At 66.3% G+C, this 55,885-nt stretch carries 55 protein-coding genes, 1 other RNA gene and 1 pseudogene (2 of these 57 running past the window's edge); 30 read left to right on the top strand and 27 right to left on the bottom strand.

Annotation, left to right across the window (positions count from 1 at the left end; genetic code table 11):
- Positions 1–182 carry the 3' portion of an ABC transporter permease gene (locus QX132_RS13500; protein WP_315736806.1) on the top strand. Its footprint begins 844 nt before the window's first position, so only the last 182 of its 1,026 coding nucleotides appear in the window; its start codon lies off the left edge, out of view; its stop codon occupies positions 180–182.
- Positions 183–235: 53 nt separating this feature from the next.
- Here the strand turns inward: QX132_RS13500 and QX132_RS13495 are convergent, their stop codons facing one another.
- The gene (locus QX132_RS13495; protein ID WP_315736807.1) at positions 236–1,021 is read right to left on the bottom strand and encodes a L,D-transpeptidase; all 786 of its coding nucleotides are present in this window, start codon (positions 1,019–1,021) and stop codon (positions 236–238) included.
- A 319-nt stretch (positions 1,022–1,340) separates the two neighbouring features.
- On the opposite strand from QX132_RS13495, the gene QX132_RS13490 reads away from it, so the two are divergent.
- Positions 1,341–1,691 (top strand): hypothetical protein, encoded by a 351-nt coding sequence (locus QX132_RS13490; protein ID WP_315755101.1) that lies wholly within the window; start codon positions 1,341–1,343, stop codon positions 1,689–1,691.
- Between the two features lie 32 nt (positions 1,692–1,723).
- Here the strand turns inward: QX132_RS13490 and QX132_RS13485 are convergent, their stop codons facing one another.
- Positions 1,724–2,485, bottom strand: a complete 762-nt coding sequence (locus QX132_RS13485; RefSeq protein ID WP_316161478.1) for an ABC transporter permease — start codon at positions 2,483–2,485, stop codon at positions 1,724–1,726.
- The gene (locus QX132_RS13480; protein ID WP_315736812.1) at positions 2,482–3,402 is read right to left on the bottom strand and encodes an ABC transporter ATP-binding protein; all 921 of its coding nucleotides are present in this window, start codon (positions 3,400–3,402) and stop codon (positions 2,482–2,484) included. The genes QX132_RS13485 and QX132_RS13480 overlap by 4 nt, the downstream gene beginning before the upstream one ends.
- Positions 3,403–3,692: 290 nt before the next feature.
- Here QX132_RS13480 and QX132_RS13475 point away from each other — a divergent pair, with 290 nt between their 5' ends.
- Positions 3,693–4,427 carry a hypothetical protein gene (locus tag QX132_RS13475; RefSeq protein ID WP_316161476.1) on the top strand — a complete coding sequence of 245 codons (735 nt, stop codon included), beginning with the start codon at positions 3,693–3,695 and terminating at the stop codon, positions 4,425–4,427.
- A 121-nt stretch (positions 4,428–4,548) separates the two neighbouring features.
- Positions 4,549–5,595: an alpha/beta fold hydrolase gene (locus tag QX132_RS13470; RefSeq protein ID WP_316161474.1), complete on the top strand. Its 1,047-nt coding sequence runs from the start codon at positions 4,549–4,551 to the stop codon at positions 5,593–5,595.
- Positions 5,596–5,600: 5 nt separating this feature from the next.
- Here the strand turns inward: QX132_RS13470 and QX132_RS13465 are convergent, their stop codons facing one another.
- The 6 genes from QX132_RS13465 to QX132_RS13440 all read right to left on the bottom strand — a co-directional run bounded on the left by QX132_RS13465 (position 5,601) and on the right by QX132_RS13440 (position 11,872).
- Positions 5,601–6,224 carry an isoprenylcysteine carboxylmethyltransferase family protein gene (locus QX132_RS13465; protein ID WP_315736816.1) on the bottom strand — a complete coding sequence of 208 codons (624 nt, stop codon included), beginning with the start codon at positions 6,222–6,224 and terminating at the stop codon, positions 5,601–5,603.
- A 41-nt stretch (positions 6,225–6,265) separates the two neighbouring features.
- Positions 6,266–7,291, bottom strand: a complete 1,026-nt coding sequence (locus QX132_RS13460) for an NAD-dependent epimerase/dehydratase family protein (protein ID WP_316161472.1) — start codon at positions 7,289–7,291, stop codon at positions 6,266–6,268.
- Entirely contained in the window at positions 7,292–7,843 is a 552-nt protein-coding gene (locus QX132_RS13455; protein ID WP_316161651.1) for an Mpo1-like protein, read from the bottom strand.
- A gap of 244 nt (positions 7,844–8,087) precedes the next feature.
- Positions 8,088–8,759, bottom strand: a complete 672-nt coding sequence (locus QX132_RS13450) for an OmpA family protein (RefSeq protein WP_316161471.1) — start codon at positions 8,757–8,759, stop codon at positions 8,088–8,090.
- Positions 8,759–9,175: a hypothetical protein gene (locus QX132_RS13445; protein WP_315736821.1), complete on the bottom strand. Its 417-nt coding sequence runs from the start codon at positions 9,173–9,175 to the stop codon at positions 8,759–8,761. Before QX132_RS13445 ends, QX132_RS13450 begins: the two co-directional genes overlap by 1 nt.
- Before the next feature lie 114 nt (positions 9,176–9,289).
- Positions 9,290–11,872, bottom strand: coding sequence for an ATP-dependent helicase (locus tag QX132_RS13440; protein WP_316161470.1), 2,583 nt, complete (start codon positions 11,870–11,872; stop codon positions 9,290–9,292).
- 292 nt (positions 11,873–12,164) lie between these two features.
- Here QX132_RS13440 and QX132_RS13435 point away from each other — a divergent pair, with 292 nt between their 5' ends.
- Positions 12,165–12,338, top strand: coding sequence for a DUF1328 domain-containing protein (locus QX132_RS13435; protein WP_006614063.1), 174 nt, complete (start codon positions 12,165–12,167; stop codon positions 12,336–12,338).
- An 83-nt stretch (positions 12,339–12,421) separates the two neighbouring features.
- Here QX132_RS13435 and QX132_RS13430 read toward each other — a convergent pair whose 3' ends face one another.
- Genes QX132_RS13430 through QX132_RS13415 form a run of 4 tightly spaced genes read right to left on the bottom strand, consistent with a single transcriptional unit; the run spans position 12,422 to position 15,487 of the window.
- Positions 12,422–13,066, bottom strand: a complete 645-nt coding sequence (locus QX132_RS13430; RefSeq protein ID WP_315811287.1) for a hypothetical protein — start codon at positions 13,064–13,066, stop codon at positions 12,422–12,424.
- Complete coding sequence (locus tag QX132_RS13425; protein WP_316161469.1) at positions 13,063–13,824, bottom strand: OmpA family protein; 762 nt, start codon at positions 13,822–13,824, stop codon at positions 13,063–13,065. The genes QX132_RS13430 and QX132_RS13425 overlap by 4 nt, the downstream gene beginning before the upstream one ends.
- A 1-nt stretch (position 13,825) precedes the next feature.
- A complete protein-coding gene (locus tag QX132_RS13420) occupies positions 13,826–14,587 on the bottom strand; it encodes an MBL fold metallo-hydrolase (RefSeq protein ID WP_315736828.1) in 762 nt (253 codons plus the stop codon).
- 60 nt (positions 14,588–14,647) lie between these two features.
- On the bottom strand, positions 14,648–15,487 hold the full coding sequence (locus tag QX132_RS13415) for a roadblock/LC7 domain-containing protein (RefSeq protein WP_316161467.1): 840 nt from the start codon (positions 15,485–15,487) through the stop codon (positions 14,648–14,650).
- 262 nt (positions 15,488–15,749) lie between these two features.
- Here QX132_RS13415 and QX132_RS13410 point away from each other — a divergent pair, with 262 nt between their 5' ends.
- Entirely contained in the window at positions 15,750–17,249 is a 1,500-nt protein-coding gene (locus tag QX132_RS13410) for an amidase (protein WP_316161466.1), read from the top strand.
- A gap of 5 nt (positions 17,250–17,254) precedes the next feature.
- Here QX132_RS13410 and QX132_RS13405 read toward each other — a convergent pair whose 3' ends face one another.
- A complete protein-coding gene (locus tag QX132_RS13405) occupies positions 17,255–18,094 on the bottom strand; it encodes a class I SAM-dependent methyltransferase (protein ID WP_316161465.1) in 840 nt (279 codons plus the stop codon).
- A 159-nt stretch (positions 18,095–18,253) separates the two neighbouring features.
- Between QX132_RS13405 and QX132_RS13400 the strand changes: the two genes are divergently transcribed.
- Positions 18,254–19,792 carry a helix-turn-helix domain-containing protein gene (locus QX132_RS13400; protein WP_316161464.1) on the top strand — a complete coding sequence of 513 codons (1,539 nt, stop codon included), beginning with the start codon at positions 18,254–18,256 and terminating at the stop codon, positions 19,790–19,792.
- Positions 19,793–19,808: 16 nt separating this feature from the next.
- On the opposite strand, the gene QX132_RS13395 is transcribed toward QX132_RS13400, so the two are convergent.
- Positions 19,809–20,315 (bottom strand): thioesterase family protein, encoded by a 507-nt coding sequence (locus QX132_RS13395; protein ID WP_315736836.1) that lies wholly within the window; start codon positions 20,313–20,315, stop codon positions 19,809–19,811.
- 72 nt (positions 20,316–20,387) lie between these two features.
- Here QX132_RS13395 and QX132_RS13390 point away from each other — a divergent pair, with 72 nt between their 5' ends.
- Positions 20,388–21,809: an FAD-binding oxidoreductase gene (locus QX132_RS13390; protein ID WP_315736837.1), complete on the top strand. Its 1,422-nt coding sequence runs from the start codon at positions 20,388–20,390 to the stop codon at positions 21,807–21,809.
- A gap of 160 nt (positions 21,810–21,969) precedes the next feature.
- Here the strand turns inward: QX132_RS13390 and QX132_RS13385 are convergent, their stop codons facing one another.
- The 4 genes from QX132_RS13385 to QX132_RS13370 all read right to left on the bottom strand — a co-directional run bounded on the left by QX132_RS13385 (position 21,970) and on the right by QX132_RS13370 (position 25,593).
- Entirely contained in the window at positions 21,970–22,242 is a 273-nt protein-coding gene (locus QX132_RS13385) for a GCG_CRPN prefix-to-repeats domain-containing protein (RefSeq protein WP_315736838.1), read from the bottom strand.
- Positions 22,243–22,509: 267 nt separating this feature from the next.
- Positions 22,510–22,740, bottom strand: a complete 231-nt coding sequence (locus tag QX132_RS13380; RefSeq protein ID WP_315736839.1) for a hypothetical protein — start codon at positions 22,738–22,740, stop codon at positions 22,510–22,512.
- 198 nt (positions 22,741–22,938) lie between these two features.
- Positions 22,939–24,633: a SulP family inorganic anion transporter gene (locus QX132_RS13375; RefSeq protein ID WP_316161462.1), complete on the bottom strand. Its 1,695-nt coding sequence runs from the start codon at positions 24,631–24,633 to the stop codon at positions 22,939–22,941.
- Positions 24,634–24,675: 42 nt separating this feature from the next.
- A complete protein-coding gene (locus QX132_RS13370; RefSeq protein WP_316161461.1) occupies positions 24,676–25,593 on the bottom strand; it encodes a LysR family transcriptional regulator in 918 nt (305 codons plus the stop codon).
- A gap of 354 nt (positions 25,594–25,947) precedes the next feature.
- Here QX132_RS13370 and QX132_RS13365 point away from each other — a divergent pair, with 354 nt between their 5' ends.
- The 15 genes from QX132_RS13365 to QX132_RS13295 all read left to right on the top strand — a co-directional run bounded on the left by QX132_RS13365 (position 25,948) and on the right by QX132_RS13295 (position 44,285).
- Positions 25,948–26,646, top strand: coding sequence for an outer membrane protein (locus QX132_RS13365; RefSeq protein ID WP_316161459.1), 699 nt, complete (start codon positions 25,948–25,950; stop codon positions 26,644–26,646).
- 232 nt (positions 26,647–26,878) lie between these two features.
- A complete protein-coding gene (locus QX132_RS13360) occupies positions 26,879–27,313 on the top strand; it encodes a DoxX family protein (protein WP_315736844.1) in 435 nt (144 codons plus the stop codon).
- A 239-nt stretch (positions 27,314–27,552) separates the two neighbouring features.
- The gene (locus QX132_RS13355; protein ID WP_315736845.1) at positions 27,553–28,365 is read left to right on the top strand and encodes a class III extradiol ring-cleavage dioxygenase; all 813 of its coding nucleotides are present in this window, start codon (positions 27,553–27,555) and stop codon (positions 28,363–28,365) included.
- A gap of 228 nt (positions 28,366–28,593) precedes the next feature.
- Positions 28,594–28,746: a hypothetical protein gene (locus QX132_RS13350; protein WP_315771425.1), complete on the top strand. Its 153-nt coding sequence runs from the start codon at positions 28,594–28,596 to the stop codon at positions 28,744–28,746.
- Positions 28,747–29,249: 503 nt separating this feature from the next.
- Entirely contained in the window at positions 29,250–30,551 is a 1,302-nt protein-coding gene (locus tag QX132_RS13345; RefSeq protein WP_315778736.1) for an MFS transporter, read from the top strand.
- A 70-nt stretch (positions 30,552–30,621) separates the two neighbouring features.
- Positions 30,622–31,854, top strand: coding sequence for a cytochrome P450 (locus QX132_RS13340; protein WP_315796327.1), 1,233 nt, complete (start codon positions 30,622–30,624; stop codon positions 31,852–31,854).
- A 169-nt stretch (positions 31,855–32,023) separates the two neighbouring features.
- Positions 32,024–35,791: an AsmA-like C-terminal region-containing protein gene (locus tag QX132_RS13335; RefSeq protein ID WP_316161455.1), complete on the top strand. Its 3,768-nt coding sequence runs from the start codon at positions 32,024–32,026 to the stop codon at positions 35,789–35,791.
- 31 nt (positions 35,792–35,822) lie between these two features.
- The gene (locus tag QX132_RS13330; protein ID WP_315778728.1) at positions 35,823–36,764 is read left to right on the top strand and encodes a LysR family transcriptional regulator; all 942 of its coding nucleotides are present in this window, start codon (positions 35,823–35,825) and stop codon (positions 36,762–36,764) included.
- Between the two features lie 121 nt (positions 36,765–36,885).
- The gene (locus QX132_RS13325) at positions 36,886–37,767 is read left to right on the top strand and encodes a shikimate dehydrogenase (RefSeq protein WP_315778727.1); all 882 of its coding nucleotides are present in this window, start codon (positions 36,886–36,888) and stop codon (positions 37,765–37,767) included.
- Between the two features lie 79 nt (positions 37,768–37,846).
- Positions 37,847–38,986, top strand: coding sequence for an ABC transporter substrate-binding protein (locus tag QX132_RS13320; protein WP_316161453.1), 1,140 nt, complete (start codon positions 37,847–37,849; stop codon positions 38,984–38,986).
- 71 nt (positions 38,987–39,057) lie between these two features.
- Complete coding sequence (locus tag QX132_RS13315; RefSeq protein ID WP_315755128.1) at positions 39,058–39,933, top strand: branched-chain amino acid ABC transporter permease; 876 nt, start codon at positions 39,058–39,060, stop codon at positions 39,931–39,933.
- Positions 39,930–40,928, top strand: coding sequence for a branched-chain amino acid ABC transporter permease (locus QX132_RS13310; RefSeq protein WP_315811301.1), 999 nt, complete (start codon positions 39,930–39,932; stop codon positions 40,926–40,928). Before QX132_RS13315 ends, QX132_RS13310 begins: the two co-directional genes overlap by 4 nt.
- Entirely contained in the window at positions 40,925–41,668 is a 744-nt protein-coding gene (locus QX132_RS13305; RefSeq protein WP_231320008.1) for an ABC transporter ATP-binding protein, read from the top strand. Before QX132_RS13310 ends, QX132_RS13305 begins: the two co-directional genes overlap by 4 nt.
- An 11-nt stretch (positions 41,669–41,679) precedes the next feature.
- Positions 41,680–42,417, top strand: a complete 738-nt coding sequence (locus QX132_RS13300) for an ABC transporter ATP-binding protein (protein ID WP_315778722.1) — start codon at positions 41,680–41,682, stop codon at positions 42,415–42,417.
- On the top strand, positions 42,414–44,285 hold the full coding sequence (locus QX132_RS13295) for a bifunctional sugar phosphate isomerase/epimerase/4-hydroxyphenylpyruvate dioxygenase family protein (RefSeq protein WP_315778720.1): 1,872 nt from the start codon (positions 42,414–42,416) through the stop codon (positions 44,283–44,285). The genes QX132_RS13300 and QX132_RS13295 overlap by 4 nt, the downstream gene beginning before the upstream one ends.
- Position 44,286: 1 nt before the next feature.
- Here QX132_RS13295 and QX132_RS13290 read toward each other — a convergent pair whose 3' ends face one another.
- Positions 44,287–45,210, bottom strand: coding sequence for a LysR family transcriptional regulator (locus tag QX132_RS13290; RefSeq protein ID WP_316161447.1), 924 nt, complete (start codon positions 45,208–45,210; stop codon positions 44,287–44,289).
- A gap of 89 nt (positions 45,211–45,299) precedes the next feature.
- Between QX132_RS13290 and QX132_RS13285 the strand changes: the two genes are divergently transcribed.
- Complete coding sequence (locus tag QX132_RS13285; protein WP_316161445.1) at positions 45,300–46,088, top strand: NAD(P)H-dependent oxidoreductase; 789 nt, start codon at positions 45,300–45,302, stop codon at positions 46,086–46,088.
- Between the two features lie 16 nt (positions 46,089–46,104).
- On the opposite strand, the gene feoB is transcribed toward QX132_RS13285, so the two are convergent.
- The 7 genes from feoB to ssrA all read right to left on the bottom strand — a co-directional run bounded on the left by feoB (position 46,105) and on the right by ssrA (position 51,782).
- The gene (gene feoB / locus QX132_RS13280) at positions 46,105–47,982 is read right to left on the bottom strand and encodes a ferrous iron transport protein B (protein ID WP_315736861.1); all 1,878 of its coding nucleotides are present in this window, start codon (positions 47,980–47,982) and stop codon (positions 46,105–46,107) included.
- Between the two features lie 20 nt (positions 47,983–48,002).
- Positions 48,003–48,278, bottom strand: a complete 276-nt coding sequence (locus QX132_RS13275; protein ID WP_315713372.1) for a ferrous iron transport protein A — start codon at positions 48,276–48,278, stop codon at positions 48,003–48,005.
- 107 nt (positions 48,279–48,385) lie between these two features.
- Complete coding sequence (locus QX132_RS13270) at positions 48,386–48,673, bottom strand: ribbon-helix-helix domain-containing protein (protein ID WP_315736862.1); 288 nt, start codon at positions 48,671–48,673, stop codon at positions 48,386–48,388.
- Complete coding sequence (locus tag QX132_RS13265; RefSeq protein ID WP_315736863.1) at positions 48,673–48,858, bottom strand: DUF4169 family protein; 186 nt, start codon at positions 48,856–48,858, stop codon at positions 48,673–48,675. The genes QX132_RS13270 and QX132_RS13265 overlap by 1 nt, the downstream gene beginning before the upstream one ends.
- A 238-nt stretch (positions 48,859–49,096) precedes the next feature.
- Positions 49,097–50,521, bottom strand: a complete 1,425-nt coding sequence (fumC, locus tag QX132_RS13260; RefSeq protein ID WP_315778716.1) for a class II fumarate hydratase — start codon at positions 50,519–50,521, stop codon at positions 49,097–49,099.
- A gap of 96 nt (positions 50,522–50,617) precedes the next feature.
- On the bottom strand, positions 50,618–51,148 hold the full coding sequence (locus QX132_RS13255; RefSeq protein WP_315778714.1) for an SspB family protein: 531 nt from the start codon (positions 51,146–51,148) through the stop codon (positions 50,618–50,620).
- Between the two features lie 279 nt (positions 51,149–51,427).
- Positions 51,428–51,782, bottom strand: a transfer-messenger RNA (tmRNA) gene (ssrA, locus tag QX132_RS13250).
- A 95-nt stretch (positions 51,783–51,877) separates the two neighbouring features.
- Between ssrA and QX132_RS13245 the strand changes: the two genes are divergently transcribed.
- From QX132_RS13245 to QX132_RS13220, 6 genes and pseudogenes are all read left to right on the top strand, one after another.
- Positions 51,878–52,474 carry a chromate transporter gene (locus tag QX132_RS13245; RefSeq protein ID WP_316161442.1) on the top strand — a complete coding sequence of 199 codons (597 nt, stop codon included), beginning with the start codon at positions 51,878–51,880 and terminating at the stop codon, positions 52,472–52,474.
- Positions 52,471–53,004 (top strand): chromate transporter, encoded by a 534-nt coding sequence (locus QX132_RS13240; RefSeq protein ID WP_315778710.1) that lies wholly within the window; start codon positions 52,471–52,473, stop codon positions 53,002–53,004. The genes QX132_RS13245 and QX132_RS13240 overlap by 4 nt, the downstream gene beginning before the upstream one ends.
- Before the next feature lie 97 nt (positions 53,005–53,101).
- A complete protein-coding gene (locus tag QX132_RS13235; RefSeq protein ID WP_315778709.1) occupies positions 53,102–53,881 on the top strand; it encodes a tripartite tricarboxylate transporter TctB family protein in 780 nt (259 codons plus the stop codon).
- 7 nt (positions 53,882–53,888) lie between these two features.
- Positions 53,889–55,403, top strand: coding sequence for a tripartite tricarboxylate transporter permease (locus QX132_RS13230; protein WP_315755143.1), 1,515 nt, complete (start codon positions 53,889–53,891; stop codon positions 55,401–55,403).
- A gap of 1 nt (position 55,404) precedes the next feature.
- Positions 55,405–55,583: pseudogene (locus tag QX132_RS13225) on the top strand (tripartite tricarboxylate transporter substrate binding protein BugD); the annotation flags it as partial.
- Between the two features lie 189 nt (positions 55,584–55,772).
- A protein-coding gene (locus QX132_RS13220) for a thymidylate synthase (RefSeq protein ID WP_316161439.1) crosses the window boundary here: on the top strand, positions 55,773–55,885 show its start. Its footprint extends 682 nt past the window's final position; the window shows 113 of its 795 coding nt (coding positions 1–113); it begins with the start codon at positions 55,773–55,775; its stop codon lies beyond the right edge, outside the window.

Below are 55,885 nucleotides of genomic sequence, written 5' to 3'. Positions count from 1 at the left end.
ACCTGGTCAATCTGCTGGGCATCCCGAGCTCGCTCAATTTCGCCGTGATGGGCACGGTGATCCTGATCGGCGTGCTGGCCGATCAGTATTTCGTGCAGCGGCGCACGCGCATGCCGACGGCCCGCGGGCAGGCCAGCGCCGATCGCGCGTCCGCCTCGCTCGGGCGGGTCAACGCCGAGTGAGGAGGCGCCGATGCGCTGCGTAACAGCGCCCGGCCGCGAGGATCAATGCGCGATCAGTCCTGATAGGTGTAGTAGCCGCGCGGCTGATAATAAGAGCGCGGCTGGTAATAGCGCGGCTGCGCGTAGCTCGGATTGCCGTTTTGGTAATCGTACTGCTGCTGCGGATAGGCCTGCGCGTCGTAGACGCGCCGGGCCGTGCCGCGCGGCGCCGGATAGCGCACGCCGTTGTCGCTGCCGTCGGCGGGATAGATGTAGCCGTCATCGGGCCGCTGCTGCGGAACGACCTGGCGTCCCGGCAGCATCTGTGGCTGCGGCGTCAGCACGACCGGCTCGCCACTGTCGTCATACTGCTGCGGCACGTCGCGGCGGGCAACAGCGGTGCCGCGGCGTGGATTGCGCGCCAGCGCCACCTCGGCCGAGCCGGTCAGGGTCACCGTGGTGTTGAGCACGCCGTCCTTTTGCACCAGGTCGTAGAGCGTCGTGGCATTCGCCTTCGACAGCCGGACGCAGCCGTGAGACGCGGGGGTGCCGAGCCGGCCCTCCGAATCGGTGCCGTGAATGGCGTGGCCGACCTTGGTGAAGAAGATCGAGTGCGGCATCGGCGCGTCGTCGAACTCCTTGGAAAAATGATCAGCTTCCATGCGGAAGGCGCGGAACGAGCCATTGGGCGTTTCGCGCGAGGGAATGCCGGTCGAGACCGGCCACCGGTAGCGCTCGACGCCATCGACGGCGACCGTCATGATCTGGTTGTTCTTGTCGACGGTGATGTCGATCTTGGCCAGAGCTGGCGTGGCCGACAGAAAGGCGAAGCCGGCAACTGCAAAAAGGATGGTACGCATCTAACCTCTGGCCTCCAGGGCCCTCGACTGTGGAGAGACCTCAAACGGGACTTCGACAACGCCCAGGTCATCGCCTCGGTCTGCACTATGTCGGAATTGCGGGCTTTGTTCCAGCCGAGGGCACCCTCAACCTTAATGGCGGGCAGGGACCGGACAAAGGCTCCCCGCGTTCATCGGCGCTGACATTTTCGCGACCCGCGGATGGCCTTTCATTCCGGCGCTTAGGACCTCTCTAATCGGTCCAATTCGTCACGACCGCGCAACTTTTTGGCCGCATCCGCGTTTCAAGGATTCCTCCATGCGGTTTCCAGGATTCAAAATGCTGACGATGAAGGCCAAGACGGCGGTGCTCGACGATCGCGCGCCGCAGAAGCTGACATATCTGCTCGCCGCGCTCGCGCTGGTCATCCTGGCGCTGGCCTGGCTGGCGCTGCCGCAATTCGCCCATGCCCAGGGCATCATCCGTGGCGCCCATGAAGGGGCCCACGAAGGCAACCGCATCGGCGGCCCGGTCGGCGGCGTCGTCGGAGGCGCGGTCGGTGCGGGTGTCGGCGGAGCCGTGGGCGCCGTCGAGGGCGTGCTCGGCATTCCACACCGCTCCTATTACCACCGGCACTATCACTGCCGGGGATACCGCGATGGCTACGGCCGCTTCCACTGCTACCGCTGAGCTGTAACTGTAACGCCGCCCCCGATGCCGGCTCAATGCTTGAGCCGGTATCCGGTCTTGAAGATCCACCAGATGATCGCCATGCAGATCGCCAGGAACAGCAGCGTCACGCCGACGCTGATTTCCACCCTGACGTCGGCGATCTCGTAAAAGCTCCAGCGAAAGCCGGAGATCAGGTAGACCACCGGGTTGAGCAGCGCGATCGAATGCCATGTCGGCGGCAGCATGTTCACCGAGTAGAAGCTGCCGCCGAGGAAGGTCAGCGGCGTCACCACCAGCATCGGGACCATCTGCAGCTTCTCGAAGCCGTCGGCCCAGATGCCGATGATGAACCCGAACAGGCTGAAGGTCACGGCCGTCAGCACCAGGAACGCCAGCATCCACACCGGGTGCTGGATGTGCAGCGGTACGAACAGGCCGGCGGTGGCGAGGATGATCAGCCCGAGAATGATGGATTTCGTCGCGGCCGCGCCGACATAGCCGAGCACGATCTCGAAATGCGAGATCGGCGCCGAGAGGATCTCGTAGATCGTGCCGATGAATTTCGGGAAGTAGATTCCGAACGAGGCGTTGGAGATGCTCTGGGTCAGCACCGACAGCATCACGAGGCCGGGCACGATGAAGGTGCCGTAGCTGACGCCCTCGACATGGCTGATGCGCGAGCCGATCGCGGCGCCGAACACGACGAAGTAGAGCGAGGTCGACACGACGGGCGACACGATGCTCTGCAGCAGCGTGCGCCAGGTGCGTGCCATTTCGAACTTGTAGATTGCGGCGACCGCGCGAAAATTCATTGCCGCACCAGGCTCACGAAGATGTCTTCCAGGGATGATTGCTTGGTCTCGAGATCGACGAAGCGGATGCCGGCGGTCCTGAGATCGCCGAGCAGGCTGGTGATGCCGGTGCGCTCGCCCTTGGTATCGTAGTCATAGGCGAGCCGCCAGCCGTCGTCCGACAGCGCGAGATGATAGGGCGCGAGCGCCTCGGGGACGGCTTCGATCCGATGCTGCAGATGCAGGCTCAGCCGCTTCCGGCCGAGCTTTGCCATCAGCTTGGCCTTGTCCTCGACCAGGACGATCTCGCCCTTGTTGATGACGCCGACGCGATCGGCCATTTCCTCGGCTTCCTCGATGTAGTGCGTGGTGAGAATGATGGTGACGCCGGCGGCCTTGAGCTCGCGCACGACGTCCCACATGCCCTTGCGCAGCTCGACATCGACGCCGGCGGTCGGCTCGTCCAGGAACAGCACCTGCGGCTCATGCGACAGCGCTTTCGCAATCATCACGCGGCGCTTCATGCCGCCGGACAGCGTGATGATCTTGGCGTCCTTCTTGTCCCAGAGCGAGAGGTCCTTGAGGATCTTCTCGATCAGGGCGGGGTTGTTGGGCTTGCCGAACAGTCCCCGGCTGAAGCTGACCGTGGCCCATACGGTCTCGAACGAATCGGTGTGCAGCTCCTGCGGCACCAGCCCGATCAGCGCCCGCGCGGCGCGATAGTCGCGGTTGATATCGTGGCCGCCGACCGCGACCTTGCCCGTAGACGCATTGACGATGCCGCAGATGATGCTGATCAGCGTCGTCTTGCCGGCGCCGTTGGGCCCGAGCAGCGCGAAGATCTCGCCCCGCTCGATCGCGAGATCGACATTGTTGAGTGAGGTGAAGCCCGAGGAATAGGTCTTCGACAGGCCGGTAACGGAAATGACGGGAGGCATCACGAGGGAATTCGATCCGAGGGATTCGAAAAGGGCAGGGAGCTGCGCGAAGGAGGGGGCGCAGGCGCGGGCGAAGCGCTCAGATAGGAACGGCGGTGCGCTACCGCAATCGCGCGCGCCGCTCTCGATCGTGTCGCTTGTTGGGCTTTTCCGTGGCCGACGCCGGTGAGTGTTGCTGCGCAGCCACGTCCGGGGGAGGAACGCGCCTCGCAATGTCCGACGATGTTGCGTCCGCGAGCATCTTGGGTACGGTCGCGCCGTCTCGACATTTCCGCCGCGGAGAAGGACCGATGACGCCACGCGCCAGCACCGTTCGACCCACCTGCAAGCGCAGCCTCTCGGCGCGCTGCTTTGGCATGGTGGCGCTGGCCGTTGCGCTGGCTCTGCCGCTCGGTACCGGATCGGTGCGGGCGGCGCCGAGCCCGGCGGCCGCGAGTGCCGCCAGCAGCACGCATGTCTATCTGCTGCGCGGCGTGCTCAACATCTTCTCGCTCGGGCTCGACGACATCGCCGCCAAACTGGATTCGCAGGGCATTCCGAACACGGTCGCCAATTTCGTGTCGTGGTCGTCGCTCGCCGACGAGGCGGCGGCCGCCTATCGCGCCGGCCGGATCAAGACCATCATCCTGGTGGGCCATTCCTCGGGCGCGACGGCGCTGCCGGACATGATCAACAAGCTCGGCCAGCTCGGCGTGCCCGTGAAGCTCGCGATCGGGCTCGACTCGGTGTTCAAGACCAAGCTCGTCGGCGGCAACGCTGAGCGCTACATCAATTTCTACATCGCCAGCGGCGCCGGTGAGCCGGTCCGCCGCGACGACGGCTTCCGCGGCAAGCTCGAGAATGTCGACGTTCAGTCGGTTCCCGGTGTCGGCCACGTCACGATCGAAAAGAACCAGATCATGCAGCAGAAGGTGATCGGTGCCATCGACGGCGTGGTGTTCGGCGGTCGGGGCCGCCCGGCGGCGGCGCCGCCGACCCGCATGGCCGCCCCGCAGCGGGCTGCCAACGTCACCGGTTACCGGTAATAGGCGGCCGCGCCACCGGGCGCGCGCCCCAAAATGCTCCCATTCGGCGGCGACAAGCGGTATGGCAGGGGGGGAGATGACCCTGCTTGATCTGAGCTTGAGAGCTTTCCCGGGAGCGCGAATGACCAGCGTGGCGCGAATCGCGAGGCGGTGGCTCGGCCCAGCCAAGGCGGCTGCCGGCAGGAGATTGCTCGCGATTCTCGTCACCACACCTCTCCTCGCCGGACTTGCCGCCCCGAGCATCTCGCAGGCCGCCCAGCCCGGCGCTGCTTCCGCCCCCGCGCCGACCAGATCTGCCAAGGCATCCCCGGCAGCAACCCCCGCGGCGATCCGCGCCGCACCCCCCGCGCCGCCCGAGATCAGCCAGCCGCTGCCGCCGCCGCGGGTGTACCTGTTCCGCGGCGCGCTCGGGCCGCTGTTCTCGACCGGGATGGACCGTCTGGCCGAAAAGATCGAGCAGGCCGGCTACCGGGCCAGTGTCTATGAATTCACGCTGTGCGACCTGATCGCGCTCCAGGTGGCCAAGAACTACCGCCAGGAGCCGGGCCCGATCGTGCTGATCGGCCATTCGATGGGCGGGCTGTGCAGCGTCCGCATCGCGATCACGCTGCAGGAGCAGAACATCCCGGTTGCCCTCGTCGTCACCGTCGATCCGGCGCATGCGACCAAGAGCGTGCCGCCCAACGTGCAGCGCTTCATCAACCTGTTCCTGTCCGACAACATTCTCGGCGGCGGCGACGTCAAGCCCGAGCCCGGTTTTCGCGGTCATTATGCGAGCTTCGACATGAAGGATCATGACGAGGTCACGCACATCAACATCGACAAGATGGAGGATGTGCACGCCCAATTGGTCACCATGATCAGCCAATTGTCGCAGACCTCGGCCACTGCCGAGGCCGACCCGGTGCCGCTGCGCTACTTGGTGCCGCCGAGAGCCTCCGTGGAGTTGTGGGACAGCGGCACTGCACTGGCGGTGCGGCCGGGCGAGACCCTGGACCAGATCGCCACCAATTATCGCGTTCCGCTCTGGGCTCTGCAGCAGTCCAATCGCGGCCTCGCCGCCCAGCCGCTGGTCCCCGGCCAGCGCATCATCCTGCCGCGCCATCTGCTGCCGCAGGTGGCAAGCCAGCCGCCGCAGCTGCCGTCGGAAGCCCAGGTCAGGCGCTGAGCGCTTCAGCCCGGCGGCAGGAACGGAATGATCATCGGCACGCGCTGCCGGTAGGTGACGTAATCCGGCCCGAGCTCCTGAGCGAGGAAGACCTCTTCCATCTTCGCCTTCCAGGCCATCCCGAGCGAGATCAGGACGGCGCCGAGCACGGCGGTCACCGTGCCCACCGCGATGCCGGTGGCGATCATGCCGAGGATCAGCCCGGTATAGATGGGGTGACGGACCATGCCGTAGGGGCCGGTATCGATCACCTTGTGGCCTTCCTTGTGGGTGATCGCGTTGGACCAGAAGCGGCCGAGATGGATGCGCGCCCACCAGGTGAAGGCGATGCCGGCCAGGGTCACGATGGTCAGCAGGTAGACGCCGGTCTCGCCGGGATTCCAGAACGGCTTCTCGCCGAGCAGGCGCGAGGTCCACGGCGTGAACAGGATGCCGCCGAGCACGATCAGCGCGTGATAGCGGCTGGTCTTGATCACCGTCACATGCTTGCGGGTCTGCCCCGACCAGAACGAGGCGCCGACCCAGCTCGCGAGCCAGATCAGCCAGATGATGGCGAGCAGCGAGGTGGGCCAAGTGGTGGTCCATCCGCTGAACGCAAACGACGAGATGGGGCTGGCATCGCCGGACATGTCTTGGAACCGTTGTGAGACCTGGGACCGGCTGCTCTTAGCTATTCGGCCGCGGTGCGAAAAGGGTGTTGTTTGTCGTCGAGCCGCCTTCGCGGCTCGGAATCGAGCAGAAAGGCGATCGTCTCGCGCAAGCTCGGCTCGATCGGGCGCGGGGCGTAGCCGAGCTCGCGCTTGGCCCTGTCGATCGACAGATCCGAGGCCGCGCGGGCGATCCGCACCCCCTCGGCGGTGCCGGACGGGCAGCGCTTGGTGAGGTGATCGGAAACGAACTCGAGCATGCCCGCCGACAACTCGGCCAGCCGGCCGGGCACGGCGACCGCGACATGCTTGCGGCCGCTGATTGTCGCCATCAGATCGAGGATGCGGCTGAGGCGCAGGCTCTCGCCGCCGAACACGTAGCGGCCGCCGACCCTGCCGCGCTCCATCGCCAGGATCAGGCCCGCCGCGACGTCGCGGACGTCGACCAGGTTGACGATGAAGTCGAGGTAGAGCTGGAGCCGGCTGTCCAGGAAGAGGCGCAGCATCTGCGACGGTGGTGTCAGGTTGCTGTCATGCGGGCCGATCGGCATCGTCGGCGTGCCCACGACGACGGGGAAGCCGTCCGCGGCGGCTGCCATGGCGCGAGCCTCGGCGAGCGCCTTCGAGCGCGTATAGGCGCCCGGCATCGCGTCGGCCGGAGGTGCGGTCGGCGCCGAGGCGGCGCCGGTCGAGCCCGGATAGTCGAACAGGATCGATTCCGTCGAGCAGTGCAGGAACCGGCGCACCCGGCCGGCACGCGCCGCCGCCAGCACGGTCTCGGTGCCGACGCAGTTGACGCGAAAGAAGTCCTCGCGGTCCGGCATCCACATGCCGGGCAGTCCGGCCAGATGATAGACCTGATCCGCGCCGGCGACCGCCTGCTTCACCAGGCCCGCATCGAGCACCGAGCCTTCGATGTACTCGACGTCAGCGATCATGTGGCTGGGGCAGCGAATGTCGAGCACACGCACCTCGGCGCCCCGCGTCGTCAGCGCAGAGACGAGGTGATGGCCGATGAAACCGCTGCCGCCGGTGACGAGGACTTTCATTTAGGGACGCGAGTGCTGATCGCCTTGAAGCCGGTCCGATGCGAGCCGATCCGGCGACCAGTTCGGCGCGACGAGGTCGGCCACCGAAGGCCGCAGACCCAACGCCATGTACAATTTCGCCATCACGAACATCGGACCGAGAAAGAGATGCGCCGGATGATCCAGCAGAGATGGATTGTTGCGCTCGAACACCTTGTGGCCCACGGCCTGCGAGACGAAACCGAAGATGATGAGCGCGGCAAACAGCGCCCAGAAGGCGACACCATGGACGTGATCGGCGATCATCATGGCCGCAGCAAGGAACAGCACGGCGAAGGCGAGGATGCCGGCCCCGAGTGCGGCATCGAGCAGCAGCCAGTAGAGCAGGACGGGCAGCGCCAGCACGGCGCCGAGGCCGATCCGGATACCGAGCGCGTCGAAATGCCACAAGCTCAGGGGCAGCACGGCGCCCAGGAACAACAGGATGATCCCGAACACATGCATTAGGCCGTTGCGCGGATCGCGATGATATTCGACGTAGTCGACCATCTGGCGTCGGAACATGGCGTTCATGGCTGGCTCGCTCGTCAATGAGATCGACCGCCGCTCAATCGACGGCCGCAAAGAGGGGGCTATACCATCAAGCGGCTGCATCGACAAACCCGGCAATCGCGGCCCGGCCGCATCGCCGGGCAGAGCGCCGACTTGAAAACGGGTTCCATTCGCGCCGGCCGGAGAGCGCACCGGCAACCTGCTGAAATAACAGTCGCACCGGCAGCGCTCCGGGTTCATGGCCTCCGCGCAGGGCCCAATTGCATCAATTGCGATGCTTGCGGGGGCCCTGCCTGCTGGGCGTCGCCGGAGCAGGGGGCGGAGGTGGCGCTGCGGCCTCTTCGACGGTTTTTGCGATCGGAATGATCTGGATCTGCTGATTGACGGCGGCGGTCGGCTTGGACGGGTCAAGCAACTGCTCCTCGCCAAGTCCGATCGATTGCAGCCGCTTGACCGAGATCTTGAAGGTGTTCGCCAGGATGTCGCGGATCGCGTCGGCGCGGCGCTGGCTCAGGATGACATTCGACTCACGCTTGCCGTTGGCTTCGACATGGCCGACGATCAGGAACGTGTAGGGCAGGAGGTCGGAATACACCATCGCATCGGCGATCCGCCCGACGGCTTGGTATGATTCCGGACGCACGATCGGCGTGTCCACGTCGAATTGGATGTCGACGTTCAAGGCCGGCAGATTCATCAGCTCCGGCGCGATCGGCGGACGCTTCTGCGGCGGTGGCTCGTTGCGCCCGCGCATCCTGGAGCGCTCCTGGGTCTGCTGCTTCAGCGCCGGCAGATCCAGCGCGGGCGCGGTTTCGAAGCGGCCGAGCTGGCGCACGATGTCCTCGCGACTCACCTCCTGCGACCATACGGGCGCGCTCGCGGCCGCCAGCGAAGCCGCGATCAGCCCTGACAGCAGTGATCTCGCTGCCCGCCGCATCAGCGATACCCCGCTTCGCCCATCGCCTGCTGACACCGCGCGCTCACACCGTTGGTCGTCATCAGGCACGGGATCGATTTGCTGGTCTCCTTCGTGGAGCCGCCGCACAGCTTGACGATCTCGCGCTGGCAGGCATTGGCGACCGTGACCCGCGCGGCGATGCGCTTCTGGATCGCCTCGAACGCCTTGAAATAGGTTGCCTTGCACTGCGCGGAGACCACGTCCTGGTTGCGCGAGAGGCATTCCTTGAGGCGGTTGGAGTCGAGGTTGACGCCGCGGCAATTGGCGGTGATGTCAGCGCCGCAACTGGACGCGATCAGCCCCGCGGAGTCGCCAAAGCTCATCGTCTGCGCCGCCGCCAGCGAGGGCACACACAGCGCGACCGCAACACTCAACAGAATGTATCCTCGGACCATGATTGCATCTCATACGATGCACGCTGCCATGGTCAAGGCCAAACAACGGCGAAGTGTGAAGCTCGATTGCGACGCGCGGCAACGGCCGCCCGGCGGCGCGGCCGTCGCGCCAGATCACGCCCGCTGGACGAAGCTGTCGACGACGTGCTTCTCGCCGGCCTTGTCGAAGGCGATGGTCAGCTTGTTGCCGTCGATCTTGACGACGCGGCCATAGCCGAACTTCTGATGGAAGACGCGGTCGTCGAGCGTGAATTCCGACGTCGTGCCGGTGGATTTCGCCACCAGCTCGCCCTCGATGGTCATCGGTCCGCGCTTGCCGCGGCCGAAATGACCGCCGAAGCCGCTGCCGAACGGATCACGGCCTGAGAACGGCGACGGCTCTTCCTTGAAGCCGCCCTCCGACGAACCGCGTGCCGCGCCCGGCCGACGTGCCTGCGCGCGCTGCCAGCCCGGCGTGGAATAGCTCGATCCGAACGATTCCACGTTGTCGAAGCGCGACGGGCCGTAGCCGCCCGCACCGCCCCAGCCCGAGCCCCCCTTCGATTCGGTGATCTCGACGCTCGCCGCGGGCAGCTCGTCGAGAAAGCGCGACGGGATCGTGGTGGTCCAGGTGCCGTGGATGCGGCGATTGGTGGCGAAATAGATTTTTGCCCGACGCCGCGCGCGGGTCAGGCCGACATGGGCGAGGCGGCGCTCCTCTTCCAGCCCGGCGCGGCCCTGCTCGTCGAGCGTACGCTGGCTCGGGAACAGCCCTTCCTCCCAGCCCGGCAGGAACACGTTGTCGAACTCCAGCCCCTTGGCCGAGTGCAAGGTCATCAGCGACACCGCTTCCTCGTCGGCGGCGCCCTCGCGGTCCATCACCAGCGAGATGTGCTCGAGGAAGCCGTGCAGGTTCTCGAACTCCTCCATCGAGCGGACGAGCTCCTTGAGGTTGTCCAGTCGCCCGGCCGCATCGGCCGAGCGGTCCTTCTGCCACATCTCGGTGTAGCCGCTCTCGTCGAGCACGATCTCGGCGAGCTCGGTATGCGACGTGACCTCGCGCTGGGCGCGCCAGCGCTCGAACTGCAGGATCAGCCCGCGCAGCGAGCCGCGCGCCTTCGGCTTCAGCTCGTCGGTCTCGACCACCGCGCGCGCCGCCTCGAACAGCGGGATGCGGCGCTTGCGCGCGTGGTCGTGCAGCATCTGCACGGTGGCGTCGCCGAGCCCGCGCTTGGGCACGTTGACGATGCGCTCGAAGGCGAGATCGTCGGCCGGCGAGTTGATGACGCGCAAGTAAGCCAGCGCATCGCGGATCTCGGCGCGCTCGTAGAAGCGCGGGCCGCCGATGACGCGATAGGGCAGGCCGAGCGTGACGAAGCGGTCCTCGAACTCGCGCATCTGGTAGGAGGCGCGCACCAGGATCGCGATGTCGTTGAGATGCTCGCCCTGGCGCTGCAGCTCCTCGATCTCCTCGCCGATGCCGCGCGCTTCCTCCTCGGAATCCCAGGCCCCCGTCACGGTGACCTTCTCGCCCTCGACGTCCTCGGTGTGCAAGGTCTTGCCGAGCCGGCCTTCGTTGTGCGTGATCAGATGCGAGGCGGCGGCGAGGATGTGCCCCGTGGAACGGTAGTTGCGCTCCAGGCGAATGACCTTGGCGCCGGGGAAGTCGTGCTCGAAGCGCAGGATGTTATCGACCTCGGCGCCGCGCCAGCCATAGATCGACTGATCGTCGTCGCCGACGCAGCAAATGTTTTTGGGAGGAGACGCGGGGCTGGGCGCAGTAACACCCGTCTCGTCATCACCGGGCCGACGCGCCGCGTCGTGACCCGGTGATCCATCTTCTTCCGAAGACGCGATGGATTGCCGGGTCGAGCCCGGCAATGACGAACCAGAGGACGACGGCGCCTGCGACAGCAGCCGCAGCCACAGATATTGCGCGACGTTGGTGTCCTGATACTCGTCGACCAAGATGAACTTGAACCGGCTCTGGTACTGCCGCAGCACGTCCGGGTTCTCGCGGAACAGCCGGATGCTCTCCAGCAGCAGGTCGCCGAAATCGGCGGCGTTGAGGATCTTCAGCCGTTCCTGATAGCTCGCATAGAGCTTGCCGCCCTTGCCGTTGGCGAACACGGCGGCCTCGCCCGAGGGCACCTGGGATGGCGCCAGGCCGCGGTTCTTCCAGCCGTCGATCAGGCCGGCCAGCATGCGCGCCGGCCAGCGCTTGTCGTCGACGTTCTCGGCCTGCAGCAACTGCTTGAGCAGGCGGATCTGGTCGTCGACGTCGAGCACGGTGAAGTTCGACTTGAGCTGCACCAGCTCGGCATGGCTGCGCAGGATGCGGCCGGAGATCGAGTGGAAGGTGCCGAGCCACGGCATGCCCTCGACCGCCTGTCCCAGCATCTCGGCAAGCCGCGTCTTCATCTCGCGCGCGGCCTTGTTGGTGAAGGTCACCGACAAAATCTCACTCGGCCGTGCGCGCCCCTGGCTCAGGATATGCGCGATGCGCGTGGTCAGCACCCGGGTCTTGCCGGTGCCTGCGCCGGCGAGCACCAGCACCGGGCCATCGAGCGTCTCGACCGCCTCGCGCTGCTCCGGATTGAGGCCCGCCAGATAGCGCGCCCCACCGGTCGCGGCGGCGCGGGCGCGCGCGGCGATGCCGCCGGCGACGGGCTGGTGGTCAGGCGCAGGAAAAGGGCTCACGCGGTTGGGCTCGGTCATCAGCGAATCAGTCTCGTCCCTCTGATGGCATCATACGACGGCATCACGAGGTCTGCAGGAAGGAGCCCTCATAGCAGGGATTGACGGCTATATGGGGCCGGCGGGGGGCGTTTTACAGCCCTAATTCGGGGCAGACGGACGCCGCTCCAGCCTCCATGGGCGTTTGTTCCGGCCAATCGCGAATTTTTAGCGGCCCGCGCGCCCGGAACCTTTGTTCCGAGCCACGATTGTCCTGGCAACGGCGCAAGCTCCGCGTCGCTTTGAACCGTAATCGAGAGACAGAGGTCGTGTCATGTTAGGCTGGGTTGTCACCTTCCTGGTTATCGCATTGATCGCCGGCATCCTCGGCTTCGGCGGCATCGCCGGTGCGTCGATCGAGATCGCCAAGATCATCTTCTTCATCGCCATCGTGCTGTTTCTGGTGTCGGCCGTCGTGGGCCTCGCCCGCGGCCGCAGCCGCGTGTAGTCGGCCTCATCCCTGACAATGAGGTCGGCGAAGGGCGCGGTGCCTCGCAAGAGGTGCTGCGCCCTTTGCGTTCTGGGGAGGTGTCAGGCCGGCGCAGTCAGCGCGACCTGCACCTTGGCGAGCGCGGGATCGAGCGCAACGGAGGCGAGGCGCGCATCGTTGGAGAGCGCGGTCAGAGTGAGCGTCTGGTCCTGCACGCGGAAGATCCGGCACAGCGTCGTCGCCTCGGAGGCGTCGCGCAGCATCACCGACAACGGCGCGATGTGGGTCTCGTCGGCGATCTTCTCCGCCACCAGCGCGAGCCGCGTCGCCGCTGCCGCAAGCTGCTCGGTGCGGTGGGCAGTCGTATTGGCCGCAAGCGGCAGGCCTTCCTCGTTGGTGAGCAGCACGGTCTGGAAGCGGCCGACTTCGGCGATGCGGTCGAGCAGCGGCACCAGCTCGCGGCGCCGGCCGGGCCGGCTCGCGAGCTGCGCCAGATCCAGCGAGATACGCTCACGCTCGACCAGCGGCGCCAGCACATCCTCGATCGCGCTGCGCAGGCTGGTCTCCCGCTCGATGGCGTCGTGGCTGCTCTGCTCCTGCAACTGGTCGAGGCTGGCCGCCTGCATTTGCACCTGCCGCCGCAACAGCTCGCGGGACAGCGCGCCCTGGCGGGCGCCGAACAAATAGCCCGAGGTGAGCAGCAGAATGGCGGCGCCGAGGCCGCTCACGATGGCATAGATCGTCATGGTCGCTTCGTCGCTGTGAGTTGACTGCAATCGTCGACGCCCGCAATGCGCAGCACGGCCTTGCGGTCGCCCGCGACCGCCTGGGCATCGCCGCGCGCCTCGCCGGCGCCGGCCGCGCGCACCGACATCCGCTGCGCGGAGAGCCCCTCGCGCTTCAACTGGGCCGCGATCTCCTTGGCGCGCGAATAGCTCAGCAGCACGTTCAGATCCTCGGTGCCGCTGGCGTCGGTATGGCCCTCGATGATGATGGTCGCCTCACCGTGGCGCGCGAGCGCGCGTTGCAGGATCGCCAGCGACCGCTTCATGTCGGCAGGGTTCGGTCGCGCGCTGCCGCGCTCGAAGCCGATCGCCAGCGGGGCGAAGCACTCGGCGGGGGGCTTTGCTGTGCTCTGGGGCTCCGGGGGCGCTGCCGGGGCGACTGGCGGAGTTGGCGCGATCACGACGGGAGCGATTGCGGGCGGCGTCGGCGGCGCGATGATCGGCGCCGGTTCGACGATCCGCGCCTCCCGTCGCTTGGGCGCCGCGTCGGCAACGCGGTCGTCGCCCTGCGGCACGGCCGTCACCGGCATTGCGGCCGTCGCGGTCGGCGGCGTGGCGGTGCCTTGCTGCCAGAGCGCTGCGGACATGACGGCGATCAGGGTGCCGGCGATGGCGAAGGCCGCGGCGAGCCAGACCGGCGCCTCCTCGCCGGCCACGGCGCACGCATCGACGCGCATTGCGGGCGACGGCGGAACGGAGTTCGGGGAAGGCGCCAGCATGTCAGCCCACGGGCACCTTGAATTTCGGCGTGATCAGGTCGATGCCGCATTCGAGCCCCGCGCACCACGCGATGAACTGGCGCGACATCGTCGCATCCGGAAACAGCGCGCCGTGCTGCGGGGCGATGATCTCGATGTCGAGCGTGCTGACCATCTGCGCCCACGCCTTCATGACGCGGTTGGAGACCATGTAGCGCCGGTGAAAGCCTTCCATGAAGCGCGTATGCGCCTTGAAGTCACGCACGACGGTGTAGTCGACGCCGATCGAGGCGCCGAGGTCGCCGCTGTAGAGGATCTTCGAGATCGGATCGTAGAGCTGGAAATTGCCCTCGCTGTGCAGGAAGTGCGCCGGCAGCGCGTAGAGCCTGCTGCCTGCGAGATCGAACACCATGCCCTCGTCGGGAATCGGCTTCAGTCGGTGGGCGACGATGTGGTCGAAGCCGAAATGCGGCACGAAGCGCGTCCATAGCTCGGAGATGTAGGCGTCGGCATCGGTCGTCATCAGCCAGCCATTGATCGCCGCGACGATGTCGGGGTCCTGGTGCGACAGAAACAGATATTTCAGCCGCCCGCCCGAGAGCTGGCTGAAGGTCTCGCTGAGCACCCTCGAATAGACCTTGTGGCCGCCGGGATCGAGCAGCATGCCGACGCGGTCGTGGATGATGAGATGCTGGTTCGCCTGCACCGCGAGATCGCCGGCGCCGAAATCCTCCAGCAGGATGTTCTTGTGAACGCCGTCGTCATAGAGGACGGTATTGGCCATGAAACTACTCCCGTCGGCGCCGCGTCGTCGCCGCGCGCCGGCTCAATGGACGACGGTGCGCTACAGCACCTTCTGCAGCGACCGGACGGCTTCGCGCATGTCGAAGAAGGTGAGCCCGAGCTTGCTGTTCTCGTTGGTGAGCGCGAGCAGCAGCGCGCCGCGGCCGGCGCTGACCAGCACGGCATAGCCGGACTCGCCGCGGATGATGACCTCCTGCAGATGGCTGCGGCCGAGCTCCATGGCGGCGCGGCCGCCGAGCGACAGCAAGGTCGCGGTCATGCCGGCGACCCGCGTCTCCTCCATGTCGGCCGCGAGCACGCTCGCGATCATCAGCCCGTCCTCCGAGATCAGCGCGCAGGCCTCGACCCCGAACGAGTCGCTCTGCAGCTTGCGCAGCACCCGGTTGATTTCATCGAGTCGTGACATCGGCTTCTCCTCGACGGCGCGCGGGGCAAACTTGGAATGAAACTGACTTTGAGCCATGGCGGGATCCTGGGTGTCATCTTGAGCTGTTGAAACGGAAGCGGTCGGAATGTCGGGGTGTGCAGTAATGGAGGAGGGATGCAGCTGGTCGTCCGGGATCAGCGTCGTCGTTTGTTCCGGACTGCCGTCCGGCGCCGTCAGCGCGCGCGTTTCGATCGTATCAACCGCATCGTCGAGCGCGCGCTGCTCGGCCTTGATGCGTGAGCGCGAGACCGGCGGATCCATCGCCTGCAACTGGGTCACCAGCGCCTGGCGTGCCGACTGGTAGACTTCGGCGCGGCGCTCGGGGGAGGAATCCGGCAGGTTCTCCATCGCGCGCGACAGCAGGATGAAGTAGTCGGCGGTGGTCACAGGAACAGCTGCCGCATCCTCATGCGGACCGTGCGCTCGGCTCAGCAGGCTTGCGAGGCGTCCCATCGCTCTCTCGTCAACTCTACGCAACTAACGATGCGTAAGGTTAGGTCGGCACAAGAGACGCGACGAATGATCTGAATCAAATTAACTAGATTCGGGACCAAGCTGCGCAATCCGGCCGTCAGGTCGACCGGGGTCGACCATCGTGCCGCCACGATTGCCACCGTTGCGCCCGATTGATGCCGCGTTCGGCGCAACTGCGCCTCTGTTGCAACCAGAATCAGCTACGATGACGGCGGCGAATTGCAGTACGGGGGAGGGCAATGTGAACGTCCGGGACTATGTGCGGCGCGATGCGACGGCGCTTGCCGCCGCGGTGAAGGGCGGCGAGACCAATGCGGCGGAGCTGCTGCAGCTCGCACTGGCGCAGCACGAGCTGGCCCAGCCGAGGACCAACGCCGTCTGCAGGCTGATGGAGCGCGAGGCCCGTGCGCAGCTCGCCAAGCCTGCCAACGGCCCGCTCACGGGCGTGCCGTTCCTGATCAAGGACTGCGCCCAGGACTATGCGGGCCTTCCGACGGCCTATGGCAGCAAGGCGCTGTCCGGTTTCGTCGCCGGCGAGCATGCCTCGGTCGTCAGACGGTATCTCGAAGCCGGCCTCGTGATCTTCGGCAAGACCAACCTGCCGGAGCTCGCGCTGAAGGGCGTCAGCGACTCCCGCGCCTTCGGCCGCGTCAGCAACCCCTGGAATCCCGCACATACGCCGGGCGGCTCCAGCGGCGGCGCAGCCGCGGCCGTCGCTTCGGGCGTCGTGCCGATGGCCGCCGGCAATGATGGCGGCGGTTCGATCCGCATTCCCGCCGCCTGCTGTGGCCTGTTCGGGCTGAAGCCGTCGCGCGGCCTGGTCTCGTCGGGCCCGGGCTTCGGCGAGTACTGGTTCGGCGCCTCCTGTGAAGGCGTGCTCTCGCGCAGCGTGCGCGACACCGCGCTCGCGCTCGACGTCATCGCGGGCAGCGAGCCGGGCGATCCTTTTCTCACCGCTGAGCCCGGCGTGGTCTACGCCAACGCGGTTGCCCACGATCCCGGCCGCCTGCGCATCGGCTACACGACGGCGTCGCCGATCGGGACGGAGGTGCATGCCGAAGCGAAGCTCGCGGTCGATAACGCGGTGAAGCTGCTGCAGGGCCTCGGTCACGAGGTCGAGGAGGCCACCCCTGACATCGACGGCGCCGCGCTCGCGACCTCGTTCCTGCACATCTATTTCGGCCAGGTCGCGGCGCTGGTGGCCGATGCGCGCCGCAAGGGCGCGAGGCGCGAGGAGTTCGAGCTGCTGACGCGGGTGCTGTCGACGCTCGGCGGCGCGATCTCGGCGGGCGCGCTCACCACGCAGCTGCTCAAATGGAACGGCTTCGCGCGCGCGCTTGCCCGCTTCCATCTGCGCTACGATCTGCTGTTGACGCCGACGCTCGCGCATCCGCCGATCCGGCACGGCCAGGGCGATCCCTCGACCGCCGAGCAGACCTTGCTCGACATGCTCGACCGCATCGGCCTGCTCGGGCTGTTGACGCGCTGGGGCGTGCTCGACGGCATGATCGACAAGATCGCCCGCGACAGCCTGCAATACGTCCCGTTCACGCAGCTCGCCAATCTCACGGGCACGCCGGCGATGAGCGTGCCGCTGCACTGGACCGCCGACGGCCTGCCGCTCGGCGTGCAGTTCACGGGCCGGCTCGGCGACGAGACACGGCTGTTGCAGCTCGCCCGCCAGCTCGAGCAGGCGCAGCCCTGGTTCGACCGCTTGCCCGACTGGGTGGTGCAGAGCTGACGATCTCAGCGCTTGATGATGACCACTTCGAGATACTCCGAAGGCACCACCATCGTGCCGTCCTCGGCGCGATTGAGCGTCCCGATCAGGGCCAGCATGTCGCGCTTGAGATCGGCCTGGCGGTCGCCATCAAGCGCAGCGAAGGCCTTGAGCACCGGACCATAGTAGGTCTTGAACACGTCGACGAAATGCTCAGGCGAGCGGTAGCGCATCGCGAAATGACGACGATGGCAGCGAATGTCGGCGGCATCGGCGAACATCTCTCGGATGCGTGCCTCGGTGCCCCACAGCGCCGGCGATTTGGCGCCGGCGGGCGGCGGCAGATGTTTGCCGAGCGTCTTGAACAACTGGCCGATGAAGCCGTCGGGGGTCCAATTGGCCAGGCCGATCTTGCCGCCGCTGCGGCACACCCGGATGAGCTCGGCGGCGGCGCGCTCCTGCCGGGGCGTGAACATCACGCCGAATGTCGAGACCACCACGTCGAACGTGCCATCGCCGAACGGAAGCGCCTCGGCATCGGCCTCCTGGAACTGCACGGACAGGCCGTCGGCGGCGGCACGCTGGCGACCGCGGTCGAGCAGGGCAGGCACGTAGTCGGTCGAGACGACGTTGCACCAGCGCCGCGCCGCAGCCAATGTGACGTTGCCGTTGCCGGCGGCCACGTCGAGCACCTTCTGGCCGGCGCGGATGTCAAGCGCCTCGCAGAGTTCCTCGCCGACGATCTGCAGCGTGTTGCCGACGATGGCGTAGTCGCCGGACGACCACGCGCTGTGCTGGCGTGCCTTGAGCGCGGTGAAATCCGGCTCTGCGGTCACGCCGGCCTGAATTGCAGCTGATGCGGTCATGATGGTCTCCTCCGGAGAATGCAGCGCTGTTGCGCGCGCTGGTGTGTGGAGACGTACGCGACAGGCTTTGGGCAGCGCTATCCAGATCGCGACACGGCCATCCAGATCGTGAACTTTTCGAGCGCCGCCGATGACCCATAGGCAATTGGACGTCGTCGCATGATGGACGGAGATCAGGTTCCCCTGGCGGCGCGGCAGCCTTTGCCACGCAGCGTACGCCGCGCGCTCGAAGCGATGCATGACGACCTCGGGCGGCGCTGGACGCTGGCCGATCTGGCGAAGATTGCCGGCGTTTCCGGACGGACCTTGCAGCGCCAGTTCGTCAGGTCGATCGGCCGGTCGCCGCAAATGGTCCGGCAGGAGCTCGGCTACGCGCGCGCCCGTGTCGAGTTTCTGCAGGGGCGCGCCGGCGAGAAGGTGATGGACGTCGCGCTGCGCTGCGGCTTCCCGCATTACGGCCGCTTCGCCGCCGGCTATCGTCGCTGCCACGGCGAGACGCCGTCGGAAACCCTGAGGCGGCAGGCGGTCTTGATGGCGCAGCTCGCCGCGTCGCGCACCACCATTGCGCCGGTACGCGACCGGCCGACCATCGCCTTCGCCATGATCGCCACCGATCCGAGCGCGCGCGAGCTGGCGGACGACCTTGCGGCCGAGCTCACGCTGGCGCTGACCCGCGCGGGATTTGCCGTGACGACCCAGCCGCGCGCGGCGCGCTACCGCATGAACGCGTCGCTCCACGGTCGGGATGGCGCGTCCCGGCTGCTGCTGCAGCTGATCGACCAGGACAGCGGCGGGCTGATATGGGCGCATCGCGGCGAGGTCATGCTGCGGTGGGAGGCCGACAGTCACGAACGGTTGGCCGCCCGCGTGGCGGCATCGCTGCTGCAAAGCCTGCGCCGCGCCGAGATCGATCGGGCGCTGCGCAAACCGGATGAGGATCTGACCGCGCAGGATCTCGCGCTGCGCGCCATGCCCGGCGTGCTGTCGCTCGACGCCGACGGCAACCGCAGTGCGCTCGAGCTGCTGCATCAGGCCATCGCCCGCGATCCCCGTCATGCCCTGGCCACGGTGCTCGCGGCCTGGGCCTACGGCCAGCGCGCGGTCTATCATTTCGGCACCGCGCCCGGGCAGGATCGGCAGCTTGGTCGCGCCCTGGCGCAGCGCGTGCCGACCGAGCTTGCGGATGCGACCGTGCTGTGCGTGCTCGGCAATGCGCTCACCTTGCTGGATGAGCTCGCCGAGGCCGAGCAGGTGGTGGGCCGGGCGCTCGCGCTGGATGGCGGTGCCCCCTGGGCCTGGAGCCGCAGCGGCTGGCTCGATGTCTATCGCGGCGATGCCGCGTCGGCGATCGAGCGCTTTCGGATTGCGCTGGATCTCGCGCCGCAGGACCCGCTCGCCTTCAACGCCCTCATTGGAATCGGCTGCGCGCATTTCGCCGCCGGGACCTACGCGGAGGCGGCGCGCTGGCAGCAGCGCGGCCTGCGCGAGCATCCGTCGTCGCTGTGGGTGCACCGGACCATGTGCCCGTCCCACGTGCTGGCGGGCGAGCGATCCGCGGCTTTGCGCAGTCTGCAGGCGCTGCGTGCCGGCTATCCGGACCTGACCCTGGCCGAGGTCCAGCGCGGCATGCCGCCGCTGCCGGACGCCTATTCGGCCCGGGTATTCGAGGGATTGTCCGACGCCGGCCTGCCGGCGTAGCGGCGGCCGGTCACCGTCATCTCTTCGGCATGCCGATGGCGCGGCCGAGCCCGTCGGGCCGCGGTAGCGTGGCATGCGCCTGCAGCACGCGGGCGATGTTGGCCTGGATGTCCGGCGGAAACGGCGCGACCTTGCGCTTGGTCATGTCGATGTGCACCGACATGTTCTCCGAGGTGGCGGAGACCCAGCCTTCCTCGGCATGGCGCAGCTCCTCGAAGGTGTGCAGCCGCTTCTCGTCGGCGGCGATCAGCCAGACCGCGACCACAACGGGATCGCCGAGATGAATCTCGCGCAAATAGCGCACGTGGCATTCGGCGGTGAAGGTCGAGCCCTGGCGCTCCGTCATGTAGGCAGGTCCAATGCCGAGCTCGGCCCAGATCTGGTCGATCGCGCGGTCGAACATCACGTTGTAATAGGCCATGTTGAGGTGGCCGTTGTAGTCGATCCATTGCGGCTCGATCTGCATGACCTGTGACAGAAACGGTCCGGCGCCTTGCGCTGCGGGCACTGCATTATCGCTCATCGGCTCTTCCGTTTGCTCCCTTGACCCCTTGATCGTCCTTTGTCACGGTCCGCCCAACTTTCGGAGGAAGCAGTGGCGACGACGATCCCCCATCACGATTTGAAGCGGCCCGCGCCGGAGGCGCTGAAAAGTGCGCTCGACGCGCTCGCGGCCCGCTTCGGCAACAGGCTTATCACCTCGCAGGCCGTGCGCGAGCAGCATGGCCATACCACGACCTGGCTGCCGACGCAGCCGCCGGATGGCGTGGTGCTGGCGCAGGAGACGGCCGACATCCAGGACGTCGTCCGGATCTGCGCGCCATTGGGCGTGCCGATCATTCCGTTCGGCACCGGCACCTCGCTGGAGGGCCAGGTCAATGCGCCGGCCGGCGGCATCTGCATCGACATGCGCGACATGAACAAGGTGCTGGAGGTGCACGCCGAGGACCTCGATTGCGTGATCCAGCCCGGTATTACCCGCAAGACCCTGAACGAATATCTGCGCGACCAGGGCCTGTTCTTCCCGATCGATCCCGGCGCCGACGCGTCCCTCGGCGGCATGGCCTCGACGCGGGCTTCCGGCACCAATGCCGTGCGCTACGGCACCATCCGCGAGAACGTGCTGGCGCTGAAGGTCGTGCGCGGCGATGGCGAGATCATCAAGACCGGCACCCGCGCCAAGAAGTCCGCCGCCGGCTACGATTTGACGCACCTGTTCATCGGCGCCGAGGGCACGCTCGGCATCATCTGCGAGATGACCATCCGCCTGCGCGGCATCCCGGAGACGATCGCGGCTGCGTCGTGCTCGTTCGAGACCGTGCGCGGCGCCTGCCAGGCGACGATCCTCGCGATCCAGACCGGCATTCCGATGGCGCGCATCGAGCTGCTCAACGCCGCGCAGGTCAGGGCGTGCAACGCCTATTCCAAGCTGACCTTGCCGGAGACGCCGCTGCTGCTGCTCGAATTCCACGGCAGCGCGGCCGAGGTCGCCGAGCAGTCGAAGAACTTCGCCGAGATCGCGCGCGAGTGCGGCGGCGGCGACTTCGCCTGGACCACCAAGCCCGAGGACCGCACCAAGCTCTGGCAGGCGCGTCACGACGCCTATTGGTCGGTGAAGGCGATCCGGCCCGGCGTCGGCGTGGTCGCGACCGATGTCTGCGTGCCGATCTCGCGGCTCGCCGATTGCGTCACCGAGACCGAGGAGGATCTCGCGCGTCTCAAGCTGACCTCGCCGATCGTCGGCCATGTCGGCGACGGCAATTTCCACTGCTCCTTGATGTGCGATGTCGACGATGCCGATGAGATGGCGCGCGGCGACGAGTTCATGCATCGCCTCGTCGAGCGCGCGCAGGCCATGGACGGCACCTGCACCGGCGAGCATGGCATCGGCCAGGGCAAGCAGAAATATCTCGAGTCCGAGCTCGGCCCGGAAGCGCTCGATGCGATGCGCGCGGTGAAGCAGGCGCTCGATCCGCAGAACATCTTCAATCCCGGCAAGATCATCCCGGCGCGCTGACTGGCAATCCGAGCCGAGCTGAGTTTCGGATTTTGGTTCGGCGTGCAGGGCCGCTGCTCACATCTCCCTCCTTGCGGGGAGATGTCGGATCGCGTGACGATTCGCCAAATAGAAAATGCCGCCGCGTTTGACACGCGGCGGCATTTTGTTTCCGTTCAGATCAACGGCAGACGCGGCGCGGTCCCCACGGGGTCGGCCGCACCCAGCAGGTGCGCGGGCCGAAGCCGCCGTAGCCATAGGGGCGGTAGACGCGCGGGGCGGGCCGGCAACGGCCCCAGCGGTCCGGGAACCAGCCGGGACCGCAGCCGCCGGCGACGCGCTCGACATTGCTGTCCGGAGCAGCCGGCTGAGCCGGCAGCGTGAAGGCCTGCGCGGCCGACGCGCCCAACATGACGGTCGCGGCGAGCAGGGCGGAGGTGAACAGATTGCGCATTGCAGTGCGGTCCTCTCGTTGGTTTCGAAGCAGTGTAGTCCTTAGACGTCGTCGGACAGGTTTTGGTTTCGCAATTTTCTCGACGCCGCGAAACCTCTTCCTGGTACCACAGAGATCTCCATGACACCGATCGCGCGATGCAGCTCTGCTGATCATGTGGCGCATCGCTGCAGTTTGGTCGCCGTCGTGCGGTGTTCTAGCAGACATTCGCTGCAAGGAACATGAACGATCAGCGACGCGTCCTGCTGGCTTTCGTCGCAGGCGGCATCATTTGCCGCCTTGCTGCGCCTTTGCGTCCTTCAGCGCCGTCCTGCAGCCGTCGGAGAGCTTGTCGAACTTCTCGATCATGCATTGCTTGATGCGGCCGCCGCCCGGCATGATTCCAGTACAGAGCGTACGCACATCGTCGCCGCAGGCCTGGCGCATGGCGCTCCTGTCCTGAGCCTGGGCGGCGGTGCTGGAGATGACTATCAACAGCAGCGGAAGCAGCTTGTGCATGATCGATGATTCCTCTCTCGCCGCGGCCGACGCGCCGGGCCTCGTGAGGCGGTTGTCTCGCCGATGAATTTAGCGGGCATATGTCGACCGTCGCCGCAACGTGTAACGGTTTGTATCACGAGGTCACTGCGCAGAGCGCAAGCGTCCGCTTGCCCCGGAGTCGTCGTCGACCACGGCGGCGCTCGTGCCGCCATTCCCTCAAGCGTGCACATCCGAGGCACTGCTGCGCAGCTTCCGCAGCGCGTGATCGACGCTGTGGAACACGCGATCCCGCGGCAGCACATCGTACAGGCCGAACCGTTCGAAGGCTTCCTGGGCCCGCAGCGACTCCAGCCGCGCCACCGCGAACACGATACCGGTCTCGTTGCAGATATGGATCACGTCGCGCAGAGTCTGCGCGGCGGTGAAATCGATCTCGACGATGGCGCTGGCCTCGAACACCACCAGCCGCGGCTTGCGGCTGCGCAGCAGGCGCTGCATGTCGGCGCGGAACGTCGCTGCATTGAGGAAGCTGAGCGGGGCCTGGAAGCCGACCACGGCGATGTCGGACAGATCCTCGCCCTTGATCTGCGGATGCGCCGGCCACCAGATCGTCGTGTCCGGCACGCGCTGGAAGGCGATGAGGTGGGCGCGTGTCGTGCTCCAGATGCCGTGCAGCAGCGACAGCGCAATGCCGAGCGCGACGCCCTGCTCGATTGGCAGCGCGACGATCGCCACCGCGGTCGCCAGGATGAGCAGGAACTCGCCCTTGGACGCGCGGTAGACGCTTGTGATCTGCGCGACGCGGATGATGCGTAGTGCGACGAACAGCAGCACGCCGCCGAGCGCCGCTTCCGGCACATTCGCAAGCAGTCGGGCTCCGAACAGCACGAGCAGCAGCACGATCGCGGCGGCGAGCAGGCCCGCGACCTGGGACCGGCCGCCGGTCTCGACCACGATGCCGGTGCGCGGCGGACTGGCATTGACCGGAAACGCGCCGAACAATCCGGCGAGCAGGCTGCCGGCACCGGCGCCGAGGAAGTCGCGGTCGACATCGGCCGACCGATCGGGATCGGAAGGGAACGAGCGCGTCGTCGCCGATGTCTGCACCATCACCACGACCGCGATCAGGAAGGCGAGCGGGATCAGCTTCGCCCATTGTTCCGGTCCGATCAGCGGCACGGACGGCATCGGCACCGTGCCGGCGATCTCGCCGATGACGGGCACGCCGCTCCCGGCCGACACCACGAACAAGGTCGAGGCCGCGAGCGCGATCAGCGCGCCGGGTATGCGGGCGCTGATCCGCTCGCAGACCGTGATGGTCGCGAGCACGCCGAAGCCGATGAGCATCGTGTACGCGTTGGCCTTGCCGAGTTCGCCCGCCAGGGTGGCGATCCGCGCCAGCGTTGGCCCGCTCGGTGACGGCAGGCCGAGCACGCCCGGCAATTGCGAGACGATGATGTGCACGGCGATGCCGGCCAGGAAGCCCACGGTGACCGGCACCGACAGCACGTTGGCGATGCCGCCGAGCCTGAAGCCGCCGGCCAGCACCAGCATGACCCCGACCAGCAGCGCCAGCGCCGCGGCCAGGCTGCCGTATTCGGGCGTGCCACTGGTCGCGAGCAGCGCCAGGCCGCCGGCGAAGATCGGCGTGATCGTGGAATCGGCGCCGCAGGACAGAAAGCGGTTGGCGCCGAACAGCGCGAACCCCAGCGATCCCGCCATGAAGGCGAAGAAGCCGGTCTCGGGCGTGAAGCCGCCGAGCTTGGCGGTCGCCATCTGCTCGGGGATCGCGATCGCCGCCAGCGTCAGCCCGGCGGCGAGATCGGCGGGCAGGGCGCTGATCCGCCAGCCTCGCAGGGAGCGGAGCATCGGCCAATGATGGTTGCCGTCGTGGCGTGGTTGCTCGCTCATGTCGATGTCTCCGAGTGCATCGCGGCCGAGCTGTTCGTCCGCTCACGCAAGATCGCGATCCCAAGGTGGCTCGGGCGCGAACGCCGCGGCGAGGTGGTCGATGAAGGCGCGCACCTTGGCCGATGGCGTGCGATCCGGCAGATAGACGGCGTGTACCGCCAGCAGGTCCGACGGCGGCGCGTCGAGCGTCAGCGGTACCAGCCGGCCCGCGCGGATGTCGTCGCCGACGATGAAGGTCGGCTGGTAGATCACGCCCTGTCCGGCCAACGCCGCGGCGAGCAGCGCATCGCCATTGTTGGCGCGCAGATTGCCGCTCACCGTGACATCGACCGCGGCTTTGCCGCCCATGCGCCAGCGCGACGGGCCGGCCGCCGCCAGCGTGTAGCCGAGGCAGTTGTGACCGGCGAGATCGGCCGTGGTGCGCGGTGTCCCATGCGCCGCGAGATAGGACGGCGCCGCGCAGACCGCCATCCGGCACGGCGCGAGCCGCCGCGCCACCAGGCTGGAGTCCTTGAGCGTACCGATGCGGATCGCGAGATCCCAGCCTTCCTCGATCAGGTCGACCAGCCGGTCGTTGAGGCCGAGCTCGACGCTGACGCCGGGATAGAGCGCGGCGAAGCCGGCGAGCAGCGGCGCGATCTGGCGTGTGCCGAAGGCGAGCGGGACATTGAGCCGCAACAGCCCGCGCGGCTCGACGCGGTCGGCCGCGATCGCGCTCTCGGCCGCCTCGAAGTCGCCGAGCACCCGCTCGGCGAGATCGAGATATCGCCGACCGGCCTCGGTGATGGTCAGCCGGCGCGTGGTGCGGTGAAACAGCTTCGTGCCGAGTCGCGCCTCCAGCGCCGCCAGATGTTTCGTGACCATCGTTGGCGACATGCCAAGCGCACGCGCGGCCGCCGACAGGCTGCCAGAACTGGCGATCCGCGACATCACTTCCAGTCCAGTCAGACGGTCCAGCATTCAGCCTCACTCGCCGGGTGTGAGGTGTCTCGCTAGCAGACTCGTGAGGTTCGGGGAATCATCACTCTTGCGGACGGGGGCGGGGGTGGGCGTCCGTCATAACGATGGCGCGAATCAGTCGCGCTGCCTTCGCGTCATCGCACTGCAAGTGAAAAGATGTCGCAACAAATTCGGGTTCTCGCCGGTATCAGTTGCCGCGCCACAGTGCAGTCCCGAACAATGCCGCATTTGATCACTTCCTGACCCAAAGCGGGTCAACTTGGTGCCCGACTTCGTTTTCAGTTTCCGCCCCGCGCGAGCGCCTTCTGGGGATGCACTCGCTTGCACATGTATTGAGTTTGTGAGGATGGGTTGATGAAAGCAGTGTACACTCTTGCTGTTGCCGCCTGTGGCGTCCTGCTTGCCGGCACGGTCGCGCAGGCAGGAGATTTCAGGGTCCAGCGGCCCATAGCAGTCTACGATGCCCCGTACTACAATTGGACCGGCTTCTATGCCGGCGCATTCGCCGGGGGCGCGCACGGGCTGTGGACCATCGACTTCTATCGCAACAACAATCACGGCCATGCCGAGGAGGGCGCTGATGGCGTGGCCTTCGGCCTCTATGGCGGCTACAATTATCAGTTCGCCAATCGCTTCGTGGTCGGCGCCGAGGTCGATCTCGGCCGGTCCACCGCGTCGCAGAGCAACGACATCTTCGACAACGATTCGTCCTACGCCAAATACGGCATGTTCGGCTCGGTCCGCGCGCGCGCCGGCTATGCGTTCGACCGCTTGCTGGTCTTCGGCACGCTCGGTGTCGGCATCGCCAACTTGACCAACAATATCCAAAAGGGCCGCAACGCCGGCGAGCAGGTGGTGTGGGAGGATCAGGTGAAGGCCGGCCTCACGACAGGCGTCGGTGTCGAATACGCCTTCACCAGCAACTGGGTCGGACGCGGTGAATATGTCTACACCGACTACGGCAACGTGACGCTGTTCAATCGCGACGGCAACCGTGCCGACTTCAAGAACGAACTCCACCTGATCCGCGTTGGCGCGAGCTACCGGTTCTGATCGGGAGCGGCGGCATGTGCCCCCGGTTTCCGGAGGCATGTCGGCGTCATGCAACGGTGGACGAACGGGGCGTCGGCATTCGAGGCGCCGTGGCGTCGGTGCGTAAGGCGGTACGTCCACGACGAACCGCCTGCCACCTCACCTCAATGGTTTGAGCTGTCTTTCCTGGCGGCCAGATTATCGTCTCCCAGGGAATGATCTATGTCTCGGCACTATCCATTGGGAGCCCGAGATGATCGATTCGCGCACTGCACCCTACGCCGCCCTGCTGCTTCGCCTGACGCTGGGTGGCTTGTTCCTGGCCCATGCCAGCCTCAAGCTGTTCGTGTTCAGCCCGGCCGGCACTGCAAAATTCTTCGGCAGCATCGGCCTGCCGCCCGAGCTCGCCTACCTCGTCATCACGGCCGAGATCCTCGCCGGCATCGCGCTGATCCTCGGCGTCTACACCCGCTGGGTGGCGCTCGCCGCCGTGCCGATCCTGCTCGGCGCCATCTTCACCGTCCATGGCTCCGCGGGGTTCTTCTTCAACAATCCGAAGGGCGGCTGGGAGTATCCGGCGTTCTGGGCGGTGACCCTGGTGGTCCAGGCCCTGCTCGGCGACGGCGCCTACGCCCTCGGCGGCCTTCGGAGTAGCCTTGCCGGCGGCCAGCTCCGCAGCGCGCATTGATGGTGAGGGGCGGTTGCCCATCGCCCCAATCTCGATGTCATCCCCGCGAACGCGGGGATCCATAACCGCAGGGCGCTATTTGGGGCAGGTGAGACGACCAGTCTGTTCCAGCCGCGACATCACGCGGTATGGGTCCGGGTCGGCGCCCGAACGTCGCGATGCGACGCTCGGGCTTGCCCGGGACGACAGTTGTAGTTTGGGGCGCCACCTGAGATACCAATTGAACCAGGAGCCATGACATGACCCTGCCCAGCATCTTCCTGTCGCACGGCTCGCCGATGCTGCCGCTCACGGATTCGGCCGCCCGCGACTTCCTCGTCGGTCTCGGCCACAGCCTGCCGCGGCCGAAGGCGATCCTGGTGATCTCGGCGCATTGGGAGACCGACATCCCCACCGTCAATGCGGTCGCTGCCAACGAGACGATCCACGATTTCTATGGCTTTCCGCGTGAGCTCTATCAGTTGCGCTATCCCGCGCCGGGCGCGCCCGATCTCGCGCACGCCGTGGCGGCGCGGTTGCAGGCGGCCGGCCTGCCGGTCGGCATCGACCGCGCGCGCGGCCTCGATCACGGCGCCTGGGTGCCGCTGCTGCTGATGTATCCGCAAGCCGACATTCCGGTGCTGCAACTCTCGATCCAGACCGAGCGCGGTCCAAGGCATCATCTCGAACTCGGCCGCGCGCTGGCGCCTTTGCGCGAGGAAGGCGTGCTGATCATCGGCAGCGGCAGCTTCACCCACAATCTCGGCGAATTCCGCAAGCGCCGGCTCGACATCGACGACCCCGCGCCGTCCTGGGTGGTCGACTTCGCCGACTGGGTGCACAACGCCGCGATCGAAGGCCGCGTCGACGATCTCGTCGACTACCGCCGTCTCGCTCCGCATGCGCGCGACAACCATCCGACCGACGAGCACTTCCTGCCGCTGTTCGCAGCGATGGGCGCGGCCGGCGAGGGCGGGCGCGTCGAGCGCCTGCACAACAGCGCCAATTACGGCGTGCTGCGCATGGATGTCTATGCGTTCCATGGCGTCGACGAGGCGAGGGCAGCGGCGTGAGCCGCTGAACTCATTAGTTCTGCAATGTCCAAGCCGCCGTCATTCCGGGGGGATGGCCGCTCGCCTTGAACCCGAAATCTCGATATTGGCTGACGTCTTCTACTAATCACGAGCGATGGCGGAGCGTTGCCTGCCCGTCGGGTTACTATGTCGCAGGTGATTTCGCTTGTGTCGTCGGGCAAATCACCGCGATCCTTCCGCGCATCCCGCCTCACTTGCGGAGGGGCGTTGCGCGCGATCGTCACGACACGCGAGGCGGGGAGCGGTGGCCGCGAGAACTCGCAGCATGTCCTTTTCGATGTGCGGACGAACGATGCTCTTGCGGACGTGAAGTTGCAGGGTTCTGATACCTCGACGCTGGTATCACCGCGCAACGCGTGAAACGCGTTGTCGCGCATGGCGGCCAACAAGCCGAGCGCCAGGAAGCCTGCATATAAGCGTGAAGACCATCGCGCAGGGAGGGCCGGGTGATCTCGGCTGAACCTGTGGTACCTGCCGCCTGCATTTTTTTGAGCAGGCGGGCCACGGGCGCGGCCAGCACCCGGCCTTCCCTGCGCCCTCCTGATTGAGGGTGAACGGACGTTGCACAGCCCGGGCATGTCATGCCGCGGAATTATAGATGCGCGTTCGATCGACGGATTCAAGCTATCGCCACAATCGTCATTGCGAGCGCAGCGAAGCAATCCAGAATCTCTCCGCGGCACGAGTCTGGATTGCTTCGTTGCGCCGCTGCGCTCGCAATGACGGCGGAGAGGAGCTGCCTCCAATCTGTGCGCCGCACACATGACCTCGGAGGTAACTGACACGGGATGGCGCGGCGTAGAAAATCCTTGACCCCTCCGCATGCAGATGATGCGAAGGATGCACCAGGGAGTGAAACAACAATGCGCCTGCCGTTCTATTATGGCTGGGTCATCGTCGCCGTGACCTTCGTGACGATGGCCGTCGGCGTCAATGCACGCACGGCGTTCTCGCTGTTCTATCCGCCGATCCTCGCCGAATTCGGCTGGGACCGCGGCGTCACCGCCGGCGCGTTCTCGTTCGGCTTCGTTGCCTCCGGAATCGTCAGTCCGCTGATCGGACGGCTGATGGATCGCACCGGCCCGCGGGCCGTCATGGAACTCGGCGTCGCGCTGATGGCCGGCGGCCTGTTGCTGGCGCCGCTGACTTCGCAGCCCTGGCATCTCTACATCACCATCGGCGTGATGGTCGGCGCCGGCAGCGTCTGCCTCGGCTATTCCGGCCAGTCGCTGTTCCTGCCGAACTGGTTCATCCGCCGCCGCGGGCTGGCGATCGGCATCGCCTTTGCCGGCGTCGGCATCGGCTCGATGACGCTGTTGCCGTGGGTGCAGCATATGATCGCGCAGACCAACTGGCGGACGGCCTGCACCGCGATGGGCATCGTCGTGCTGGTCGTGCTGGCGCCGATCAATCTGCTGCTGCGCAAGAAGCCGGAGGAGATCGGCCTGCGTCCCGACGGCGACGTCGCGCCGCTCGCCAATGCGGCCAAGCCGGTCTCCAACATCGTCGATGCCGCCTGGGCCGGCACCGACTGGACGTTGTCGCGCGCGCTGCGCACGGGCCGGTTCTGGTGGCTCGCGCTCGGCTATTTCTTCGGGCTCTACGTCTGGTACGCGGTGCAGGTGCACCAGACGAAATACCTGCTCGAGATCGGCTTCAGCTCGAGCGTCGCGGTGTGGGCGCTCGGGGCCGTCAGCCTGCTCGGGATTCCCGGCCAGATCGCGCTCGGCCATTTGTCGGATCGTCTGGGGCGCGAGGCGGTGTGGGGATTAGGCTGTCTCGGCTTCGCGATCTGCTTCGCCGCGCTGATCGCGCTCAAGGCCGCGCCGTCGCTGGTGCTGATCTACGTCATGGTGGCGACGCAGGGCGCGCTTGGTTACGGCCTGACCTCGGTGATGGGCGCGGTCGCGCTGGAAATATTCCAGGGCGCGCATTTCGGCAGCATCTTCGGAACGCTGATGCTGATCGGGCTGTGCGGCGGCGCAGCAGGGCCGTGGGTGACCGGCGTGCTCTATGACTACACCCTGAGCTACACGCCGGGCTTCGTGATCGCCTTCCTCGGCGCCTTCGTCTCGGCGGCGGCGATCTGGATCGCGGCACCCCGCAGGGTCCGCCTCGTCGCCGGCCAATTGCACAGGTTAAGGACGGCAGGGGCCACGGCGTGATGTGTGATCCGGCCGACTTGCCATCGCCGCGCGGCCGTGAGCTAATCGGCCAATCCAAGGGAGGGACCACATGAACGAGCATGTCCAGGCCGCCAAGGCTGCGCCGCTGTTCAATCCGCTGTCGCCGGAGTTCATCCGCGACCCCTATCCCTTCTATGCGCAACTGCGCGACAACGATCCGATGCATGTGACGCCGTTCGGCGCGTTCCTCGCCAGCCGGCACGCGGAATCGAGCCTGGTGCTGCGCGACAAGCGCTTCGGCAAGGACTTCGTCGCGCGTTCGATCCGGCGCTACGGTCCCGACATCATGCAGGAGCCGGTGTTCCAGAGCATGCGGCATTGGATGCTGCAGCAGGACCCGCCGGACCACACCCGGTTGCGCGGCCTGGTCGTGAAGGCGTTCACCGCGCGGCGCGTCGAGGACATGCGGCCGCGCATCCAGGAGATCGTCGACCGCACGCTCGATCAGGTGATCCCGCAGGGCCGGATGGACCTGATCGAGGACTTCGCGTTCAAGCTGCCCGTCACCGTGATCTGCGACATGCTCGGCATTCCCGAGGAGCATCGCGAGGCGTTCTACAAGAGCTCGCGCGAGGGCGGCCGACTACTCGAGCCGGTGCCGCTGTCGAAGGCCGAGATCGCCGAGGGCAATGCCGGCAACGCCGTGTCCAAGGCGTATTTCCAGCACCTGTTCGAGTTGCGCCGGAAACATCCCGGCGACGATCTGACGACGCAGCTGCTGCAGGCCGAGGAGGATGGCGCCAAGCTCAGCCATGAGGAGCTCACCGCCAACATCATCCTGCTGTTCGGCGCGGGGCACGAGACCACGGTCAACCTGATCGGCAACGGCCTGCTGGCACTGCACCGCAACCCGGAGCAGCTGGCGCTCTTGAAGGCGCGGCCGGAGCTGATCACCAACGCGATCGAGGAGTTCCTGCGCTACGATTCCTCGGTGCAGCTCACCGGGCGGGTCGCGCTCGAGGATATCGAGGATCTCGGCGGCCGGCGGATTCCTGCGGGCGAGAGCGTGCTGTGCCTGCTCGGCTCGGCCAACCGCGATCCCGCCGTGTATCCGGACAATCCGGAACAGCTCGATATCACCAGGCCAAACGTGAAGCCGCTGTCGTTCGGCGGCGGCATCCACCATTGCCTGGGCGCGCAGCTTGCCCGGATCGAGGCCGAGATCGCGATCGGAACCCTGCTGCGGCGGCTGCCGGAGCTGAAGCTGGACGATCCGGACAACCCGGAATGGCGGCCGACCTTCGTGCTGCGCGGCCTCAAGCGGCTGCCGGCCCACTGGTAACCATCTTCGTTAACGGAGTTGTGCAACGCCCCCGGAAAGACCGACAGCGCTGTGACTTCGCCATACTTAATCCTATATGATGCAGCGCTCCGGTATCGATGCCAGTGGGCCGCGGCCGCATTGGTTTTAAGGTTGGGACACCGGAGCGTTGTCCTTCGAGGGAGACCCCGTGCAGACGACCCTGCTCGGCTTGGCGATTGCCTTCATCCTTGCGCTCCTTGCTGCGCTGATCGGCCCGTACTTCGTCGACTGGAACCAGTTCCGGCCGCAGTTCGAGGCCGAGGCGAGCCAGGTCATCGGTGTGCCCGTGCGGGTCGCCGGTGCGCTGGATGCACGGCTGTTACCGACGCCGACCTTAAGGCTGCGCCAGGTCACGTTCGGCGGCGCCAACCACCTCGGCAAGCTGCGCGCCGACAAGCTTGACGTCGAGTTCAGCCTTGGCGATCTGATGCGCGGGGAATGGCGGGCGAACGAACTCACCATCGGCGGCATGGCCGCCGATCTCGGCCTCGATGCCAAGGGCCTGGTCGACCTGCCGGCTGCCTCCGGCCGCTTCAATCTGGCCGCGCTCGCGATCGACCGGTTCAATCTCACCGGCCGCGTCGCCCTGCACGACGCAGCCAGCCGCTCGACGCTGGAGCTGACCGACATCGTCTTCTCCGGCGACGTGCGCTCGCTGGCTGGCTCCCTGCGCGGCGACGGCGCCGTGTCGATCCGCGGCGGCCGCTACCCGTTCCGGGTGTCGTCGAGCCAGGACAAGGACTCCAACGGCCTGCGCGTCCACCTCAACATCGACCCGGGCGAGCGTCCCGTGATGGCCGACATCGAAGGCCTCATCAGCTTTCCCAACCGCTCGCCGAAGTTCGAAGGCGCGCTGACGCTGTCGTCGCCCCCGAAAGAGCAGGGCGCCGACAACGACAAGCCCGCCCAGTCTGCGAAGGAGCCGTCCGCAAAGCAGGTCCAACAGGCCAAGACCCGTCCGCTGAACCAGGCCGGCGCGACGCCTTGGCGCATCGCCACCAAGATCGTCGGCGACCAGGCGACGGCCAAGCTCGACCAGATCGAGGTCAGCTTCGGCCAGGAGGATCGCTCACTGAAATTCGCGGGCAGCGGCGACGTCCGTTTCGGCGCCGCCCCCGTGCTGAAAGCCTCACTGTCCGCACGCCAGCTCGATGCCGACAAGCTCCTGGCCGGCGGTGACGACGTCAAGGACCGGCGGGCGATTGCGCCCGCGCTGGTGCTGCCGGCGCTGCGCAACTGGATTGCACAACTGCCGACCTTGCCGATGCCGGCCAACGTGCAGTTCGCGACCGAGCAGATCATGCTCTCCGGCCGCCCGGTGCAGAACTTCACCGCCGACCTGCACAACGAGCCGTCGGCATGGAGCCTCGAGAAGGTCGATCTGCGCGCGCCCGGTTCGACGCGGCTGACCTTCCGGACCATCGGCATCTCGACCTCGGTGACATCGGGCTTCACCGGCGCGCTCGATCTCGAATCGTCGGAGCCCGATACGCTGGTGGCCTGGCTGCAGGGCCGCAGCGACAGCAGCTACCGCGCCCAGCGTCCGCTGCGGCTGCGCGGCGACCTCAACGTGGCGCCGGAGCGGATCGCGATCGACAGCCTCAAGGCCGATATCGACGGCGGCTCCGTCGATGGACGCGTCGCTCTCGTCAACCGGTCGGCCGGGCCGGGCTCGCGTTTCGAAGCGGTGCTGAAGGGCGACCGGCTCGACCTCGACGCGGCGATGGCCGTGACCCGGTCGCTGGTCGGCGTCACCGGCGAGTGGCCCGCCGAGGCCACCGTGGCGCTCGACGTCGGCCGCGCCAAGCTCAGCGGCCAGGAGCTGCGTCCGCTCACCGCGCGCTTTTCCTACGATCCCAAGACCATCGCCATCGACCAGATCAAGTTTGGCCAGAGCGGCGGCGTGACGAGCGAGGGCTCCGGCCGTTTCGATCGCGCCGACGCGACCGGGCGGCTGGTCGTGACCTCGATGGCCGGCTCGCTCAAGGAGATCACGGCGCTGGTGCAGCCGTTCGCGCCGCAGATCGCCGCGCGCTTCGATGCACTCGGCACGCCTGCCGGCGCTGCCCGGTTGAAGCTCACGCTCGATCTCGCCAAGGATCCTGCCAATGCCGACCGCAGCCAGGCCAAGGCGGTGCTCGATCTCGATGCGCCGCAACTCAAGGGCTCGGCGACGCTGACGGCCAAACCGTCGGCGGCGGCGCTGCGCAGCTTCGAGGTCGACGCGATCGATCGAACCGAGCTTGGGATCGAGAGCCGCGTCGCGGCCGAGCAGGGCAATGTCGTGCTGGCGCTGCTCGGGCTCGATCGCGTCGCGGCGGCCGGCAACGGTCCGGCCCAGTTCGACGCCAGCGTGACCGGCAGCTGGCGCACGCCGCTGCGGGTGAATGCGAAGCTGTCCGGCGCCGGGCTCGATGGCGATGCGCAAGGCTCCGTCGATCCCTGGGGGGACACCGCCAAGGCCAACGTCAATCTGCGCCTGCGCAGCGCCAATCTGTCGCCGTTGTTCGGATTGAAGCCGCAGGATCCGGCGGCGCAGAACATCCGCCTGTTCTGCCGTCTCGGTCTTTCCAACAATCGCGTGACGCTCGACGACATCGACAGCACGGTCGGTGGATCGCGGCTGCGCGGCCGGCTCGCCCTGGTGCTCGACGAGGACAAGCAGATCGATGGTGAGCTCGGGCTGGACGCGCTCGACGTGCCGCAAGTGTTCTCGGTGCTGGTCGGCGCAGCCGGGCGTGAGCAGGCCGAGCCTCTCGGCGCAGGTCTCTTGAAGGGATGGCGCGGGCGGGTCTCGTTCCAGGCCCTCAGCGGCGCCATTCTGAACGGCACGGATCTGCGTCCGCTGGGTGGCGCCATCAAGAGCGACGGCCAGTCGCTGACCATCGAGAACGTCAAGGGCAAGCTCGGCGGCGGCGACGTCACCGCGACCGTCGATGCGCGCTCCAACGCGAATGGTCTCGTCCTGAACGGCCGCGTCGAGCTCGCCGGCATCGACGGCAACGCGCTGCGCTATCACAGCCTGAAGATGCCGGCCGGCAAGGTTTCGGCGCAGATGACGCTCGCCGCCGAAGGGCGCAGCGTGCAGGCACTGGTCAACGCGCTCTCGGGCAATGGCACGGTGACGCTCGACAATGCGGCGCTCCCCAATCTCGACCCGCGGGCGTTCGATGCGGCGTTGCGCGCGGCCGACGCAGGCCAGGTGAGCGACGACGGCAAGTTGCGGCAGGTGATCGAGCCGGTGCTGACATCGGGGACGTTGCCGGTCGCGTCTGCTCAGATCCCCTTCATCATCCGCGATGGCCGGCTGCGTGTCGGCGCCACCACGCTCGAAGCGCAGGGCGCCCGCGCCGTCGTGTCCGGTGGCTTCGACATTCCTGCCGACCAGGCCGACATTCGCGCCAGCCTGAGCGCGAACACCGTCGGCAACGCCAACAGCCGTCCCGAGATCCAGCTGTTCGTGATCGGCACGTCCGGGGCGCTGACGCGCGCGGTCGACGTCACCTCGCTGTCGTCGTGGCTCGCGGTGCGTGCGATCGATCGCGAAACGCGGCGTCTGGATGCGATCGCGCGCGGCGAGGTGCCGCCGGCCTATCCGTCGTCCACCGCGTCGCTGCCCGGTGTACCCGAGGCTGGCCCGGCCGCGCCGAGCGCGGCCGACGTGCCGCTGCCCGGGCGTGATCCGCGGCGTGAGCCGCGCGCCAAGCTCGGCGGTCCCCGCGCCGTCGTGCCGCCGCTGACCCCGCCGCTCTCCGCTCCCGCGCCTCAGCCGGCGGCACCGGTGGCATCGAGCCAGCCGCAGGTCGCGCCCTTGCCGCCGCCGGTCGAGATCAAGCCCGCGCCGGGTGCGCTGCCGCCGCGCCCCAGGCCCGTGCCGCGTCCGCCGGTCGTGCTGACGCCGCCGGGCAGTCCATGATGCCGGCTGACGGCGTGCGGGGACCGCGCCGATGATGACGTTGCGACAGGTCGAGGTCATCCGCGCGGTCATGGTGACGGGCACCATCAACGGCGCCGCGCGCCTGCTGAAGGTGTCGGCACCGGGCGTCAGCCGTCTGGTGAAATACACCGAGCGCTCGCTCGGCATCCGTTTCTTCCAGCGCCAGAACGGCCGCTATTTCCCGACCCCCGAGGCGCAGAACATCTTCGAGCAGATCAACAGCGTCTACGAGAAGGTCGACGATCTCAGCTACATCATCTCCAACATCGGCCGCGGCGCGCTGTCGGAACTGCGCGTCGGCTCGGTGCCCAGCATTTCCCAGGTGATGGTGCCGCGCGCGATCGAGCGCGTCCGCCGCCGCTATCCCGATCTCGGCATCGACATCAACATTCTCAAGATCGAGGAAGCGATCGACTATCTGATGCTGGGCAAGGGCGAGTGCGTGGCGATGAGCTACCGACTCGATCATTCCGGGCTCGAATTCCTGCCGCTGGCCTCAGGCGAATTGTTCTGCATCGTGCCGCCGGGACACGAGCTCGCCGGCCGCAAGCAGGTGTCGGCTGCCGAGATGACGCGCTATCCGCTGATCGGCATCGATCCCAACGACCCCTACGGCCGGATCATGGCGGAGATCTTCGCGCGCAACAAACTCAGCTACATCATCTCGATCAAGGCGCGCTTCGGCACCACGGTCTGCGCGCTGGTGAAGGCCGGGCTCGGCATTGCGGTGATCGACCAGTTTACGGTCGCGCATGGCGGCTATCCCGGCATCGAGTTGATCAAGATTGCCGAGCCCACGCGGTTCGACACCTACATCGCCGTCAAGCGCGGCACGCCGCTGTCGCTCTACGCCGAACACTTCATCGACTGCCTGCGCGCGGAGATGCGCGCGCTGGAGCCCGGCCGACGTCAGGTGGCCAAACCGGCGAAATCCGGCGGCGGCAAAAAATAACATGATGTTAGGTTCAGCCGATATTTGAGTAATTGTGTTAGCGAGCGAACGCGCTATCGTCTGCATCGAAATCCGCGCGTGCGACGCTCGCACGTCACAGCAGCAAGAGACAAAAGCGAACGTGCCCGATCTTTCCGCGCTCAAAGCCCGCAAATTCCTAACCGGCTTGATCGGTGCGCCGATCGCGCATTCGGCGTCTCCCGCGATGCACGAATATGCTGCGGCGGCGCTCGGCGTCCGCTGCCATTACCAGCTGATCGAGGTGGCCGGTGCCGATCGCGCGGGTCTGGCGACGCTGCTTGAAGGCGTGCGCCGGCTCGGCTTTGCCGGGGTCAATGTGACCTATCCCTACAAGGAAGCTGTGGTCGAACTGCTCGACGAACTCGCGCCGAAGGCGGCGGCTATGGGCGCCGTCAATACCGTCGTCGTGCGCGATGGCCGGCTGATCGGCCACAATACCGATACCACCGGCTTCGAGCGCGCGGTGGCGCCGCTGGCGGCGCAGACCAACCAGGGTGCGGTGGCGCTGGTCGGAGCCGGCGGGGTGGGCAAGGCAATCGCCTTCGCACTTGCGAACCTCGGCGTCGCAGGCCTTCGCATCTACGACACCGAGCGCGCCCGTGCCGAAAAGCTCGCGAGCCTGTTGCCGGCGGGCAGAGCGTATACGGTGGTCGACAGCGTCGAAGCGGCGCTGCAGGGGGCAGCGGGCGTCGTCAACGGCACGCCGATCGGGATGCTGCCGAACCGCGGTACGCCGGTGCCAGATCAATTGCTGCGTGCCGATCTCTGGGTCGCCGATGCCGTCTATTCGCCGCTGTGGACGCCGCTGCTGAAAGCCGCCAAGGCCAAGGGCGCGCGCGTTCTGCTCGGCCGCGAGCTTGCGATCTACCAGGCCGCCGACGCGTTCGAGCTGTTCACCGGTCTCGCACCGTCGACCGAGGCGATGGGGGCGGCGTTCGACAACCACATGGCGGAGAGATATCCGGCGGTTGACGCCGCCTGAGCAAACCGGCCAATACGCGCCGGACTAGTCGTTCAAGCAAGAAACGCAAACAAGCGTTTAAAGCAGAGGAGGAAACAACGTGAGATCGATCACCCTGGCTGGCCTGTGCTCAGCCGTGCTGCTGTCCGGAGCCGCCTTCGCGCAATCCGGCGCCCCCATCAAGATCGCCAATGTCGCCGAGCTCTCCGGCGGCGGCGCGACCGTCGGCAACAACTGGAAGAACGGCATCGACCTCGCCGTCGAGGAGGTTAACGCCAAGGGCGGCATCCTCGGCCGCAAGATCGAGGTCAGCCATGCCGACTCGCAGTCGAACCCCGGCGTTGCGCGTGCGCAGGTGCAGAAGGCGCTCGATGGCGAGCCCTACGTGCTGCTCGGGCCCGGTTATTCCGGCTCGGTGAAGGTGACGGCGCCGCTGGCGGCCGAGGCCGGCATCACCCAGATCATGGGCGGCGAAGCGGCCGAGCTCACGCAGGCCGGCAACAAGTTCCTGTTCCGCACCTCGTTCGGCCAGCAATCGTCGATGCCGAAGGTCGCGAAGTACATCAACGATGAGCTGAAGGCGAAGTCGGTCGCGGTGGTCTGGGTCAACAATGATTTCGGCCGCGGCGGTCGCGACGTCATCACCAAGGAGTTCAACCGTCTCGGCATCAAGGTCGCGGCCGACCTCTCGACCGAAGCCGGCCAGGCCGACTTCGCCGCCGACGTCAGCAAGATCAAGGCGGCGGCGCCGGATGCGGTCTTCATCTATGTCAACGAGGAAGAGAGCGCGCGCATCCTCAAGGAGATCAAGCGCCAGGGCGTGACCGCGCCGCTGATCGGCGAGACCACGCTGGTCGGCCAGAAGGTGATCGAGCTCGCCGGCGATGCCGCCAACGGCGCCCGCGGCCATGTCGGTCTCACCACCGACGCACCGATCGAGGCCATCAAGGCGTTCCGCGACCGCTTCGTGAAGAAGTACAACTACGTGCCGGATCACAACGGCCTCAAGGGCTATCTCGCGATCTACATGGTCAAGGCCACGACCGAGAAGATGGGCAAGGTGGATTCCAAGGCCTTCGCCGACACGCTGCACGGCCTGACCATCAAGACCTCGACCGAGCCGAATATCCTGATGGATGTCACGTTCGACCAGAACGGCGACATCGATCGCCAGGGCTTCCTGGTCGAGGTGGTCGAAGGCAAGCAGGTCGTGAAGCAGGTGCTGCCGAAGCTCAACTGAGGACAACGGTCGACCGGCGGCGCCGGAGGGGACGCCAGTGCCGCCGTCACCCAAAGGCTTAGGGGGAAACGATGTCCAATCTGCTCGACCTGATCGTGGCGGGTCTCGCCACCGGCGCCATCTACGCGCTCGTTGCCGTCGGCTTCACCTTGCTGTGGCAGACCTCGCAGACCATCAACTTCGCCCAGGGCGAGTTCGTGATGCTGCCGGCCTTCCTGATGCTCGCGGTGATGCATCTCGGCGCGCCGTTCTGGCTCGCGGTTCTCGTCGGCATCCTGTTGTCGGCACTGCTGCTCGGTCTCGCCTTCAAGATGCTGCTGGTCGATCCGATGCTGCGGCATGGCGTGCTGCCGCTGGCGATCGCCACCATGGCGCTGGCGGTCGGGATCAAGGAGGCGGTGAAGCAGTTCTTCAGCGCCGAGGCCTCGCCTTTCCCTTCGATCGTGCCGGTAGGTGACGTCACCGTCCTGGGCCGGGCGATTTCGCTGCAGAGCCTCGGCGTGCTCGCAGTCGCGATCCTCGCGGTCGTCGGATTGACCACGCTGTTGAACCGCACCTCGCTCGGCCATCAGATGCAGGCGGCCGCGCAGAATCCCACGGTGGCGCGCATCATCGGCGTGCCCGTCGAGCGTATGATCCTCCTGACCTTCCTGATCAATGCCGTGCTGGTCGCGCTGGCCTCGCTGCTGATCACGCCGATCTATCTCGCGAAGTTTTCCAGCGGCGAGGTGCTCGGGCAAGCGGCGTTCATCGCCGCGATCGTTGGCGGCTTCAACCAGGTGCGCGGCGCCATTGCCGGCGGTCTCCTGATCGGCGTCGTCGACAACCTCGCCGCCGCCTACGTCTCCACTCAGTATCGCGCCGCCGTTCCGATGGTGCTGCTGATCCTTGTCATCCTGTTCCGGCCGCAGGGCCTGCTCGGACGCGCCGAGGAGCGTACGGTATGAGCAAGCACAGCAAACTGCTTCTCGCCGCGCTCGGTCTCGTCATCATCGCGGGTCTGATCATCATCCCGATGAACTTCAACCGCTACGGCCTGTATATTCTGAGCCAGTGGGCGGTCATGACCATTGCGGCCATGGGGCTCAACCTCACGCTCGGTTATGCCGGACAGGTGTCGCTGGCCCAGGGCGCGTTCGTCGGCATCGGCGCCTACGGGGCCGCGATCCTGACTACGCATGGCTGGCCACTGATCGCCGCGCTAGGGCTCGTCATCGTGATCTGCTTCGCCGTCGGCTGGCTCTTGGGCTATCCGGCGCTGCGCGTGCAGCACCACTATCTCGCCTTTGTCACGCTCGCCTTCTCGACCTTGGCGTTCCTGGTGTTTCGCAACGAGAGCTGGCTCACCAACGGCATCTACGGCATCAGCAACATTCCGCGCCCGGAAATCTTCGGCTTTCCGACCCGCAAGCCATTGCCGTTCTATTACCTCTGCCTCGGCTCGCTCGGTCTGGTGACGCTGGCGATGTGGTGGCTGATCCGCTCGCCCTGGGGCCGCGCCTTCATGGCGCTGCGCGAGAACCCGATCCGAGCGCAGTCGCTCGGCATCGACACCAGGCGCTACACGCTGATGGCGTTCGCAATCGGCTCCGTGCTCGGCGGCATCGCCGGCGTGCTCTATGCGCCGCTGACGCAATATGTCGATCCCGTGCCGTTCAACCTGCAGCTCTCGCTCGATCTCTTGATGATGGTGATCGTCGGCGGCGCCGGCTTCATGCTCGGGCCGTTCCTCGGAGCCATGATCGCGGTGCTGCTGCCGGAGTGGCTGCGCTTTGCCGAAGGCTATTACCTGATGCTCTACGCGGCCGCGGTCATCGTGCTGCTGATCTATTCGCCGAGCGGCATCCTCGGCATTCTCGACCGCTATCTCAGCTCACGCCGGACTCAGGCGGCATCCGCGCTGCGAGCGGCGGCTCAATCCAAGCTGGAGGCCGCGCAATGACAGCAGTTCTCGACGTCCGCGACGTCAAGAAGAGCTTCGGCGGCATCACCGCCGTCAACGGCGTCAGCTTCGACGTGCAGGAGGGCGAGATCCTCGGCCTGATCGGTCCCAACGGCTGCGGCAAGTCGACCCTGTTCAACTGCATCCTTGGCCAGCTGGTGCCGAGCGCGGGCGAGGTGAGGGTCGATGGCAAGCTCGTTACTGGACAGCGTCCGTCGGACCTCAATCGCCTCGGCGTCAGCCGCACCTTCCAGCTGCTGCAGGTGTTTCCCAAACTGTCGGTGCGCGACAATCTGATCCTTGCCGGGCAGGAGCATCGTGGCAGCATGCTGTCGCGCCTGCTCGGTCCGTCGGATGCGGGACTCACCGAGACGGCCGATCAGATGATCGGCTTCTTCAAGCTGGAGCATCTTGCCAACGAGCCGGCGGGCGGCCTCTCCTACGGCCAGCAGAAGCTGCTCGATGCGGCCATGGCGTTCATGGGCGGCCCGCGGCTGGTGCTGCTCGACGAGCCGGCCGGCGGCGTCAACCCGACCATGCTGGGCGACCTCAAGGAGCGGCTGATCGCGATCAATCGCGAGCGCCGCGCCACCTTCGTGGTGATCGAGCACAACATGGAGTTTGTGATGTCGCTGTGCTCCCGCGTGATGGTGATGGCGGAAGGCAAGGTGCTTGCGATCGGCAAACCCGACGAGATCAGGGCCAACCCGGCCGTGATCGAAGCCTATCTCGGACACTGAGGGAGCCGGCGATGAGCGATCCCATTCTCGATGTCCAGAACCTCGTCGGCGGCTACGGCAAGATGACGATCCTCAACGGCACGACCTTCTCGGTGCCGGCGGGCTCGATCACCACCGTCATCGGTCCGAACGGCGCCGGCAAGTCGACCGTGTTCAAGGCGATCTTCGGCCTGCTCAAGCTGCGCGAAGGCAAGGTGGTCTTCAAGGGCCGCGACGTCACCGGCTTGAGCCAGCGCGCGCTGCTCGGCGCCGGCATCTGCTACATCCCGCAGGGCCGCAACATCTTCGGTGAGCTGTCGGTGCGTCACAACATCGAGCTTGGCGGCGTCGCCGCTTCGCGCGATCTCGATCTGACCGCCCGCGTCGAGGCGGCGCTCGACGTCTTTCCGGTGCTGCGCAAGAAGGCGGATCGTCAGGCCTCGACCCTGTCGGGCGGCGAGCAGAAGCAGCTCGAGATCGCGCGCGGGCTGCTTCTCGAGCCGCAGCTGGTGCTGATCGACGAGCCCTCGATTGGCCTGTCGCCCTTGATGGTGCAGCAGACCTTCGACATGCTGAAACAATTGCGCGACCGCGGCGTCTCGGTGCTCCTGATCGAGCAGAATGCGCGCTCGGCGCTGGAGATCTCCGACTACGGCATCGTGCTCGAGCTCGGCCGTACCCGCATCATCGACAAGGCCGATCGCGTGCTGGCCGATCCGCGCATCGGCCAACTGTTCCTGGGCGGCGCGATGGAGGAGACGGCGGCATGAACCAGCGCTCGATCGCAACGGTCTCCATCTCTGGCGCGCTCGACGAGAAGCTCAAGGCGATCGCTGCCGCCGGCTTCGATACGGTCGAGATCTTCGAGAACGATCTGGTCGCGTTCGGGATGCGGCCGCGCGAGATCGGGCAGATGTGCCGCGACCTCGGCCTTGCGATCTGCGCCTATCAGCCGTTCCGCGATTTCGAGGGCATGCCGGAGCCGCAGCGCGCGCGCAACTTCATCCGCGCCGAGCGCAAGTTCGACCTGATGCAGGAGCTGGGCACGGATCTGCTGCTGATCTGCAGCAGCGTATCGCCGGCCTCGCTCGGCGGTATCGATCGCGCCGCCGCCGATTTCCACGAGCTCGGCGAGCGCGCCGCGAAGCGGGGTCTGCGCGTCGGCTATGAGGCGCTGGCCTGGGGCCGTCACGTGCATGACTATCGCGATGCCTGGGAGATCGTGCGCCGCGCCGATCACAAAGCCATCGGCGTCATCCTCGACAGTTTCCATGCGCTCGCACCGGCGCTGCCGACCAACGCGATTCGCTCCATTCCCGCCGACAAGATCTTCCTAGTGCAACTCGCCGATGCGCCGAAGCTCGAACTGGATGTGCTGTCCTGGAGCCGGCATTTCCGCAGCTTTCCCGGGCAAGGCGATCTGCCGGTCGGGGCGTTCATGGAGGCGGTGGCCGCGACCGGCTATACGGGGCCGCTGTCGCTGGAGATCTTCAACGATCAGTTCCGCGCCGGCTCGGCGCCGCGCACCGCGCTCGACGGCATGCGCTCGCTGCTGCTGTTGCAGGATGACCTCGCCGGGAAGATGCCCGCCCAGCCGGAGCCGCGCTTCGAGCCTCGGGTCAGGAGCCACGGCATCGGCTTCGTGGAATTCGCGGTCAGCGAGGACAAAGCGGAGTCTCTGGCGAGACTGTTCGGGCAGCTTGGCTTCCGCAAGACGGGGCGTCATCGCAGCAAGGCGGTGCAGCGCTGGTCCCAGGGCGCAATCGAGCTGGTGATCAACTGCGAGCCGGCCAGCTTTGCGCATTCGCATTACGTCACGCATGGGGCAGGCGTCTGCGCGTTGGCGCTGGACGTCGACAGCGCCGCTCGTGCCATGGCGCGGGCGCAGTCCTTGAAGACGCGCACCTTCACGCAGCCGGTCGGGCCGGGGGAACTGGAAATTCCGGCGATCCACGGCGTCGGCGGCAGCCTGTTGTACTTCCTGGATACGCACGGGCGGCACTGGGACGTCGATTTCGAAGCTGTCGCCAGCGACAGGAGCACCGACCGTCTCGTCGCGGTCGATCACATCGCCCAGTCGATGCCGTATGAAGAGATGCTGTCCTGGCTGCTGTTCTATGCCGGGATCATCGACTTCTCGCGGCTGCCGCAGATGGAGATCGCCGACCCCCGAGGCCTCGTGCAGAGCCAGGCGATCGTCAACGGCGATCGCAGCCTGCGCTTCATCCTCAACGGCTCCTCGGCGACGCGCACCTTGTCCTCGCGTTTCATCTCCGAGTTCTTCGGTTCCGGCGTCCAGCACATCGCGTTCTCCTGCGACGACATTTTTGCAGCCGTGGCCGAGATGCGCGCCCGCGGCGCCGGCTTCCTCGACATTCCCGATAACTACTACGACGATCTCGAAGCCAAGTATGATCTTGCGCCCGAGACGATCGCAGCGCTCCGTGCCAACGAGATCCTGTACGACCGCGACGGCGACGCCGAGTTCTTCCAAGTCTACACCCATATCTTCGAGGAGCGCTTCTTCTTCGAGATCGTGCAGCGGCGCAACTATCAGGGCTTCGGTGCGGCCAATGCCGCGATCCGGCTGGCGGCGCAGGCCCGCGAGGTGCGGCCGGACGCGATGCCGCGGCTGTAGCTCAGGGCTCGGGCCGGATGCCGGGCAGGCGGACGATCTCCTCGGCGAGATAGTCGATCAGCAGCCGCACGCGCGCGATGCCGGCGCGCTCCGGGACGATCAGCATGTTGAGGGGAGTCGATGGCAAACGGTGGTCGGGCAGGATGACCGTCAGCCTGCCAGCCGCGATGAGATCGTCGACCAGCCACGCGTGGCTCCCGCCGATACCGCGCCCGGACAGCACGGCCTCTCGAACCGCGAGTCCGTGATTGGTGCGGAAGCAGCCTCTGAACGGCACCTCATGGCGTTCTTCATCGGGTCCCATGACGACGAGCGACTCGCTGCCCGCGACGTTGGTCATGCGGATGCCGTCATGCCCGATCAGTTCCTGCGGCGTGCGCGGCGTGCCGCGTTTCTCCAGATAGTCCGGCGAGGCGACAAGAAGCCGGTGCGAGTAGCCGAGCGACCGCAGCTTCAGAGAACTGTCGGTGAGCGGGGCGAGACGCAGCGCGATGTCGACACCCTCCCGCACGAGGTCGATGCGCTCGTCGGTCAAATTGAGATCGATCGCGATGTCCGGATAGCGATCCTGAAACGCGAAGACCAGCCGCGCGACATGCAGGATGCCGAACGCCGCCGTGCAGGAAATCCGGATGATGCCGCTGGCAGCGCCACGCGCACCGCGCGCCTCGTCGCCGGCCTGTTCGATAAGCCGCAGGATCTGGACGCAGTTCGTGTAGTAGCGGTTGCCTTCGTCTGTCAGGGTGACGCGCCGGGTGGTGCGGCTGAGCAGCGGCACGCCGATCGCATCCTCCAATTCCTGAAGGTGACGCGAGATGGTGGACTGGCCCAGCTCGAGCTCGCGCGCCACGGCCGACAGGTTGCCGCGCTCGGCGACCCGGACGAAGCTGCGCATGTTGATGAGGCTGATGTCTGATTTATCCATAAAACAGCATAATGTTATCGATATATGCCATATAGTGGATAAATTGGCGCGCGTCTATGTTCCGGCTGTTCCAGCAAAGGATCCAAGCCATGAACGTGCTGCTCGTCTTCGCCCATCCCGAACCCCGCTCGCTGAACGGCGCCCTGCGCGAGGTCGCCGTCGCCGAGCTCAAGGCCCAGGGCCACGAGATCCGGGTCTCAGATCTCTACGCGATGGGCTGGAAGTCGGCCACCGACCGCGCCGACTTCCCGCTCTTGCCTCCGGACGGGCCTCTGAACGTCGCCACCGCGTCTGGCGAGGCCTTCAAGACCCACACCTTGACCGAGGACGTCAGGGCCGAGCAGGACAAGCTGCTCTGGGCCGACGCGATGGTCCTGCAGTTTCCGCTGTGGTGGTTCACGATGCCGGCGATCCTCAAGGGCTGGGTCGACCGGGTGTATTCCTACGGCTTCACCTATGGCGTCGGCGAGCACAGCGACAAGCGCTGGGGCAACCGCTATGGCGAGGGTGTGTTTGCCGGCAAGCGCGCGATGCTGGTCGTGACCACCGGCGGCTGGGAGGAGCATTATTCGGCGCGCGGCATCAACGGGCCGATCGACGATCTCCTGTTTCCGATCAACCACGGCATCCTGTTCTATCCCGGCTTCGACGTGCTGCCGGCGTTCGTGGCGCACCGGGTCAACCGGCTCGATGATGCCGGCTTCGCCGCGATCGCCGAGCGGCTGCGCGAGCGCATGCGGACGCTGTTCACGGATCAGCCGACCCCGTACCGGCGGCAGAACCACGGCGACTATCTGATCCCGTCGATGCAGCTTCGTCCCGAGCTCGGCGCGCCGGACGCGCGCGGCTTCGCGCTGCATGTCGACGCCGTGCGCTGACGCGGAGGGCGCGGGCTCAGCCCGCGCCCATCGCGACCGCAATGTGGTAGGTCGCGAACGCGGCCGCATAGGCGAGCGCGAACATGTAGAAGAAGGTGACGGCCATCCAGCGCCAGCTGCCGGTTTCTCGGCGGATGACGGCGAGCGTCGAGGCGCATTGCGGGGCGAAAATGTACCAGGCGAGCAGCGCCAGCGCTGTGGCGAGGCTCCATTTGCTGGCCAGCACCTGTCCGATCTGCTCGGCGGCCTCCTTGCCGCCCTCGATCGCATAGACGGTGCCGAGCGCGGCGACTGCGACTTCGCGGGCGGCCATGCCGGGCACCAGCGCCACCGCGATCTGCCAGTTGAAGCCGACCGGCGAGAGCAGGGGGGCGATCGCCTGGCCGATCATCGCCGCGAGGCTGTAATTGATCGCGGGCTCGGTCGCGCCCTCCGGCGGCTGCGGGAACGACGCCAGGAACCAGATCAGCACCATCATCGCGAAGATCGTGGTGCCGGCGCGCTGCAAGAACATCTTGGCGCGGGTGTAGACGCCGATCGCGATGCTGCGCAACCGCGGCATCTTGTAGTCCGGCAGCTCCAGCATGAACGGCGCCGGCTGGTAGTCGCGCATCAGGAAGAACTTCACCAGGAACGACACCAGCAGCGCGCTGATGATCCCGGCGGCGTAGAGCCCGAACATCACCAGGCCCTGCAGGTTGACCAAGCCCCACACCTTGGTCGGCGGGATGAAGGCCGAGATGATCAGCGTATAGACCGGGATCCGCGCCGAGCAGGTCATCAGCGGCGCGATCAGGATCGTGGTGAGCCGGTCGCGGCGGTTGTCGATCACGCGCGTCGCCATGATGCCGGGAATGGCGCAGGCAAAGCTCGAGAGCAGCGGGATGAAGGCCCGGCCATGCAGCCCGGCGCCGCCCATGATGCGGTCCATCAGGAACGCCGCGCGCGCCATGTAGCCGAAATCTTCCAAGAGCAGGATGAACAGGAAGATGATGATGATCTGCGGCAGGAACACGATGACGCTGCCGACGCCGGAGATCACCCCGTTCTGCAGGAAGCTCTGCAGCAGGCCTTCGGGAAGCTCGTCGTGAACGAGCTGGCCGAGCGCATCGAAGGCCGCCGACAACACCTGCATCAGCGGCTGGGCCCAGGCGAACACCCCCTGAAACATCACGAACAGGATCGCCAGCAGGATCAGCAGACCGCCGACCGGATGCAGCGCGATGGCATCGATCCGGGCAGTCCAGGTATCGGGCCGCTCGGGCAAGCTGACCGTCTCCGCGATGATACGGTCGGCCTCGCGCTGGGTGGCGCGCAGCTCCGGGACCGTGAGAGGACGCCAGGTGTTGGCGCGCTCTCCGGTGGCCGCGGCCGCCCGGGCGAGGAGCTCGTCTGTCAGCCGCAGCAGGTCGTCGGTGCCGCCCTTCCGCACGGCGATCGACGTCACCACCGGCACGCCCAGCGCTAGCGACAGGGCGGGGACGTCGACCGTGACGCCGCGCCGCTTGGCGATGTCGAACATGTTGAGCACGAGCGCCAGCGGCCGGCCGGTGCTCTTGAGCTCGAGCAGCAGCCGGATCGTCAACCTGAGGTTGGTGGAGTCGGCGACGCACAACACCAGATCGGGCAGGACCTCGCCGGTGGCACGTCCCAGCACGAAATCCCTGGTGATTTCCTCGTCAGGGCTGCGACCGCGCAAGGAATAGGTGCCGGGCAGGTCGACCAGCGAGACCTGGCGGCCCTGCGGGGTGACGAATGCGCCCTCTTTGCGCTCGACCGTGACCCCAGGATAGTTCGCGACCTTCTGGCGGCTTCCCGTCAGCGCGTTGAACAGCGAGGTCTTGCCGCTGTTGGGCGTACCCACCAGGGCCAGATGCAGCAGAGGGCTTTCCATGACGACGCTTTCCGCGCGGCCTATGCCACGATGACGGCCATGGCCTCGCGCCGGCGGACCGCGACGGTGATGTTGTCGACACGCACGGCGATCGGATCGCGCCCGACGATCCCTTCATGCAGAATTTCGACCCGGGCGCCCTCGACGAAGCCCAGTTCGATCAGCCGGCTCTCCAATTCGACGTCCGGCAGGGACGAGCTCGCGCCGCCCGCAGCCAGATGCTGGATTGTTCCGGTATAGCCTCGCCGGGCGAGACCGAGCGGCTGAGGCGGCCTTGTATCGCAGATTTCGCTCATAGCCTGTATTTTCAATCGCGTGCCAAGAGGTCAAGCGCGGCATGTTAAATGCCGCTGCATCTTAGAGCGATTTTAAACAGGCCGGGCGGACCGCCGTCTGATCTGCCTCAAGGAGCCGCGGCGGCTGCCGTGTGCCGGGCGTCCACCGCCGCCTTCGGCTCGAGGCCGGAAGAAGCTGCGGCGCGGCTCTTGAAGTGGTCGAGCACGAACAGCCGGATCGCCGAGGACAGGTTGCCCTGCTGGCGATTGTTGTCGATCTCTCCGACCAGCTCGGACAGGGTCATGTTACGGAGACCCGAAATCTCCTTCATGCCGTTCCAGAAGGCCTCTTCGAGGCTGACGCTGGTCTTGTGGCCAGCAACCACGATTGAACGTTTTACGACGGGCGACTTCATCACGCGTCCTCGCCATTGATACGATGTTGATCGAGTAATTCGTTCGCGCGCTTGTCGCGTTGCGCGTCATTTGCGCGTTCGGACTTCGTCCTGCCGAAGCGAGCGCGGTTGCTTTCGGCGACCTTCGCTGCTTCATCGCGCTCCACGCGCTTTCTGAAACGTTTCAAGTTGATGACATCACCCATGCTTGCTCCAATCATCTAAGCCATCGAACGTCGTGACGAGAGCATGCGCATTGCGCGGATGAGCCCAGGCGTTCTCCAGACAATCACGTCATCGCTCCCTGATAGTTCGAGGGCCAGTCGCGTCGTTGCGAGCGGGATTTGTTTACTCACCAAACGCAGCAGAACTTGTAGTCGAGAGTATCCTTTAGGGGTTAACGGCGAGAATTGCATCACCCCCCGTAGTACTACGGGACTACCGTCAGGGTCGTCCGGGCCTCGTCATCTTCTCGGGTTGCACGAGGCGGTCGAATTCGTCCTCAGACACGAAACCGAGCCTTAAAGCTTCCTCTTTCAGCGTCGTGCCGTGCTGATGCGCTGATTTGGCGACCTTGGCCGCATTGTCGTAGCCGATCTTCGGCGCAAGCGCCGTCACCAGCATCAGCGAGCGCTGCATCAGCTCTCGAATCCGATTCTCGTCGGCGCGAATTCCCGTCACGCAATGTTCGCTGAATGAACGCGCTGAATCACCTAGTAATTGTACGGACTGCATCATGCAATGTGCGAGCAATGGCTTGTAGACGTTCAGTTCGAAATGCCCCTGGCTGCCGGCCATGGTGATCGCCGTGTGATTGCCGAACACCTGGCAGCACACCATCGTGAGTGCTTCGCACTGCGTCGGATTCACCTTGCCCGGCATGATCGAGGAGCCGGGCTCGTTCTCCGGCAGGATCAATTCCCCCAATCCCGAGCGGGGGCCCGATCCGAGAAAGCGGATGTCGTTCGCGATCTTGAACAGGCCGGTGGCCGCCGCGTTGAGCGCGCCATGTACGTACACATAGGCGTCGTTGGACGCGAGCGCTTCGAATTTGTTGGCGGCGCTGGTGAAGGGCCAGCCGGTGATGTCGGCAACATGCTTGGCGAACAGCTTCGCGAATTTCGGATCCGCGTTCAGGCCGGTGCCCACGGCGGTGCCGCCTTGGGCCAGCGGCAAGAGATCTCGCGCCGCCGTCTCGATTCTTGCGATCGCGCTCTCGACCTGCGCGGCGTAGCCGGAGAACTCCTGGCCAAGCGTGAGCGGCGTGGCGTCCTGGGTGTGGGTGCGGCCGATCTTGACGATGTCCGCGAACGCGTCCTGCTTGGCGCGCAACGCCGCCAGCAGCTCCGACAGCGCCGGCACCAGATGGCCCGAGATCGCCCGTGCCGCGGCGATGTGCATCGCGGTGGGGAAGGAGTCGTTGGACGACTGGCTCATGTTGACGTGATCGTTCGGATGTACGGGCTTCTTGGTCCCGCGTTCGCCCCCGAGCAGTTCGCTGGCGCGATTGGCGATCACCTCGTTGAGGTTCATGTTGCTCTGGGTGCCCGAGCCGGTCTGCCAGACGACCAGCGGAAAGTGGTCGTCGAGCTTGCCGTCGATGACCTCCTGCGCCGCTTGGACGATGGCGTCCGCCATGCGCGGCTCGAGCAGTCCGAGCTCGCGATTGGTCTGGGCCGCGGCCATCTTCACCAGCGCGAGCGCGCGCACGATGCCGATCGGCATGCGGTCGTGGCCGATGCGGAAATTCTGCCGGCTGCGCTCGGTCTGCGCGCCCCAATAGCGGTCGGCGGCGACCTCGATCGGGCCGAAGCTGTCGGTCTCCGTGCGCGTCGATCCGTGCGATGATGAACTAGCTGAATGTGCCATGAAGCATGCCCGTCATTGGTTGCGAACCGGCGTCGACCGGTTCGAGCATGCTTCAATCTAGTGATCCGACCGTCGTTCCGCGCGGGGCGAATGCGCCTACTTCTTGCGGAAACGGTCCAGACGCACGACTTCGGCGCCTTCTCCTGGCGTGGCCGGCGGCAGCGGCTTGTCGTCGCCGGCTTCGGCCGGCGTCGCAGGCAACGGACCGGCAATGGCCGATGGCGCCGGCGCGGCCGGCAGTTTCGGCGCGGCCGGCGTCTCGGCAATCGCCTCCGACGGCTCGAACTGCAGTCCGAATTGTACGGACGGATCGAAGAAGCTCTTGATGGCGTGGAACGGCACCACGAGGCGCTCAGGGATGCCGCCGAACGACAGGCCGACTTCGAACCGATCCTCCGAAACCACCAGATCCCAGAACTGGTGTTGCAGGATGATCGTCATCTCCTCCGGATATTGCGCCAGCAGCCGCGGCGACAGCTTCACGCCCTCGGCCTTGGACACGAATGTGATGAAGAAATGATGCTCGCCTGGGAGTCCATGGGCGGCAGCGTCGCTCAGCACCCGGCGCAGCACCCCGCGCAACGCGTCGCGCGCCAGCACATCGTATCGAATATGATCCGTCGCCATGATCGGTCCTGTGTCGTGTAGGGCTGCGCCCGACGCTTCGGGCGGCCGCGCCCGGCAAGGCAGCAGCATTCCCGACTCGCGTCAATCACATCGTACCCGGCATCGGCGCTGAGGTCAGCAGCCATGCCGGTCGATCGCCAGATATGGGAACGGGTAGAAGCTGGCGGAAGTCCGGTCAACGAAGGAATGAATCGAAGCCGCGCCAAAAAGCTGGGGACAGCACGGCCCTGAAGCGGAGATGGGTTAAAGCGGAGACAGGTTAAAGCGGAGGAACGTGAAAGTGGAGGCTTCTGTTGCCAGGTGCCTCCGAACCCCGCCTAACGGAGCTTAACCCGTTAGGACTTTAAGGTGGTCTTTCAAACTGCGTTACGCAGCCTGAGCAACCGGAGCAAAGTTGTCGTTGGCAACTATTGCAGTAGCCCGATAACGGCGGAACAATACCGGGAAAAAGCTCGCCCTTTACGCCCTCGTCGATCCTATTTCGCCCCCGCCAAAACCCATCTGTCGATGGGCTTTGGTGGAGGCGCCGGGTACCGCCCCCGGGTCCGAATGGTTTATTTCGACGGCGATTTATTTCCATAGCCGGCAAGCCGGCAGGTTCTATATAGGCCCCCGGCCGGCGGATGCACAGGGCCGAAACGCCGCGGCACGCGACAAAAATGTGGGCGGCTGCCGGGAACCCTCTGGTTCAACCTTGGCATTCTGGTTTTTGTCCTCCTACAGTGCGGCATGCCTTCCGAAGTTGCGCGGGTTGCCTCTCCCGCGGCCGACATCGCCAAACACCCGCCCAACCTTCGCACGCTCTTCTTCGCATTCGCGAAAATGTCGCTGTCGGGCTTTGGGGGCGTGCTGGTGTTCGCCAGGCGTGCAATCGTCGATGAGCATCGCTGGATGACGGCGGAGGAGTTCAACGCGACCTTCGCGCTCTGCCATTTCCTGCCCGGACCCAACATCGTGAATTTCTCCGTGGTGTTCGGCGCGCGGTTGCGCGGTGTCCCCGGCGCACTCGCTGCCTTTGCCGGCCTGCTCGGGCCTCCGATGCTGCTGATCACCTCTCTCGGCGCCATCTACGGTCATTTTGGACAAGCCGACACGTGGCGACGGGGGCTTGCTGGCGTGTCCTGCGTGGCCGTGGGCCTGCTGGCGTCGGTGGTGTTTCGCATGATCTCGCCGCTCCTGAAGAAGAGCGACCTGGCGGGCCTCGTCGTCGTGGCCGGCGTGTTCGTGGCGATCGGGTTGGCGCGCCTGCCGCTTCAGGAGGTTCTGCTGGTGGCCGTGCCGCTCAGCCTTGCCGTCACCTATGCCAAGACGCGGCGGGCACGATGAGCGGGGACGACAATCCGCTGTTCCAGCTGTTCTGGACCTTTGCGTTGATCTCGCTGTTTGCGGTTGGCGGCGCAGTGGCGGCGATTCCCGAACTGCAACGTGTTGCAGTCGAGGCCCGGCACTGGATGACGGACAAACAGTTCGCCGATCTGTTCGCACTCTCGCAATTGTCGCCCGGGCCCAACGTTCTGATCGTCACCCTGATCGGCTATTCGGTTGCAGGCGTGGCAGGTGCGGCGGTCGCGACGATCGCGATGTGCGGTCCCACCGCCGTGCTCTCCTATTTTGTCAGCCGCTGGCTCTCGAATGCGCGGGATGCGCGCTGGCCCGCCATTCTGCAGGCGACGCTGGTGCCGCTGTCGATCGGCTTGATGGCGGCGAGCGCATGGATTCTCGGTCAGGCTTCCGACCAGACGTGGCGGGCGTTCGCGCTGACGGTCCTTGCCGCAGTCGTTGCATCTATGACGCGACTCAATCCGCTCTGGCTGCTCGCCGCGGGCGGCTGTCTTGGTTTTGCTGGCCTTCTCTAGGGAAAGTCGCTAGGCAAAATAGAAGCGCGACCGGTTTGCTCCGGGCCGCCGAACGAAAACAGTGCCGGCCATCAAGGCCGATCGGGGAGGGCGAGGCATGGCCGAGACCACGGGCCAATTGTCGGGCGAAACGGCGGGCATGCCGGCTGCCCGCAGCGCAACCGGCGCATCGATCATTCTGGTCCTTGCCTTCGCGCCACAGATCATCGAACTGCTGATCGCCTTGGCTGGTCTCGTGGCGCCACTATCCGGACGCGGTCCGCTGCAGGTCATTGCGGCCCATGCGTCGGCCTTGTCAATGGCGATCCCGAGCCTGGCGCAGCAATATGCCGCAAGCGGCAAGACCTCGCTGTCTTCCGATATTCTGCTGGCTCTCATCTACACCTATCCGCTGATCGCGGTCGCGGTGTTCACATTCATGGTACGTCCACGCGCGCCGCAGGACTATTTCGGCGGCGTCGTGCTGATGGCGATCGCGCTGTTCGCGCTGTGGGCCTCCAGCGATCTGCAGGGCATGCGCGGCTTCTCGTTCGGTGCCGGAACTGCGCCGCGGATGTTCGGTCTGCTGCTGCTGGGGCTCGGAGCTGCCGTGGCCGTGATCGGCGTCGTGAGTGAAGGCGCGCAGCTTGCGACCTATCACTGGCGCGGACCGCTGTTCGTCTCGCTCGCGATCCTGACCTTCGCCGTCTCCATTCGCCCGCTCGGACTATTGGTCACGGGGCTTGCAAGCTTCCTGATCGCGGCGATCGGCAGCCCCGAGACGCGCTGGCGCGAGGCCCTGATCGTTGGCATCTGCCTGACCGGCGGCTGCGCGCTGCTGTTCCCCTACGTGCTGGGATTGCCGATGCCGCTGTTGCCGCGTTTCCTTTTGCAGTGAGGGCGTGATGGATCTGTTTGCAAATCTCGCCCACGGTTTCGCCGTCGCGTTGTCGCCGATCAATCTGCTGATGTGCCTGATCGGCGCGCTGGTCGGCACGCTGGTCGGCGTTCTCCCGGGCATCGGGACCATCGCCACCGTCGCGATGTTGCTGCCGATCACCTTCGGCCTGCCGCCGGTCGGCGCGCTGATCATGCTGGCCGGCATCTACTACGGCGCCCAGTATGGCGGCTCGACGACGTCGATCCTGGTCAACATTCCTGGCGAGGCGACGTCGGTGGTAACCGCGCTCGACGGCTTCCAGATGGCGAAGCAGGGCCGTGCCGGTCCGGCGCTGGCGATTGCCGCGATCGGCTCATTCTTCGCCGGCTGCGTTGCCACCGTGCTGATTGCGATCCTCGGCGCGCCGTTGACCAAGCTCGCGCTGGCGTTCGGCCCAGCCGAGTATTTCTCGCTGATGGTGCTGGGCCTGATCTTCGCAGTCGTGCTGGCGAAGGGCTCGGTGCTGAAGGCGATCGCAATGATCGTGCTCGGCCTGCTGCTGTCGATGGTCGGCTCGGACATCGAGACCGGCGTCTCGCGCATGGCCTTCAATATTCCCGAGCTCGCCGACGGCCTGGGCTTTGCCACCGTCGCGATGGGCGTGTTCGGCTTTGCCGAGATCATCCGCAATCTCGATGCCGGCGCGGAGATGGACCGCGACCTCGTGCAGAAGAAGATCACCGGCCTGATGCCGACCCGGAAGGATCTGAAAGACTCCACGCCGGCGATCCTGCGCGGCACGGTGCTCGGCTCGATCCTCGGCATCCTGCCGGGCGGCGGTGCGGTGATCGCCTCGTTCGCGGCCTATACGCTGGAGAAGAAGCTCGCGCGAGATCCGTCGCGGTTCGGTCGCGGTGCGATCGAGGGCGTCGCGGCGCCGGAGAGCGCCAACAATGCGGCGGCCCAGACCTCCTTCATTCCACTGCTGACGCTCGGCATTCCGCCGAATGCGGTCATGGCGCTGATGGTCGGCGCGATGACCATCCACGGCATCGTGCCGGGCCCGCAGGTGATGCAGAAGCAGCCCGACCTAGTCTGGGGCATGATCGCCTCGATGTGGATCGGCAATCTCATGCTGATCATCATCAACCTGCCGCTGGTCGGCATCTGGGTGCGGCTCTTGCGCGTGCCGTACCGGCTGATGTTCCCGTCGATCGTGATCTTCTGCGCGATCGGGATCTACTCCGTCAACAACGCGCCGGTCGACGTCGTCCTGGCGGGCGCGTTCGGCCTCGTCGGCTACTGGCTGATCAAGCATGATTTCGAGCCGGCGCCGCTGCTGCTCGGCATGGTGCTGGGGCCGCTGATGGAGGAGAACCTGCGCCGCGCGCTGTTGATCTCGCGCGGCGACTGGTCGGTGTTCCTGACGCGGCCGCTGTCCGCCGTGCTGCTCGCGATTGCCGCGGGGCTGCTGGTGCTGGCGGTGCTGCCGACGCTGCGCCGCAAGCGCGACGAGGTTTTCGTGGAAAGCGAAGGCTGACCTCGCGGGCCAGCTCAACGCCGCCGCGGCCCAGGCGCTCGACGACGAGGGCGTCCGCAAGCCCTGCTTGAGTTCGATAGCGTCATTCCCGGTGCTGCGGACCGCACGCCGGAAGCGCTGGCGGCGCTGGTGAAGGCGGAAATCATCAAATGGACCGCGGTGCTCAAGCCGGTGAGCTAGCGCGAGACGACCATCGAGGCGGAAGGGGCAGAAGGGGCAGGGCGGAACGCGCGGTTCCGCCCTTGTCATTTGCTGCGGCGGCCGACAATTTTCAGGGTATAATTGGTGACCGGGCCGAGTCGAGGCTAGGGCCGGGCGATTCCTGCCGTTAAATTCGCCGCCTTCTGCGAAAGGCCGCCAGCGCGCACCATGCACCAGTATCACGACCTGCTCGAACGCATCCTGTCCGACGGCGCGGAGAAGCATGACCGCACCGGCACCGGCACGCTCTCGGTGTTCGGCCACCAGATGCGCTTCAACCT

This window comes from Bradyrhizobium sp. SZCCHNRI20481 (genome assembly GCF_032485055.1).
Taxonomy (GTDB): Bacteria; Pseudomonadota; Alphaproteobacteria; order Rhizobiales; family Xanthobacteraceae; genus Bradyrhizobium.
Note: the sequence above shows the minus strand (reverse complement) of the source record. Positions and strands in the feature narration are given on the sequence as shown.

Excerpts from the sequence above, each read along its gene's own strand:
- QX132_RS13295 (WP_315778720.1), top strand. The coding sequence starts at position 42,414 with ATGAACCAGCGCTCGATCGCAACGGTCTCCATCTCTGGCGCGCTCGAC.
- QX132_RS13495 (WP_315736807.1), bottom strand. The coding sequence starts at position 1,021 with ATGCGTACCATCCTTTTTGCAGTTGCCGGCTTCGCCTTTCTGTCGGCC.
- QX132_RS13235 (WP_315778709.1), top strand. The coding sequence starts at position 53,102 with ATGGCCGAGACCACGGGCCAATTGTCGGGCGAAACGGCGGGCATGCCG.
- QX132_RS13275 (WP_315713372.1), bottom strand. The coding sequence starts at position 48,278 with ATGAGCGAAATCTGCGATACAAGGCCGCCTCAGCCGCTCGGTCTCGCC.
- QX132_RS13480 (WP_315736812.1), bottom strand. The coding sequence starts at position 3,402 with ATGCCTCCCGTCATTTCCGTTACCGGCCTGTCGAAGACCTATTCCTCG.
- QX132_RS13475 (WP_316161476.1), top strand. The coding sequence starts at position 3,693 with ATGACGCCACGCGCCAGCACCGTTCGACCCACCTGCAAGCGCAGCCTC.
- QX132_RS13380 (WP_315736839.1), bottom strand. The coding sequence starts at position 22,740 with ATGCACAAGCTGCTTCCGCTGCTGTTGATAGTCATCTCCAGCACCGCC.
- QX132_RS13245 (WP_316161442.1), top strand. The coding sequence starts at position 51,878 with ATGCCTTCCGAAGTTGCGCGGGTTGCCTCTCCCGCGGCCGACATCGCC.
- QX132_RS13385 (WP_315736838.1), bottom strand. The coding sequence starts at position 22,242 with ATGCGCAATCTGTTCACCTCCGCCCTGCTCGCCGCGACCGTCATGTTG.
- QX132_RS13465 (WP_315736816.1), bottom strand. The coding sequence starts at position 6,224 with ATGTCCGGCGATGCCAGCCCCATCTCGTCGTTTGCGTTCAGCGGATGG.
- QX132_RS13360 (WP_315736844.1), top strand. The coding sequence starts at position 26,879 with ATGATCGATTCGCGCACTGCACCCTACGCCGCCCTGCTGCTTCGCCTG.
- QX132_RS13355 (WP_315736845.1), top strand. The coding sequence starts at position 27,553 with ATGACCCTGCCCAGCATCTTCCTGTCGCACGGCTCGCCGATGCTGCCG.
- QX132_RS13485 (WP_316161478.1), bottom strand. The coding sequence starts at position 2,485 with ATGAATTTTCGCGCGGTCGCCGCAATCTACAAGTTCGAAATGGCACGC.
- QX132_RS13340 (WP_315796327.1), top strand. The coding sequence starts at position 30,622 with ATGAACGAGCATGTCCAGGCCGCCAAGGCTGCGCCGCTGTTCAATCCG.
- QX132_RS13345 (WP_315778736.1), top strand. The coding sequence starts at position 29,250 with ATGCGCCTGCCGTTCTATTATGGCTGGGTCATCGTCGCCGTGACCTTC.
- QX132_RS13375 (WP_316161462.1), bottom strand. The coding sequence starts at position 24,633 with ATGAGCGAGCAACCACGCCACGACGGCAACCATCATTGGCCGATGCTC.
- QX132_RS13285 (WP_316161445.1), top strand. The coding sequence starts at position 45,300 with ATGAACGTGCTGCTCGTCTTCGCCCATCCCGAACCCCGCTCGCTGAAC.
- QX132_RS13310 (WP_315811301.1), top strand. The coding sequence starts at position 39,930 with ATGAGCAAGCACAGCAAACTGCTTCTCGCCGCGCTCGGTCTCGTCATC.
- QX132_RS13455 (WP_316161651.1), bottom strand. The coding sequence starts at position 7,843 with ATGAACGCCATGTTCCGACGCCAGATGGTCGACTACGTCGAATATCAT.
- QX132_RS13440 (WP_316161470.1), bottom strand. The coding sequence starts at position 11,872 with ATGACCGAGCCCAACCGCGTGAGCCCTTTTCCTGCGCCTGACCACCAG.
- QX132_RS13430 (WP_315811287.1), bottom strand. The coding sequence starts at position 13,066 with ATGACGATCTATGCCATCGTGAGCGGCCTCGGCGCCGCCATTCTGCTG.
- QX132_RS13435 (WP_006614063.1), top strand. The coding sequence starts at position 12,165 with ATGTTAGGCTGGGTTGTCACCTTCCTGGTTATCGCATTGATCGCCGGC.
- QX132_RS13290 (WP_316161447.1), bottom strand. The coding sequence starts at position 45,210 with ATGGATAAATCAGACATCAGCCTCATCAACATGCGCAGCTTCGTCCGG.
- QX132_RS13315 (WP_315755128.1), top strand. The coding sequence starts at position 39,058 with ATGTCCAATCTGCTCGACCTGATCGTGGCGGGTCTCGCCACCGGCGCC.
- QX132_RS13425 (WP_316161469.1), bottom strand. The coding sequence starts at position 13,824 with ATGCTGGCGCCTTCCCCGAACTCCGTTCCGCCGTCGCCCGCAATGCGC.
- QX132_RS13330 (WP_315778728.1), top strand. The coding sequence starts at position 35,823 with ATGATGACGTTGCGACAGGTCGAGGTCATCCGCGCGGTCATGGTGACG.
- QX132_RS13405 (WP_316161465.1), bottom strand. The coding sequence starts at position 18,094 with ATGACCGCATCAGCTGCAATTCAGGCCGGCGTGACCGCAGAGCCGGAT.
- QX132_RS13265 (WP_315736863.1), bottom strand. The coding sequence starts at position 48,858 with ATGGGTGATGTCATCAACTTGAAACGTTTCAGAAAGCGCGTGGAGCGC.
- QX132_RS13445 (WP_315736821.1), bottom strand. The coding sequence starts at position 9,175 with ATGGTCCGAGGATACATTCTGTTGAGTGTTGCGGTCGCGCTGTGTGTG.
- QX132_RS13420 (WP_315736828.1), bottom strand. The coding sequence starts at position 14,587 with ATGGCCAATACCGTCCTCTATGACGACGGCGTTCACAAGAACATCCTG.
- QX132_RS13370 (WP_316161461.1), bottom strand. The coding sequence starts at position 25,593 with ATGCTGGACCGTCTGACTGGACTGGAAGTGATGTCGCGGATCGCCAGT.
- QX132_RS13230 (WP_315755143.1), top strand. The coding sequence starts at position 53,889 with ATGGATCTGTTTGCAAATCTCGCCCACGGTTTCGCCGTCGCGTTGTCG.
- QX132_RS13240 (WP_315778710.1), top strand. The coding sequence starts at position 52,471 with ATGAGCGGGGACGACAATCCGCTGTTCCAGCTGTTCTGGACCTTTGCG.
- QX132_RS13255 (WP_315778714.1), bottom strand. The coding sequence starts at position 51,148 with ATGGCGACGGATCATATTCGATACGATGTGCTGGCGCGCGACGCGTTG.
- QX132_RS13490 (WP_315755101.1), top strand. The coding sequence starts at position 1,341 with ATGCTGACGATGAAGGCCAAGACGGCGGTGCTCGACGATCGCGCGCCG.
- feoB (WP_315736861.1), bottom strand. The coding sequence starts at position 47,982 with ATGGAAAGCCCTCTGCTGCATCTGGCCCTGGTGGGTACGCCCAACAGC.
- QX132_RS13305 (WP_231320008.1), top strand. The coding sequence starts at position 40,925 with ATGACAGCAGTTCTCGACGTCCGCGACGTCAAGAAGAGCTTCGGCGGC.
- fumC (WP_315778716.1), bottom strand. The coding sequence starts at position 50,521 with ATGGCACATTCAGCTAGTTCATCATCGCACGGATCGACGCGCACGGAG.
- QX132_RS13470 (WP_316161474.1), top strand. The coding sequence starts at position 4,549 with ATGACCAGCGTGGCGCGAATCGCGAGGCGGTGGCTCGGCCCAGCCAAG.
- QX132_RS13270 (WP_315736862.1), bottom strand. The coding sequence starts at position 48,673 with ATGAAGTCGCCCGTCGTAAAACGTTCAATCGTGGTTGCTGGCCACAAG.
- QX132_RS13450 (WP_316161471.1), bottom strand. The coding sequence starts at position 8,759 with ATGCGGCGGGCAGCGAGATCACTGCTGTCAGGGCTGATCGCGGCTTCG.
- QX132_RS13365 (WP_316161459.1), top strand. The coding sequence starts at position 25,948 with ATGAAAGCAGTGTACACTCTTGCTGTTGCCGCCTGTGGCGTCCTGCTT.
- QX132_RS13395 (WP_315736836.1), bottom strand. The coding sequence starts at position 20,315 with ATGAGCGATAATGCAGTGCCCGCAGCGCAAGGCGCCGGACCGTTTCTG.
- QX132_RS13415 (WP_316161467.1), bottom strand. The coding sequence starts at position 15,487 with ATGGGACGCCTCGCAAGCCTGCTGAGCCGAGCGCACGGTCCGCATGAG.
- QX132_RS13300 (WP_315778722.1), top strand. The coding sequence starts at position 41,680 with ATGAGCGATCCCATTCTCGATGTCCAGAACCTCGTCGGCGGCTACGGC.
- QX132_RS13400 (WP_316161464.1), top strand. The coding sequence starts at position 18,254 with ATGATGGACGGAGATCAGGTTCCCCTGGCGGCGCGGCAGCCTTTGCCA.
- QX132_RS13460 (WP_316161472.1), bottom strand. The coding sequence starts at position 7,291 with ATGAAAGTCCTCGTCACCGGCGGCAGCGGTTTCATCGGCCATCACCTC.